The organism is Saccharopolyspora sp. NPDC050389, from assembly GCF_040655595.1.
GTDB lineage: Bacteria > Actinomycetota > Actinomycetes > Mycobacteriales > Pseudonocardiaceae > Saccharopolyspora.
Genome location: NZ_JBFAKG010000058.1, coordinates 1 through 56496, shown reverse-complemented (window position 1 = coordinate 56496; position 56496 = coordinate 1). Strand labels below are relative to the sequence as shown.

At 69.9% G+C, this 56496-nt stretch carries 53 protein-coding genes and 1 riboswitch (1 of these 54 only partly in view); of the genes, 26 read left to right on the top strand and 27 right to left on the bottom strand.

The genetic code is table 11. The features are described from left to right. Window positions 1-3080, top strand: partial view of a type VII secretion protein EccCa gene (gene eccCa, locus AB0I53_RS31810; RefSeq protein WP_358611212.1) — the 3' portion only. The gene continues 1024 nt to the left of window position 1, outside the view; the window shows 3080 of its 4104 coding nt (coding positions 1025-4104); the start codon falls outside the window, past its left edge; the stop codon is at window positions 3078-3080. 92 nt (window positions 3081-3172) lie between these two features. Continuing rightward, window positions 3173-3580 carry a hypothetical protein gene (locus AB0I53_RS31805; RefSeq protein WP_358611209.1) on the top strand — a complete coding sequence of 136 codons (408 nt, stop codon included), beginning with the start codon at window positions 3173-3175 and terminating at the stop codon, window positions 3578-3580. Between the two features lie 181 nt (window positions 3581-3761). Here the strand turns inward: AB0I53_RS31805 and AB0I53_RS31800 are convergent, their stop codons facing one another. After that, entirely contained in the window at window positions 3762-4037 is a 276-nt protein-coding gene (locus tag AB0I53_RS31800) for a hypothetical protein (protein ID WP_358611206.1), read from the bottom strand. A gap of 83 nt (window positions 4038-4120) precedes the next feature. Then, on the bottom strand, window positions 4121-4345 hold the full coding sequence (locus tag AB0I53_RS31795; protein WP_358611203.1) for a zinc finger protein: 225 nt from the start codon (window positions 4343-4345) through the stop codon (window positions 4121-4123). Between the two features lie 115 nt (window positions 4346-4460). Here AB0I53_RS31795 and AB0I53_RS31790 point away from each other — a divergent pair, with 115 nt between their 5' ends. Both AB0I53_RS31790 and AB0I53_RS31785 read left to right on the top strand, forming a co-directional pair. After that, window positions 4461-5312: a helix-turn-helix transcriptional regulator gene (locus AB0I53_RS31790; protein WP_358611200.1), complete on the top strand. Its 852-nt coding sequence runs from the start codon at window positions 4461-4463 to the stop codon at window positions 5310-5312. Next, window positions 5296-5484 (top strand): DUF397 domain-containing protein, encoded by a 189-nt coding sequence (locus tag AB0I53_RS31785; RefSeq protein WP_358611197.1) that lies wholly within the window; start codon window positions 5296-5298, stop codon window positions 5482-5484. Before AB0I53_RS31790 ends, AB0I53_RS31785 begins: the two co-directional genes overlap by 17 nt. A gap of 5 nt (window positions 5485-5489) precedes the next feature. Here AB0I53_RS31785 and AB0I53_RS31780 read toward each other — a convergent pair whose 3' ends face one another. Together AB0I53_RS31780 and AB0I53_RS31775 are read right to left on the bottom strand one after the other, a co-directional pair. Next, on the bottom strand, window positions 5490-8468 hold the full coding sequence (locus AB0I53_RS31780; RefSeq protein ID WP_358611194.1) for an ATP-binding protein: 2979 nt from the start codon (window positions 8466-8468) through the stop codon (window positions 5490-5492). Continuing rightward, window positions 8465-9478, bottom strand: coding sequence for a DUF3027 domain-containing protein (locus AB0I53_RS31775; RefSeq protein ID WP_358611191.1), 1014 nt, complete (start codon window positions 9476-9478; stop codon window positions 8465-8467). The genes AB0I53_RS31780 and AB0I53_RS31775 overlap by 4 nt, the downstream gene beginning before the upstream one ends. Between AB0I53_RS31775 and AB0I53_RS31770 the strand changes: the two genes are divergently transcribed. From AB0I53_RS31770 to AB0I53_RS31755, 4 genes are all read left to right on the top strand, one after another. Further along, window positions 9407-10225 carry a glutaminyl-peptide cyclotransferase gene (locus AB0I53_RS31770; protein WP_358611188.1) on the top strand — a complete coding sequence of 273 codons (819 nt, stop codon included), beginning with the start codon at window positions 9407-9409 and terminating at the stop codon, window positions 10223-10225. The two genes, AB0I53_RS31775 and AB0I53_RS31770, sit on opposite strands and share 72 nt — an antisense overlap. A 19-nt stretch (window positions 10226-10244) precedes the next feature. Further along, on the top strand, window positions 10245-10994 hold the full coding sequence (locus AB0I53_RS31765; RefSeq protein ID WP_358611186.1) for a hypothetical protein: 750 nt from the start codon (window positions 10245-10247) through the stop codon (window positions 10992-10994). A 428-nt stretch (window positions 10995-11422) separates the two neighbouring features. Next, complete coding sequence (locus tag AB0I53_RS31760) at window positions 11423-13105, top strand: MFS transporter (RefSeq protein WP_358611183.1); 1683 nt, start codon at window positions 11423-11425, stop codon at window positions 13103-13105. Between the two features lie 9 nt (window positions 13106-13114). Then, window positions 13115-13591 (top strand): DUF2771 family protein, encoded by a 477-nt coding sequence (locus tag AB0I53_RS31755; RefSeq protein ID WP_358611180.1) that lies wholly within the window; start codon window positions 13115-13117, stop codon window positions 13589-13591. 68 nt (window positions 13592-13659) lie between these two features. Here AB0I53_RS31755 and AB0I53_RS31750 read toward each other — a convergent pair whose 3' ends face one another. From AB0I53_RS31750 to AB0I53_RS31735, 4 genes are all read right to left on the bottom strand, one after another. Next, window positions 13660-14313: a response regulator transcription factor gene (locus tag AB0I53_RS31750; RefSeq protein ID WP_358611177.1), complete on the bottom strand. Its 654-nt coding sequence runs from the start codon at window positions 14311-14313 to the stop codon at window positions 13660-13662. Next, complete coding sequence (locus AB0I53_RS31745; RefSeq protein WP_358611175.1) at window positions 14310-15296, bottom strand: histidine kinase; 987 nt, start codon at window positions 15294-15296, stop codon at window positions 14310-14312. The genes AB0I53_RS31750 and AB0I53_RS31745 overlap by 4 nt, the downstream gene beginning before the upstream one ends. Further along, window positions 15293-16720 (bottom strand): serine hydrolase domain-containing protein, encoded by a 1428-nt coding sequence (locus AB0I53_RS31740; protein WP_358611172.1) that lies wholly within the window; start codon window positions 16718-16720, stop codon window positions 15293-15295. The genes AB0I53_RS31745 and AB0I53_RS31740 overlap by 4 nt, the downstream gene beginning before the upstream one ends. 121 nt (window positions 16721-16841) lie before the next feature. After that, on the bottom strand, window positions 16842-17234 hold the full coding sequence (locus AB0I53_RS31735) for a cold-shock protein (RefSeq protein WP_358611169.1): 393 nt from the start codon (window positions 17232-17234) through the stop codon (window positions 16842-16844). A 243-nt stretch (window positions 17235-17477) separates the two neighbouring features. Here AB0I53_RS31735 and AB0I53_RS31730 point away from each other — a divergent pair, with 243 nt between their 5' ends. Continuing rightward, entirely contained in the window at window positions 17478-17684 is a 207-nt protein-coding gene (locus AB0I53_RS31730; protein ID WP_358611166.1) for a hypothetical protein, read from the top strand. A 1-nt stretch (window position 17685) separates the two neighbouring features. On the opposite strand, the gene AB0I53_RS31725 is transcribed toward AB0I53_RS31730, so the two are convergent. Then, the gene (locus AB0I53_RS31725) at window positions 17686-18306 is read right to left on the bottom strand and encodes an HAD hydrolase-like protein (RefSeq protein WP_358611163.1); all 621 of its coding nucleotides are present in this window, start codon (window positions 18304-18306) and stop codon (window positions 17686-17688) included. Between the two features lie 109 nt (window positions 18307-18415). Here AB0I53_RS31725 and AB0I53_RS31720 point away from each other — a divergent pair, with 109 nt between their 5' ends. Further along, window positions 18416-19390: a R2-like ligand-binding oxidase gene (locus tag AB0I53_RS31720; protein ID WP_358611160.1), complete on the top strand. Its 975-nt coding sequence runs from the start codon at window positions 18416-18418 to the stop codon at window positions 19388-19390. Window positions 19391-19436: 46 nt separating this feature from the next. On the opposite strand, the gene AB0I53_RS31715 is transcribed toward AB0I53_RS31720, so the two are convergent. After that, window positions 19437-21098, bottom strand: a complete 1662-nt coding sequence (locus tag AB0I53_RS31715) for an AMP-binding protein (protein WP_358611157.1) — start codon at window positions 21096-21098, stop codon at window positions 19437-19439. A gap of 79 nt (window positions 21099-21177) precedes the next feature. Here AB0I53_RS31715 and AB0I53_RS31710 point away from each other — a divergent pair, with 79 nt between their 5' ends. The 3 genes from AB0I53_RS31710 (at window position 21178) to AB0I53_RS31700 (ending at window position 22873) form a co-directional block, all read left to right on the top strand. After that, complete coding sequence (locus tag AB0I53_RS31710; RefSeq protein ID WP_358611154.1) at window positions 21178-21966, top strand: PhzF family phenazine biosynthesis isomerase; 789 nt, start codon at window positions 21178-21180, stop codon at window positions 21964-21966. 153 nt (window positions 21967-22119) lie between these two features. Continuing rightward, window positions 22120-22521, top strand: a complete 402-nt coding sequence (locus tag AB0I53_RS31705) for a YccF domain-containing protein (RefSeq protein WP_358611151.1) — start codon at window positions 22120-22122, stop codon at window positions 22519-22521. Window positions 22522-22600: 79 nt separating this feature from the next. Next, the gene (locus tag AB0I53_RS31700; RefSeq protein WP_358611148.1) at window positions 22601-22873 is read left to right on the top strand and encodes a hypothetical protein; all 273 of its coding nucleotides are present in this window, start codon (window positions 22601-22603) and stop codon (window positions 22871-22873) included. Window positions 22874-22876: 3 nt separating this feature from the next. On the opposite strand, the gene AB0I53_RS31695 is transcribed toward AB0I53_RS31700, so the two are convergent. The 5 genes from AB0I53_RS31695 to AB0I53_RS31675 all read right to left on the bottom strand — a co-directional run bounded on the left by AB0I53_RS31695 (window position 22877) and on the right by AB0I53_RS31675 (window position 26747). Then, window positions 22877-23641 carry an HAD-IIA family hydrolase gene (locus AB0I53_RS31695; RefSeq protein ID WP_358611224.1) on the bottom strand — a complete coding sequence of 255 codons (765 nt, stop codon included), beginning with the start codon at window positions 23639-23641 and terminating at the stop codon, window positions 22877-22879. Between the two features lie 26 nt (window positions 23642-23667). Next, window positions 23668-24756 carry an ATP-binding cassette domain-containing protein gene (locus AB0I53_RS31690; protein WP_358611145.1) on the bottom strand — a complete coding sequence of 363 codons (1089 nt, stop codon included), beginning with the start codon at window positions 24754-24756 and terminating at the stop codon, window positions 23668-23670. Next, the gene (locus AB0I53_RS31685; RefSeq protein WP_358611143.1) at window positions 24753-25514 is read right to left on the bottom strand and encodes an ABC transporter permease; all 762 of its coding nucleotides are present in this window, start codon (window positions 25512-25514) and stop codon (window positions 24753-24755) included. The genes AB0I53_RS31690 and AB0I53_RS31685 overlap by 4 nt, the downstream gene beginning before the upstream one ends. 79 nt (window positions 25515-25593) lie before the next feature. Continuing rightward, the gene (gene modA, locus AB0I53_RS31680; RefSeq protein WP_358611140.1) at window positions 25594-26349 is read right to left on the bottom strand and encodes a molybdate ABC transporter substrate-binding protein; all 756 of its coding nucleotides are present in this window, start codon (window positions 26347-26349) and stop codon (window positions 25594-25596) included. Further along, window positions 26346-26747, bottom strand: a complete 402-nt coding sequence (locus AB0I53_RS31675; protein ID WP_358611137.1) for a TOBE domain-containing protein — start codon at window positions 26745-26747, stop codon at window positions 26346-26348. Before AB0I53_RS31675 ends, modA begins: the two co-directional genes overlap by 4 nt. A 184-nt stretch (window positions 26748-26931) precedes the next feature. Between AB0I53_RS31675 and moaA the strand changes: the two genes are divergently transcribed. The 3 genes from moaA to AB0I53_RS31660 all read left to right on the top strand — a co-directional run bounded on the left by moaA (window position 26932) and on the right by AB0I53_RS31660 (window position 29637). Continuing rightward, window positions 26932-27990 carry a GTP 3',8-cyclase MoaA gene (gene moaA, locus AB0I53_RS31670; protein ID WP_358611134.1) on the top strand — a complete coding sequence of 353 codons (1059 nt, stop codon included), beginning with the start codon at window positions 26932-26934 and terminating at the stop codon, window positions 27988-27990. Between the two features lie 4 nt (window positions 27991-27994). Next, window positions 27995-28288 carry a MoaD/ThiS family protein gene (locus AB0I53_RS31665; protein ID WP_358611131.1) on the top strand — a complete coding sequence of 98 codons (294 nt, stop codon included), beginning with the start codon at window positions 27995-27997 and terminating at the stop codon, window positions 28286-28288. A 567-nt stretch (window positions 28289-28855) separates the two neighbouring features. Beyond that, window positions 28856-29015: riboswitch (cyclic di-AMP (ydaO/yuaA leader) on the top strand. A 1-nt stretch (window position 29016) separates the two neighbouring features. Then, window positions 29017-29637: a transglycosylase family protein gene (locus AB0I53_RS31660; RefSeq protein ID WP_358611128.1), complete on the top strand. Its 621-nt coding sequence runs from the start codon at window positions 29017-29019 to the stop codon at window positions 29635-29637. A gap of 393 nt (window positions 29638-30030) precedes the next feature. Here the strand turns inward: AB0I53_RS31660 and AB0I53_RS31655 are convergent, their stop codons facing one another. Further along, entirely contained in the window at window positions 30031-30861 is an 831-nt protein-coding gene (locus tag AB0I53_RS31655; protein ID WP_358611125.1) for an SDR family NAD(P)-dependent oxidoreductase, read from the bottom strand. Window positions 30862-30972: 111 nt separating this feature from the next. On the opposite strand from AB0I53_RS31655, the gene AB0I53_RS31650 reads away from it, so the two are divergent. Further along, complete coding sequence (locus tag AB0I53_RS31650) at window positions 30973-31575, top strand: TetR/AcrR family transcriptional regulator (RefSeq protein ID WP_358611122.1); 603 nt, start codon at window positions 30973-30975, stop codon at window positions 31573-31575. 302 nt (window positions 31576-31877) lie between these two features. Here the strand turns inward: AB0I53_RS31650 and AB0I53_RS31645 are convergent, their stop codons facing one another. The 4 genes from AB0I53_RS31645 to AB0I53_RS31630 all read right to left on the bottom strand — a co-directional run bounded on the left by AB0I53_RS31645 (window position 31878) and on the right by AB0I53_RS31630 (window position 35549). Continuing rightward, window positions 31878-32792 carry a molybdenum cofactor biosynthesis protein MoaE gene (locus AB0I53_RS31645; RefSeq protein ID WP_358611119.1) on the bottom strand — a complete coding sequence of 305 codons (915 nt, stop codon included), beginning with the start codon at window positions 32790-32792 and terminating at the stop codon, window positions 31878-31880. 226 nt (window positions 32793-33018) lie between these two features. Next, window positions 33019-33492 (bottom strand): cyclic pyranopterin monophosphate synthase MoaC, encoded by a 474-nt coding sequence (gene moaC / locus AB0I53_RS31640; protein ID WP_358611116.1) that lies wholly within the window; start codon window positions 33490-33492, stop codon window positions 33019-33021. 106 nt (window positions 33493-33598) lie between these two features. Next, on the bottom strand, window positions 33599-35053 hold the full coding sequence (locus AB0I53_RS31635; RefSeq protein ID WP_358611113.1) for an NAD-dependent malic enzyme: 1455 nt from the start codon (window positions 35051-35053) through the stop codon (window positions 33599-33601). Window positions 35054-35345: 292 nt separating this feature from the next. Then, window positions 35346-35549 (bottom strand): hypothetical protein, encoded by a 204-nt coding sequence (locus AB0I53_RS31630; protein WP_358611111.1) that lies wholly within the window; start codon window positions 35547-35549, stop codon window positions 35346-35348. A 168-nt stretch (window positions 35550-35717) separates the two neighbouring features. Between AB0I53_RS31630 and AB0I53_RS31625 the strand changes: the two genes are divergently transcribed. Further along, on the top strand, window positions 35718-37970 hold the full coding sequence (locus AB0I53_RS31625; RefSeq protein WP_358611108.1) for a helicase-associated domain-containing protein: 2253 nt from the start codon (window positions 35718-35720) through the stop codon (window positions 37968-37970). Window positions 37971-38062: 92 nt separating this feature from the next. Here the strand turns inward: AB0I53_RS31625 and AB0I53_RS31620 are convergent, their stop codons facing one another. Genes AB0I53_RS31620 through AB0I53_RS31605 form a run of 4 tightly spaced genes read right to left on the bottom strand, consistent with a single transcriptional unit; the run spans window position 38063 to window position 43119 of the window. Next, window positions 38063-38659: an ATP/GTP-binding protein gene (locus AB0I53_RS31620; RefSeq protein WP_358611105.1), complete on the bottom strand. Its 597-nt coding sequence runs from the start codon at window positions 38657-38659 to the stop codon at window positions 38063-38065. Next, entirely contained in the window at window positions 38640-39380 is a 741-nt protein-coding gene (locus AB0I53_RS31615; RefSeq protein ID WP_358611102.1) for a DUF742 domain-containing protein, read from the bottom strand. Before AB0I53_RS31615 ends, AB0I53_RS31620 begins: the two co-directional genes overlap by 20 nt. Window positions 39381-39412: 32 nt before the next feature. Then, window positions 39413-39844, bottom strand: coding sequence for a roadblock/LC7 domain-containing protein (locus AB0I53_RS31610; protein WP_093268627.1), 432 nt, complete (start codon window positions 39842-39844; stop codon window positions 39413-39415). Continuing rightward, window positions 39841-43119, bottom strand: a complete 3279-nt coding sequence (locus AB0I53_RS31605) for a sensor histidine kinase (protein ID WP_358611099.1) — start codon at window positions 43117-43119, stop codon at window positions 39841-39843. Before AB0I53_RS31605 ends, AB0I53_RS31610 begins: the two co-directional genes overlap by 4 nt. 613 nt (window positions 43120-43732) lie before the next feature. Here AB0I53_RS31605 and AB0I53_RS31600 point away from each other — a divergent pair. The 5 genes from AB0I53_RS31600 (at window position 43733) to AB0I53_RS31580 (ending at window position 48742) form a co-directional block, all read left to right on the top strand. Then, entirely contained in the window at window positions 43733-44752 is a 1020-nt protein-coding gene (locus tag AB0I53_RS31600; protein ID WP_358611096.1) for an ABC transporter substrate-binding protein, read from the top strand. A gap of 504 nt (window positions 44753-45256) precedes the next feature. Next, window positions 45257-46270, top strand: a complete 1014-nt coding sequence (locus AB0I53_RS31595; protein ID WP_358611093.1) for an ABC transporter substrate-binding protein — start codon at window positions 45257-45259, stop codon at window positions 46268-46270. Window positions 46271-46280: 10 nt separating this feature from the next. Beyond that, on the top strand, window positions 46281-47048 hold the full coding sequence (locus AB0I53_RS31590) for an ABC transporter permease (RefSeq protein WP_358611090.1): 768 nt from the start codon (window positions 46281-46283) through the stop codon (window positions 47046-47048). Continuing rightward, window positions 47045-47845, top strand: coding sequence for an ABC transporter permease (locus tag AB0I53_RS31585; RefSeq protein ID WP_358611087.1), 801 nt, complete (start codon window positions 47045-47047; stop codon window positions 47843-47845). Before AB0I53_RS31590 ends, AB0I53_RS31585 begins: the two co-directional genes overlap by 4 nt. Before the next feature lie 24 nt (window positions 47846-47869). Then, on the top strand, window positions 47870-48742 hold the full coding sequence (locus tag AB0I53_RS31580) for an ABC transporter ATP-binding protein (RefSeq protein WP_358611221.1): 873 nt from the start codon (window positions 47870-47872) through the stop codon (window positions 48740-48742). A gap of 411 nt (window positions 48743-49153) precedes the next feature. Here the strand turns inward: AB0I53_RS31580 and mdlC are convergent, their stop codons facing one another. The 3 genes from mdlC to AB0I53_RS31565 form a co-directional block, all read right to left on the bottom strand. Then, window positions 49154-50749 (bottom strand): benzoylformate decarboxylase, encoded by a 1596-nt coding sequence (mdlC, locus tag AB0I53_RS31575; protein ID WP_358611084.1) that lies wholly within the window; start codon window positions 50747-50749, stop codon window positions 49154-49156. A gap of 95 nt (window positions 50750-50844) precedes the next feature. After that, window positions 50845-51366 (bottom strand): hypothetical protein, encoded by a 522-nt coding sequence (locus AB0I53_RS31570; RefSeq protein ID WP_358611081.1) that lies wholly within the window; start codon window positions 51364-51366, stop codon window positions 50845-50847. 131 nt (window positions 51367-51497) lie between these two features. Beyond that, window positions 51498-52094, bottom strand: coding sequence for a hypothetical protein (locus AB0I53_RS31565; protein WP_358611078.1), 597 nt, complete (start codon window positions 52092-52094; stop codon window positions 51498-51500). 341 nt (window positions 52095-52435) lie between these two features. Here AB0I53_RS31565 and AB0I53_RS31560 point away from each other — a divergent pair, with 341 nt between their 5' ends. The 3 genes from AB0I53_RS31560 (at window position 52436) to AB0I53_RS31550 (ending at window position 56410) form a co-directional block, all read left to right on the top strand. Further along, the gene (locus AB0I53_RS31560) at window positions 52436-54097 is read left to right on the top strand and encodes a DNA repair helicase XPB (RefSeq protein ID WP_358611076.1); all 1662 of its coding nucleotides are present in this window, start codon (window positions 52436-52438) and stop codon (window positions 54095-54097) included. Between the two features lie 275 nt (window positions 54098-54372). Then, a complete protein-coding gene (locus tag AB0I53_RS31555; protein ID WP_358611075.1) occupies window positions 54373-54966 on the top strand; it encodes a suppressor of fused domain protein in 594 nt (197 codons plus the stop codon). Window positions 54967-55420: 454 nt separating this feature from the next. Beyond that, entirely contained in the window at window positions 55421-56410 is a 990-nt protein-coding gene (locus AB0I53_RS31550; protein ID WP_358611072.1) for an o-succinylbenzoate synthase, read from the top strand. Window positions 56411-56496: the final 86 nt, after the last annotated feature.

Genomic DNA, 56496 nt, shown 5'->3' with positions numbered 1-56496 from the left:
CCATGATCGACCTGTCCGACCTGCTCGGGCAGCTCACCGCGCGCCGCGGCATGCGGATGGTCGTCGAGGAGGACCGCATCGGTGCCCGCGGCGGGTCCGGTGTGGAGTGGTTCGGTAGCCCGGACTCGCTGACCATGGAGGAGGCCACCTCGCTGGCCCGCCAGCTGGCCCCGTACCGGGTCGCCGGCGGCGTTTCCGCCTCCGACGCCGACAGCGGCGGCTACGAGCCGCTGACCACGCCGCTGAACTACATCGAGCAGTTGGGGCTGGCCGGTGACGTCGTCACCTTCGACCTCAACGAGGCGTGGCGGCCCCGGGCGCGCGACGACCTGTACCGCGTCGCGATCGGCCCTGGTGAACAGGGCGAGATCGTGCACCTGGACATCAAGGAGACCGCCTCCGGCGGCATGGGCCCGCACGGGCTGTGCATCGGTTCGACCGGTTCCGGTAAGTCCGAGTTCCTGCGCACCATCGTGCTGGGCCTGATGGCCACCCACTCGTCGTCGATGCTGAACTTCGTGGTCGTCGACTTCAAGGGTGGTGCGACGTTCAACGGCTTCGAGCCCGCGCCGCACGTGTCGGCGTCGATCTCGAACCTGGAGGGCGACGGCTCGCTGATCGACCGCATGCAGGACGCCCTGGCCGGTGAGATGAACCGCCGCCAGGAAATCCTGAACAAGGCGGGCGCGAAGAACGTCTGGGACTACCGGAAGATGGGCGAGGCCGGCGACGAGCGCTGCGCCGAGCCGCTGCCCGCGCTGTTCGTGGTCATCGACGAGTTCTCCGAGCTGCTGTCGCAGCAGCCGGACTTCGCCGAGCTGTTCGTGATGATCGGCCGACTGGGCCGTTCGCTGCAGGTCCACCTGCTGCTGGCCTCCCAGCGGCTGGAAGAGGGCAAGCTGCGCGGCCTGGACACGCACCTCTCCTACCGGATCGGTCTGAAGACCTTCAACGCGGCGGACTCCCGCGCGGCGATCGGTGTTCCGGACGCCGCCGACCTGCCCGCCACCGGTGGTCACGGTTACCTGAAGCACCCCAACGGCATGGAGCGGTTCCGCGCCGCGTTCGTGTCCGGGCACATGCACCAGACCAGCGGCCGCCGCCCGACGTTGAAGGGCGGCGCGTCGCCGGTCACCGGCGACAAGATGCCCCGGGAGTTCATCCCGGACTACATCGAGAAGCCGCCGGAGCCGGAGAAGCCCGTCGTCGAGGAGGTCAAGGAGCAGAAGGACGACCTCGCGCCGACCGACTTCCAGGTCATCATCGACAAGATCCGCGGCCAGGGCCCGCCGGCGCACGCGGTGTGGCTGCCGCCGCTGGACACACCGCCCACTTTGGACGCCCTGCTGCCGCCGCTGCAGCAGACCGACGACCGCGGCTACACGGCCGCGGGCTACTCGGGCAGCGGACGGCTCCAGGTGCCGGTCGGCCTGATCGACGTCCCGTACCACCAGCGGCAGGACCCGATGGTGGTGGACCTGGGCGGTCAGGGTGGTCACGGCGCGCTCGTCGGTGGTGTCGGTGCCGGCAAGTCGAACACGGTGCGTGCGCTGATCACCTCGATGGCGCTGACGCACACCCCGCAGGAAGCGCAGTTCTACTGCATCGACCTCGGTGGTGGTTCGATCGGCGCGCTGCGGGGCCTGCCGCACATGGGCGGCTACGGCACGCGGCGCGATGTGGACATGGTCCGGCGGACGATCGCGGAGCTGAAGACGATGCTGGCCGAGCGCGAAGGCCGGTTCCAGCAGCACGGCGTCGAGAACATGAACGACTACCGCAACCGGAAGCGGCGCGGTGAGTTCGAGGACGACCCGTTCGGCGACGCGTTCCTGATCATCGACGGGTGGCGGACGTTCCGCGAGGAATTCGAGGCGCTGGAGCAGGACGTGCTGGGCTTGGCGGCCAACGGCCTGGCCTACGGCGTGCACGTGATCGTCACCGCGGCGCGCTGGGCGGAGATCCGCCCGGCGATGAAGGACCTGATGCAGACCCGCATCGAGTTGCGCCTCGGTGACCCGAGCGAGTCGGAGATCGACCGCAAGTTCGCGGTGAAGGTGCCACCGGGCCGGCCGGGCCGCGGTATGCACGGCACCAAGCTGCACTTCCTGACCGCCCTGCCCCGTGTGGACAGCGAGACCATCGGTGACCGCGTCGAGGCGGAGATCGAGCAGGTCAAGCGGGACATCGAGGAGGGCAAGGAGGTCCGCGCTCCTCGGATGGGCTGGGAGCTGTACAACGACGACCTCCCCGACGGCGTCGCCGACCTGGTCAACCGGGTCAAGAGCTCGTGGAAGGGGCGTCCGGCGCCGCAGGTGCGCCTGCTGCCGGATCTGCTGCCGTTCCAGCAGTTGCCGCGTCCGGAGCAGCAGCCGAACCCGAAGCTGGTGCCGATCGGCATCAACGAGGACGGCCTGCACCCGGTGTACCTGGACTTCAACGCCGAGCCGAACTTCTACGCGTTCGGCGAGCGGGAGTCGGGCAAGACGGCGCTGCTGCGGACCATCGTCCGCGGCATCACCGAGCGGTACAGCCCGAAGGAAGCGCTGATCATGCTGGTCGACTACCGACGCAGCCTGCTCGGCGTCCTGCCGGACTCGCACAAGCTGGACTACGTGGTCAACGCGGACCAGCTGAAGGGCGATGTCAAGGACATCTGCGGGTCGTTGAAGAAGCGGCTGCCGGGACCGGACGTCACGCAGGAGCAGTTGCGCAACCGCTCCTGGTGGAAGGGCCCGGAGCTGTTCGTCATCGTCGACGACTACGAGCTGGTCGCTCCGCAGGGCAACAACCCGCTCGCGCCGCTGGCGGAGTTCGTGCCGCAGGCCAACGACGTGGGTCTGCACATCGCGCTGGTGCGCAACTCCGGTGGCGCCAGCCGTGCCCTGTACGAGCCGCTCATCGGCAAGATGCGGGAGACCTCGTCGCCGGGTCTGGCGATGAGCGCGAACAAGGACGATGGTCAGCTGGTGGCCAACATCAGGTCGCGGCAGTTGCCGCCTGGTCGAGGCACGCTGGTCAGCCGCAGCCTGCGCGGCGGGCCGCAGATGATCCAGACCGCGTTCCTCCAGCCGGAGTGACGATCGGCTAGCGCGAAGAGCCTCCCCTGCCTCCGGGCAGGGGAGGCTTTTTGTTCCGAAGTGCGGACCTTGACGAGGTGTGAGGTGACGGTATGAGCGGGTTCATCAAGCCCGTTGGCTGGAGCGAGCGTCTTGCCCGCCGCAAGGCCGAGGACGAGGAACTGCTCCGGGAGTACGCCCGCGGTGAAGGGGCCGGCCGGAACCTGCGACCACTGCGCGACTGGGTGCACCACGTGCGCCAGGACATCGGGGCGAACGGCGTCATCACCAAGGTGGAGTTGAAGCCGGACGGCGAAGTGGTCGCGTGGTTCTACGTGGAGCCGGAACCGGAGGAACAGCCGGCGCCCCAGTCCGAAACACGCCTACCGAACATCCCCGTGAAAACCAGCATCGACGTCCCCGAGATGCCGACGCGCTCCGAGACGCCGACGCGCTCCGAACCGCGCCAGGCCACGGCCGCACGCGCCCGAAGCCTGCCGGCCGAAGCGCAGACCTGGTGACAGCGCGCGGTGGGTTCTAGCCGATGACCGGGCGCGTGGGGCGGGGGGCGTGTCGCGCCCGGTCACCGGGGTGGGCCGGTGCGGCGGAGGTCGGGGAGGTCACCGCACCGGCCCGGCTTGGGGAGGTGGGGCCTCGTGAGTGCTGGTTCCGGTAAGAACCGGAGTGAGCACTCACGAGCGTTTACGTGCGCAGGTGGTGCCGCCCGGTGGGCTCATCAGGGTCGGCAGTGGGGAATCCCGGTGGTATGTCGGGATGTTCTTTTTCCGCCGGGTCTTCGCCGGTGTGGGTTTCGGCTTCGATGTCGGCTATGAGGTGCCAGACCGTGTAAGCGCCTTCGCCACTTCCGGCGTGCTGGCCTGTGGTGAAGGCGATGGCGCGTGCGGGGAGCTGGGTGGTGAGCAGGGCGAGGATCAGCAGGTTGAACAGGACGAACGTGCTGAGCTGAATCCAGAACATCGATTTCTCCCTACCGTTGAAGTTGCTGTTTTTGCTGGTCAGGACCCGCGTGTACTTTGTGTCGCTATAGCAGCAACAAGTACTCACGGGCCTGTGGCCCACCCAGCGGTGATCCGCCGCCAGCAGTCCATGCAGGTGTCCTCGCGGATCCAGTCCACTTCGGACCTGTCGTGCAACTCCACTGCATCCGCCTCTGCCCCGCAGAACGCCACCACCGGCACACCGGCAGGGGTTTTCGTTGCTGTGATGGGGAATGCGTGGCGGCCTCCCGTGACCGGGCGCCAGACGTAGGTCAAGTAGTCGGACATCCGGACCTCCTTTTTTGGTCTCTGAGCAGATGAGACCGGTCCAGCTATCTCCGATCAAGTCGGTTCACCGTTATGTGTAATGGCGCAATCTCAGGCCCTGAAATAGCGTGGGTATATGACAACTGCACGTTCACGAGGGCTGGGCGCCGAGATTCGCAAGCTCCGAAAGGAAGCTGGCCTGCGACTAGAGGAACTAGCGGAACAATGTGATTGGTCAAGGGCGACCCTCGGCCGGATCGAGGTCGGGGCCAAGGTTCCTTCGGAAACTGAGATAGCAATCATCCTGGGAACACTCGGCATCAAGGGGCAGAAGCGAACGCGCATCCTTGAACTCGCCGAGGACGCACACAAGCCGCACTGGTGGGAAGTGGGGAACCCAGGTCTGCCACAGCAACTGGTTGCCCTGCTGGAGTTCGAGCGGAGCGCAACGAAAATCACCGACGTGTCGCTTGGTCTTGTACCTGGCTTGCTTCAGATCGCCGACTACACGCGAGCAATCATGTTTGCTGGCGGACTCAAGGACAGCGACGTCGAATCCAGGGTCTCCCTACGTATGGGCCGGCAGACCGTCCTAACCGGAAAGAAGCCAGCGGAGTTCCACGCACTCATCGATGAGTCTGTCCTGCATCGTCCAGTCGGAGGTACCGATGTGATGGCAGATCAACTCAGGCACATCGAGCGCATGACGCGTCGGCCGCACATCAAAATCCAGGTAATCCCGTTCGATCTGGGTGCACACGTTGCCCTGAACGGCAACCAGTTGATCATGGAGTTCCACCGGCAACGAACGGTCGTCCATCTGGAGCACCGGCGTGTTGGAGCGTTCCTGGACGACCCGGCCGAGACTTCCCCGTTCGTTGAGTCCGTGGCTAGTCTGGCCAAAGCAGCGTTGAGCCCTTCCGAATCTGCCAAGCTCATCGCTACACAGGCGAAGAAGATGGAGGAGCGCCTTGTCTCCGATCACTAACTGGCGAAAGTCCAGCTACAGCGGCGAGGAAAGCAACTGTGTCGAGGTCGGGACTGGTCCTGACGTCGTCGGGGTTCGGGACACCAAGGATCGGGATGGTGAGACCTTGGGCTTCCGGCCGCAGGCTTGGGGCGTTTTCTTAGCCGCCGTCAAGGCTGAGCGCTTCGGGTGAAGCGCTCAGCGCAGAAGGGTTGCCGCTTCTGGGTCCGCTAGCAGGGCCGTTAGGGCGAACCTCTCGTGCCAGGCTCCCGATGCCCAGGCCAGGGCTCGGGCCAGGCCGTCCGGGGTTCGCTCCGCGTGGACCTTCCCCGTCCTGTCGACCCACCAGTGCACGCGCTGCTCCCCCGTCGACGCGCTGACTCGCAGCACGTCGTGGAGCTTGACCTCGCCGGTCGGCACCGTGATCCCCAGCAGCTCGCACGCCGCCGGGACGCGCGCCACCTCCGGCCAGCTCTGGGTTCGGCCCTCGTCCACCACCTGCATCGTGTTCTCTTCCGATGCCAGCGGCAGATCCAGGAGTTCCGCCAGGGAGTCCGCGTCGAACTGGTCCGGGCTGCCGCCCGCGATCACCAGCGGCGCTTCCAGCACGCCCAGCATCCACGGCTCGTCGAGCACCACCGCTCGCCCCGTGCTGACCACCGCGCCCGACACCGAGCGCACCATCTCCGGGAGATCGATCTCGGCCGGGTCCACGACACCGGACGCGACCGCGTCCGCCAGCCCTTGGTGCGCGCGCAGCGCCGTTCCGGCGCGGACTGCGCGATCCGGGTCGCCGAGGCGTTCCAGCAGGTCCGCAGCATCGTCGGAATCGTCGATGACGAGCTCACCACGCACGCCCGTGATCCTCAGCTGCTCGTCGTCGAGTCCGACGTCGGGCGCCGCGTCGTAGAGGCCCGCCAGCTCTCCGGCACCCGCGAGGCGCCAGTGCCGGGGCGGTTGGCCTTCCAGCAGCGCGTAGCGCGCGATCCACCAGGCCGAGTAGCTGTTCGGTTCGCGCAGGGCGCGCAGGGTTTCCGGGTTCCGCACCAGCAGGCGGATCGCCGCCGGCCAGGCGTCGTCGGCGACCAGGTCCAGGTCGCGGATGCCCATGAACCTGGCCGGCGGCCAGTTCTCGGGCTGCGCGGATTCCTGCACCGCCCACCAGTGGCGCGAGTCCGGGAAGTCGTCGTCCGCCTCGACCGGGTCTTCCTCGACGTGCACCGCGAAGTCGTCCAGCACGCCGATAGCCCGCAACAGTTCCGCGGGCCGGTCGGCCGCGAAGCCCTCGTCCAGCACCGCGAGCGGCGCGTCCTCGCCGATGTATTCGGCGTCGATGACCTCCAGCAGCGCCGCGTCGGGCAGCAGGAGCTCGTCCGCGCGGCGGAAATCGCCGTCCGCGTCCGGCAGCGCCAGCGCGCCCAGCCAGTCGCGCGGCTGCGCGCTCGCGGCCAGCCGCAACACCGCCTCCGCCAACGGCCGCACGTCCGCTCCGGCTCGCGCGTCGGAGACGCTGCTGCGCACCGCCTCCTCCAGCGACGGGGCGTCGAGCAGCTCCGACGGGCCTGCCGGGTGCGCGCCGAGCTTCTCCAGCAGCGGATGCGTCGCTTCGGGGTGCGCGATGCGCAGGCCCGAGATGTCCAGTGTGGACAGCAATGCCGCCGGGTCCGGGTCCGCGTCTCGGTGGCTGAGCAGGACATCCCGCACGCCCGTCACCGTGCGGCCGTCCGCCAGCGGCACCGGCAGCGCGGAAAACTCCTCGCGCGCCACGGGATCCGCGCTCTCGATCGGAGTCAGCGCGTCGTAGAGGCGGTACCACCAGTGCGGCGGGCGCTGCAGGCCGGTGACCGCTTCGACGATCTCCGCCGCGGCGAGCCGCCGGACCTCCAGCACGTGCAGCGACCTGCGGTGCCGGGCATCCGCCAGCTCCGCCGTGAGCAGGCTCGGAACCACGTCCTTGAGCAGTTCGGCGAGCTCCGGCGAGATGTATTCGAGGACCCGGGACTCCAGCGGCGCCACCAGGTTCCCGTTCGCCGCGGGCAGCCACGCCGCGACTCGCAGCCGGTCGTTGACGCCCTGGCGCAGCTTGTCGTCCACATCGGACAGCGGGAAGCCCGGCAGCGGCACCAGTGCCGTCCGGTGCTCCACGGCGATCTTTTCGACCAGCCCGGGATAGCACTCGGCGGCGAACGTCAGGACCGCGTCCGTGGCGGCCGACGCCGCCACCCGCCGCCGGTCCGGCTCCACCGGCACGCTCGCCAGCAACCGCGCAGGCAGCGACAGCCGCTCCTCGGTCGGTGTCGGCGCGTGCAGCACGTCTTCGGCCAGCGGGATCGGCGTGCCGTCGTCGTCCAGCGGCACCGCCCAGGTCACGCGCCACTCCGTGGCGTGCCGGGCCTCGACGCCCAGGCCGGCCAGCGCCGTCTCAGTCAACGTGCCCGTCGCGCGGTGCACGAGCCACCGGTCGCTGCGGGTCGGACCGTGCACGACCAGTCGATCGGCGCCTTCGTCCGTGCGCCGCCAGGTCTTCTCGCCGATCCGGATCTCGGTCAGCGCGGGCAACGCGATCAGCAGATCTGGGGCCTGGTCGGTGAACGCCGCCAGCAGCGCGTCCGCGACCACGTCGGGACGCAGCGGCAGCCGCACCTCGGTGTCGAAGCCCGCCGGCGGCTCATCGGCGACCGGCCACGGCAGCCGCAGCACCGGCACCGCGCCTTCGCGCGCCGCCAGCTCCTCCGCCGGGCCAGGCAGCTCCGCCGCCGCTTCTCTGGTCCGCTCCGCGGAAAACGCCACGCCACCGGACTTCGACAAGATCTGCGGCTCGTCGGACACCGCCAGCACCGCGGCGAACCCGACGCCGAACCGGCCGACCGAGGCGCCCTCGCGCTTGGCCGACGCGCGCAGCGAGGCCAGGCCTGCCACGCCGTCCGCGGTCAGCGGAGCGCCAGTGTTCGCAACGCGCAGCTCGCGGCCGACGAGTTCGACCCGCAGCACGCCGTCGGCGCCCGCCGCGTCCGCGGCGTTCTGCGCGAGCTCGACCAGCAACCGGTCGCGATAGCCGCCGAGCCTGAGGTCCTCCTCGGCGTTGGCGTCCTCGCGGAACCGAGTCGGCGAAGACTCCCAGGACTGCAGCACGGCCCGCCGCAGCTCGGCCGCACCGAACAGATCCGCTCCGCTCACCCGCGCGGCTCGAAGTCCAGGGTGGCGTCGTCGTAGACGACCTCGGCCACCGGCACCGTCGACGAGGTGTCCACCTCGACCTCCGAGTGCGCGCCGCAGCCGAACTCGACGCTGACCACGCGGCCGTCGGCGGGCGCGAGCTCGTTGGCGCAGACGCCGAACGCGCCGCCCATCGAACCCGCCAGCTTCAAGAAGAAACCGCAGGTGCCGCAGGCTCCCGGCGCCAACTTGGCGATGTCGGCGCCCGGCCCGAAGTCGCCGCTGTGCCAGCGGTCGGCGGCCTCCAGCCGGCCCTCCAGGCTGAGCACCCGCTTGCGGCCGAGGCCAACCTCGTGGGCGACCTCTTCCACCGCGGGGTCGTCGCTGGTCAGGTAGCCGGGCGCCAGCCGCGGGTCGTCCGCGGTGGTCGGCAGCAGGTCACCCGCGCCGAGGTCGCCGGGGCGCACCCGCTGGTTCCACGGCACCCAGTCCGGCGCGGTCAACGCGTCCGGGCCGGGCAGCAGCACGACCTCGCTGACCGTCACCGGCTCGCCCGGGCCGACGCTGGCGACCGTGACCGCCCAGCGCCACCCGACGTAGCCCGGGTAGTTCGACTCGAAGTAGTGCGTGACCGCGTGCGGGCCCTCGGCTTCGATCCCGACGTGCGCCCCGACCGAGGCGTTGGCCTCGGTGTCCAGGGTCAGCACCGGCGAGCCGATCGGGTCCTCTCCGGGTCGCGCCTCGTCCTCCGCCGCAGCTCGCGCGACGTCCTCGGCGGCGGCGAGCTCCGGGTTCGGCGGCACGGGCGCAGGCCGCCCGACATCCTCGAACGGGGCATCCGCGCCTGGGCTGGTCATCGGAGCAGGCATAGGCGTCACATGCTCGATTGTGCCGTACGTGGTCGCCGCCGCCGCCGCCCGTGTCAAGCTTTCGGGGTGCGACTCCTCCCGACTGGACGTGTGCTGTGCGGCTGGGTGCTCGCCATCGGGCTGGGGTTGGTGGCGTGCACGCCGCAGGTACCAGCGCAACACGACGGCCAGGATGACCGCGAGCAAACCGATCAGGGCGTTGGGCACGCGGGAAGCCTGCCACACCTCCGAGCGGAGGTGATCTCCGTGCTCCCGCACGACCGCTCCTCATTCACTCAGGGCCTCGAACTCGCCGCCGGCACCCTCTACGAAGGCACCGGCCTGCGCGGTTCGTCGCTGCTGCGCGCCACCGACCTCGCCACCGGCGAAGTGCGCCGCGAGACCCGACTCCCGGCCGAACTCTTCGGTGAGGGCATCACCGTCACGGGTGACCGTATCTGGCAGCTCACCTGGCAGGAAGGGGTTGCGCTGGAGCGAGATCGGGAGACGCTGAACGAGCTGCGCCGAGTGGAGTACACGGGTGAGGGATGGGGCCTGTGCTTCGACGGGGCGCGGCTGGTAATGAGCGACGGCAGCGACCGGCTGACCTTCCGGGATCCGGCGACCTTCGCGCCGGTCGGCGGCGTCGACGTGCGGCGCGGCGGATCGGCGGCGGAGGAGCTCAACGAGCTGGAGTGCGTCGGCGACCAGGTCTGGGCCAACGTCTGGGGCAGCGACGAGATCCTGCGCATCGACCCGGCGACCGGCCAGGTGACCGCGGTGGTGGACGCGTCCGGGCTGCTGAGCTCCTGGGAGCGGGCGGGCACCGACGTGCTCAACGGCATCGCCGCGGTGCCCGGCACCGACGAATTCCTGCTCACCGGCAAGTACTGGCCGACGATTTTCCGAGTTCGCTTCGTCCCGGCGTGATCGTTAGTACGGTCGGCGCATGGATGATCAAGACCACCTGGTGGAGCCGCTGCACGTGCTCTGCGTGCTCGGTTCCGGCATGGACTTCGACGTGGTCGAGCGGGCCGTCCGGGCGTTCGGCGGGCCGCAGTTCGAGCTGGATCGAGAGGCTTCGGAGCACGGGCACGACCCGCGGATGCCCGACGCTTTCGAGGCTTGCCTGGCGGAGTTGACCTTCACCGACGACGACTGGGACGCGGTCGACCAGCACGACTCGGTCGCGTACGTGCTCGCGAAGGGCGGGCAGGAGCACGCTTCCTTCATCTCCGAGCGGATGCTGGCGGTGGTGGCGGAGCTGTTCGCACGCTGCGGCGCCACCGCGATCAAGAGCGAGAGCAGCGGTCTCGCCCACGGCCGGGCGACGTGGCTGGGGCTGGCCGAAGACGCCGCCGAGCCCGATGTCCTCCGCCAGGCCTGGGTGAAGCGGCCGATCCACAGCGGCGAGGTGCTCTACACCTGCGGCATGCACCTGCTCGGAGTCCCCGACGTGGAGCTTGAGGCCGAGGGGCTGCTGGACGAGAGCCGGCTCGGCGAGTGGGTGGAGCTGATCGACGGCCTGGCGGGCTACCTGCTGACCGAGCCGCGGGCCGCGGAGATCCGCGACGGCGAGGGCTTCCGGCTCACCGAGGACGCGCCGCGCTGGCTGCTGCGGCAGCACACGTGCGACCGCTACGACGACGAGGACATCTTCTTCAACCCCTACGGCTACTGGCGCCTGACTCCCGCCTGAACAGGCGTCGTGCTGGGCCGCTACAGCGGCTTGTTCGGGATGTGGTGACGCGGGGTTGTGGTGGGGCTCCGCTCTGCGGAGCGGCGAAGCCGCCTGTCCACACCTAGCTATCGAGGTGAACGGCCTGTTCACCTCGCCTATCGGCGCGAACGGTCCGTTCACCTCGAACCGGCAACACCTGCCGGTGTTGGGTGGATGGAGCGAACGGCCTGTTCACCTTGCCTATCGGCGCGAACGGTCCGTTCGCTCCACACTCGAGACCCGTCGAATCTTCTCGCCACCCGGGCGGGGTGATTTCGGGCCGTTTATGTCGCTCGATGGTGTCCAGGTGTATCTGGCGGGCCCGTTCCGTCCTCTTTATTTCGCGGGACCACCGAAATCCGGTGGATGCCCGAACGGCCGGAGGCGGGTGAGGCAGGATGAACGGTATGGGTTTGCGACGCCATGACCAGCGGTCGGACGCCTCGCGCGGCCGATCGGGCTGGGGCGCCGGGCAGCGCGGCAAGCGCGGTTGGTACGCCGAAGGCGGCCGGGAGGCGCCGCGCGAGCACGGCTCGGAGCAGCGCGACGAGCCGCAGCGCGCCGAGCACCGGTTCGAGGCGTCGAGCAGGGCCGAGCAGCAGGCCGACCGGCGGTATCCGTGGGAGGACGATCCGGACTACGACCGGCCGCGCAGCCACGGCCGGCGGTTGCCGCCGCTGCCCGAAGACCATCCCGGACGGGCCGAGGAGGAGCCCGAACCCGAGCAGCCTCGGGGCACGGCACCGCCCCGGAAGCTGACGGTCACCCGGGTCGCCGCGTGGCGCAGCCGGGACCTGACGCAACGCGCGATGCGGATGTTCTTCTCGCTCGCGCACGCCGACGGCGCCGACCGGTCCGGGCTCGCGAAGTTCACCTACGCCGTGATGGGCAACTACGCGGTGGACGCCGCGATGGCGGTCGCGCTGGCCAACACGCTGTTCTTCTCCGCCGCCACCGGCGAGAGCAAGGACAAGGTCGCGCTCTACCTGCTGATCACGGTCGCGCCGTTCGCGGTGATCGCCCCGGTGATCGGCCCGGCGCTGGACCGGCTGCAGCAGGGCCGCCGCATCGCGCTCGCCGCGTCGTTCGCGATCCGCGTGCTGCTCGCGGCCGTGATGGCGCTGAACTTCAACAGCTGGCTGCTCTACCCGGCTGCGCTGGGCTGCATGGTGCTGTCGAAGTCCTTCGGCGTGCTCAAGGCGGCGATGACGCCGCGGGTGCTGCCGTCGCAGATCACGCTGACCAAGGCCAACTCCCGGTTGACCGCGTTCGGCATGGCCGCGGGCGGGATCTTCGGCGCGATCGCGTCCGGCTTCGCCTGGCTGCTGGGCTCCGAGGGCGCGCTGTGGTTCATGGCCGCGATGGCCGCCGGCGGCGTGTGGCTGTGCCTGCGGATCCCGGGCTGGGTGGAGAGCACCGAGGGCGAGGTTCCGACGTCGATCGGCGCGAACCCGGAGCAGACCAAGAAGGTTCCGCTGAGCGGGCACGTGGTGGTGGCGCTGTGGGGCAACGGCGGGATCCGGCTGCTGACCGGCTTCCTGACGCTGTTCGCCGCGTTCGTGATCAAGCAGGGCACGCAGCACGAGCCGTTCATGCAGCTGGTGCTGCTCGGCCTGGTCGGCGGCGCGGCCGGGATCGGCAGCTTCCTCGGCAACGGGCTGGGTTCGAAGATGCACTTCGGCAAGCCGGACCGGGTGATCATCGCCTGCCTGGGCAGCGCGCTGGCCGTCGCGGTCTGCGCGACCGTGCTGGCCGGGTTCCCGCTCGCGGTGGTGGTCGGCCTGGTGGGCGCGACGGCCAGCGCCCTGGCCAAGGTCTGCCTGGACGCGGTCATCCAGCACGACATGCCGGAGAAGTCGCGGGCCTCGGCGTTCGGCCGATCCGAGACGATCTTGCAGCTCAGCTGGGTCTTCGGCGGCGCGCTGGGCGTCCTGCTGCCACCGGTCTACTGGATCGGGTTCGCAGTGGTCTCCGCCGCGCTGGCGCTGATGCTGACGCAGACGATCATGACCGGTCGCGGCGGCACGCTGCTGCCGCGCTTCCCACGCCGGGCCGCACCGGCCACCGCACGATTACGGACCAGGTCGTAGGCTCGAACCGTGCATCGTGGACTGAAGCCGCTGCTGGCGGTGGCGGGCATCGCGCTCGCCGCCGGTTGTGCCGCCCCCAGCGAACCGCAGGTCACCTTCTACTCCCACGGGAACTCGGTGGCCGTCAACCCTGCCCAGTACTGCGACGCGACGGGCCAGAACTGCGCGACGCCGTCGGAGAACACGGTCGGCGACCTGCGGGTGCCCGACCGCAATCCGCTGCAGATCTCGGTTCCCGGTGAGGTCGCGGCGGCGCCGTGGCAGGTGGTGTTCATCTACCGCGGGCTCAACGGCGAGCAGCTGGACGGCCGCAGCCAGGTCTTCGCGCCCGACTCGCGCCACTCCTACACGCTGCAGCTGCCGCCGGACGGCGGCCGGTTGGAGCACGTGGAGGTCCAGAAGTTCTCGGCGGTGCTGACGCCCGGCGCCGACGGCGGCGTCGACTTCGGCATCGGCGGCAGCTGGATCCTGAACGTCCACCAGTGACCTCCGGCGGGTCGCACCGGCCCTGGTGTTGCGCCCCGCCGGCCACTTTCGTCGCAGGCCCGCGGCCTTCAGTCGGCGACCAGCCCGGCCTCGTACGCGGTGATCGCGGCCTGGACGCGGTTGTTCGCGGACAGGCGTTGCAGGATCGTGCTGACGTGCGCCTTGACGGTGCCTTCGGCCAGGAACAGCCGTCCTGCGATGTCCTGATTGGACAGTCCCGCGCCGACCAGCGACAGCACCTCGCGTTCCCGCGCGGTCAGGGTCGCCACCCGGTCGCGGGCGGCGTTTCGCCGGGTGGCCTGGCCGCCGCGCATCCCGGCGATCACCCGGTGCGCGATCCGGGGCGACAGGTACGCCGCGCCGTCTGCCACGGCGCGAACGCCGATGAGGAGTTCCCGCGGATCGGCGGCCTTGAGCAGGAATCCGCGGGCTCCGTCGCCGAGCGCCCGCGCCACGAACTCGTCTTCGTCGAAGGTGGTGAGCACGACGACCTTGACCTCCGGCTGCGCGCGGGCCAGTTCCGCGGCGGCGGCGAGCCCGCCGAGCCGGGGCATCCGGATGTCCAGCAGGACGACGTCCGGGCGGTGCTCGGCGGCCAGGTCGATGGCCTGCCGCCCGTCCTCTGCCTCGGCGACCACGTCGATCTCCGGGTCGGTGGTCAGGATCGACCGGACACCGGCGCGGATCATGGCCTCGTCGTCGGCCAACAGCACGCGGATCATTCGTCTTCCTTCGTCGCGGGCATCGCCGGGCAGGGCAGCCGAGCGGTCACGGTGAAGCCGTCGCCGGATTCGGCGCGGAAGGTGCCGCCGAGCAACCGGACACGCTCGGCCAGCGCCAACAGCCCGCTGCCGTTTCCGCCGTCGAGCACCGGCGGCGCGTCGACGGCCGAGTTTCGCACGATGACGTTGAGACCATTGGAAATTCGCTCGACCCGCACGGCCACCTCGGCCCCGGGCGCGTAGCGGGGGGCGTTGGTCAGCGCCTCCTGCACCACCCGGTGCGCTGCACGGTCCACCTCCGGCGCCACCGCGAGCGGCTCGCCGCTGCGCAGCAGCGACACCGCCATCCCGGCGCTGCGCGCGCGGTCGACCAGCGCCTCCACTGGCTCGTCCGGCGGCTCGACGCGCGGGGTGCCGTTCTCCCGCAGCATCCCGATCGTCTGCCGGAGCCTGTCGGTGGCGGCGACCGCCGTGGCGCGCAGCTCGGCGGCCGCTAGCTGGTTGGCGTCGGTCATTTCCGGGGCCAGTTCGAGGGATCCGGCGCGCAGCGCGATCAGCGCCAGGTCGTGGCCGAGCGAGTCGTGCATGTCCGCCGCGATCCGGGCGCGTTCCCGCAGCCTCGCGCGCTCGGCGACGAACTCCTGCTCCCGTTCCATCTGCTCGACCCGCTGCTGACCGGCGACGATCAACTCGGCCTGCTGCCGCCGGAACTGACCGGCCAGCCACGGCAAGGCCACGAAAACGGTCAGGCACAGCAAGGAACTGAAACCGGCCCAGAAGTCCACGACCGCGCCGACGACCCCGCCCAGCGCGGCGACCGAGAGCCAGGCCCAGCCACGGCGAACCGGCAGGTGCCGGCCGTGGAGATAACCCACCACGGCCAGCACCACGAGCAGCAGCAGCCGCCACACCTCGGCGTCGAGCCCGTAACCGACGAGCGCGCAAACCCCGGCGATGACCAGCAGAGCCGCGCCGTTCCTCACCCGGACGACCTTACGGCGCGCAGCCTCAGCAGCCGGAACACCGCGGTGCTGAGCCCTGCGAGCGCCGCGACCAGGAGCACGACCGTCAAGGGCAGCGGGAAGTACGTCATCTGCGCCCAGGTGACCGTGCGGCCGTTGCTGATGAACGAGATCAGGCTCGGGTAGGCCAGGAACACCGCGACCGGGACCAGCACCGGCACCAGCCGCAACGCGATCCGCCAAACCGGCCGCCCGGCGCGCTTGGCCGCCCAGCGACGAGAACGCACCGCGCCGAGCACGCCCAGCCCCACGGCCGCCAGCCCGATCAGGCCAAGCACCAGCTCGAACTGCTGCCGCGCGCCGCCGGGAGCTTCGGGCGTCTTCCCCTCGCTCAGCGCCACCAGCCCGGTGAGGATGTCGTAGTAGTCGCCGTTGAGGGAAGCGTTGTTGGTCATGACGGCGAAGCCGTAACCGGTCTCCGGGATGATCATCTCCGTCGCCGCGTAGGTGAACAGGTTCCCGTCGTGCACCAGCCTTTCCGGGCCGTCGGCGGGCTTCTCAACACCCCAGCCCATGCCGTATTCGTGCACGTCGGAAGGGCTGTGCATGGCGCGCAGGCTCTCCAGCGCGACGAGCTGACGCCCGTGGCCGCCCTGCGCGATCAGCCACTTCCCCATGTCGGCGGCGGTGGTGATGACGCCGCCACCACCGCTGCCGTCGAGGAATCCGGGCAGCTCCGGGCGGGAGAACCACGCACCGAACAACGAGTTGTAGCCGTCGGCGGGCCGGACGACCTCATCGCGAAGCGCGCTGCGACTCATCCCGAGAGGGCCGAACACGTGCTGCTGCATGTAGTCATCAAAGGTCTGGCCGCCGGCGACCTCGACGAGCCGGGCCGCCAGGTCGTAGTTGACGTTGCAGTACTCCCAGTGCGTGCCCGCTTCGGCGGCCAGCGAGCCGGTGCTCAGCCGCGAGGTGTACTCGGCGAGCGAGCCCGCTTCCTCCAGCGAGTTGATGTCGATGGTGCGGTCGGAGAAACCGGAAGTCTGGTTCAGCAGGTGCCGGACGGTGACCTCGCGGAAGCGCGGATCGGCCATGGCGAACCCGGGCAGCTGCTCGACGACCGGCCGGTCCAGCGCGATCTTGCCCGCGTCGACCAGGGTCATGACCGCCATGGCCGTGAACGACTTGCTGACCGACGCGACCCGCATCGGGGTGTCGGCCGTGACCGGCCGCCCGTCGGAATCGTGGCCGTAACCGGCGGCGTGCACGATCCTGTCGTGCTTGGTGACCACCACCGAGAACCCGGGCATGTCAGTGGTTTCCAGCGCGCGGGTCAGGTAGTCGTCGATGGTCCCCGCGGTCGGTTCGGGCGCGGCCTGCGCGGTGGCGGGGCCGATCGCGACCCCGAGGGCCACCGCGAGCGCGATGATCTTGGCTTTCATGCAGGTGAACCTATGGATCAGGACACCCCGGCCGGATCTGCCGACCGACCACCACCACCCCTGACGAAAGACATAAAAGAACCGGGCGCACCTCGCGATGCGCCCGGCCCTCTTGATGTCGTCAGTTGCCCGGGTCGAGCTCCCTGGCTACCGCGCGCACGACCTCGCCGATCCGCTTCGACATCTTGCGGTCCGGGTAGCGGCCGCGGCGCAGGTCGGGCTGGATCTTCAGCTCCAGGAGCTTGATCATGTCCTCGACCATGCCGTGCAGCTCGTCGGCGGAACGGCGGTGCGCCTCGACCACCGAGGGCAGCGGGTCCAGCAGCTTGACCTTGAGCGCCTGCGGGCCACGGCGCCCCTGCGCCATGTCGAAGTCGACGCGCTGGCCTGTCTTGAGCGCCTCCACACCCGACGGCAACGCGGAGGACCGCACGTACACGTCCTCCCCACCGTCCTGGGTCAGGAAGCCGAAGCCTTTCTCCGCGTCGAACCACTTGACCCTGCCGGTCGGCACTGTCCTCACCGTTCCCTGTCGAATGTGCTGGCCCGGTCTCCGGGTCCTCGTCGTCCCTGTTGGCTGTCCGCCGAGCGGAACCTAACGGCCCCGGCACGACGAAAGCGCCCCGAAAACGCCACGCAGTTGGGCGCGCCGGGACGCGTCACACCAAGCGTACCGCGTACCCAGCCGATAACACCCGTCCTTATCGACCAAGGCCCGCTGCGTCACTCGGCCCAGTCCGTGAATACGCTGCTCAGCATGGCAGCTGCTACGCCCAGGTCCGCGGTGCTCCCGGCTTCGATGATCATGTTCGGGCTGGGCCTGCTGGCGATCGTCGTGATCTTCGCGCTGTTCGCCGCCGGCTACGAGAACATGCCGGTCTGGCTCAACCTTGCGACTCTGCTGTGCCCGGCCGGCTTGATCTTCGGCGTGATCGCCACGGTCCTGCGCAACCGCAGGCGCTGATTCAGGCCCGCTGCGCGAGCCATGCCGGGAACTCGGTGAGATCGCGCAGCGCGACGTCGGCACCGGCCTCCACCAGCTCGTCGACGCCGTAGGGACCGGTGGCCACGCCGACCGCGACCGCGCCCGCGGTCTTCGCGCCGACGACGTCGCCGAGGTGGTCGCCCACGTAGATCGTCGCGCCCTCCTCGCGCAGCACTTCGCCCTTCGCGGCGGCGAAAACGTCACCGGCGAGCCGGTCGACTTCCCAGCCGAACGCCTTCAGGTGCAGGGCCGCGTTCGCCTCGTACTTCCCGGTAATCACCAGGGTTCGCCCGCCCGCTTCGCGGACCGCGTTCAGCGCCAGCTCGGCGCCCGGCAGCGGTTCGGTCAGCCCGACCACCACCGACGGGTAGATCTCGCGGAAGTGGGCCACCAGCCGCTCGACCATCGGCTCGTCGAAGCCGTAGCCGCGCATCGTGTCGGCCAGCGGCGGCCCCAGGTGCGCCGCGAACGCCTCGCCGTCCAGCGACAGCGCGAACTGCTCGTTCAGGGCTTCGATCGCGCGCACCATGCCCGGTCGCGGATCGATCAGGGTCATGTCCAGGTCGAAGCCGACGACCGGCACGCTGCGCTGTTCTGCCACGCGCCCCACCCTACGTTCGGGGGACGCCCGCCCTCTTGACTCGAAACTGCGCAGTATCGAAAATCACGGTCATAATGTTCCTCACAATTTGGCGAGCTGGAGTCGTTCAATGACGAGCACCACCGCGCACCCCGCCCACCGCGAAGGTTTCCACTCACTGAAGGCCAGCGGCCTGAACTGGGACTCGCTGCCGCTGCGGCTGTTCAACAAGGGCAACGCCAAGTTCTGGAACCCCGCCGACATCGACTTCAGCAAGGACGCCGAGGACTGGCAGCGGCTCGACGAGGCCGAGCAGCGCAGCGTGGCGGGCCTGTGCGCGCAGTTCATCGCCGGCGAAGAAGCCGTGACGCAGGACCTCCAGCCGTTCGTGTCCGCGATGGCCGCCGAGGGCCGGTTCGGCGACGAGATGTACCTGACGCAGTTCGTGTTCGAAGAGGCCAAGCACACCCAGGTCTTCCGGCTGTGGCTGGACGCCGTCGGGCTCACCGGCGACCTGCACGGGCTCGTCGAAGAGAACCCCGGCTACCGCGAGATCTTCTACCGGGCGCTGCCCGAATCGCTGCACGCGCTGCACGCCGACCCGAGCCCGGAGAACCAGGTGCGCGCGTCGGTCACCTACAACCACGTCGTCGAGGGCACGCTGGCCCTGACCGGCTACTACGCCTGGCACAAGATCTGCGTCAGCCGCGGCATCCTGCCCGGCATGCAGCAGGTCATCCGGCGCATCGGCGACGACGAGCGCCGCCACATGGCGTGGGGCACGTTCACCTGCCGCCGCCACGTGGCCGCCGACGAGCGCAACTGGGACGTGGTGCAGGACCAGATGGCGAAGCTGCTGCCGCACGCCATCGCCCAGGTCGAGTGGAAGCCGGAGGACGCGCCCGAGGTGCTGCCCTTCGAGCTGAACAAGGAAGAGCTCACGGCCTACGCCTCGGACCGCGCGACCCGCCGCCTCGGCGCGATCTCCAGCGCCCGCGGCGTGCCGCTGGCCCAGATCGACGTCGACGCCTCCCCGGAGCAGCTGGAAGACCAGTTCGGCGCCGAAGACGCCGCCGAATTCGCCAAGCTCGACGCCAAGCGCTGACTCCTGCCGAGTGGGGCGCCTTCGGCCGAAGGCGCCCCACTCGGGATCATTCGAGGTCGAGGAGCTTCTTCGCGGTTTCGCGCATGTCGATCTTGCGGATCTTGCCGGTGACGGTCATCGGGAATTCGTCGACGACGTGGACGTAGCGCGGAACCTTGTAGTGCGCGAGCTTGCCGGTGCAGAACTCACGCAGCGCCTCCGCCGTCAGCGGCGCCGCACCTTCGCGCAGCCGCACCCAGGCCATCAGCTCCTCGCCGTACTTCGCGTCCGGGACGCCGATGACCTGCGCGTCGAGGATGTCCGGGTGCGTGTAGAGGAACTCCTCGATCTCGCGCGGATAGACGTTCTCGCCGCCGCGGATGACCATGTCCTTGATCCGGCCGGTGATGCTCACGTAGCCGTCGTCGTCCATGACGGCGAGATCCCCGGTGTGCATCCAGCGCGCCGCGTCCACCACCTCCGCGGTCTTCTCCGGCTGCTCCCAGTAGCCGAGCATCACCGAGTAGCCGCGGGTGCACAGCTCACCCGGCGCTCCGCGCGGCACGGTCAGGCCGGTGACCGGATCGATGATCTTGATCTCCAGGTGCGGGCCGACCCGGCCCACCGTGGACACCCGCCGCTCCAGCGAGTCGTCGGCGCGGGTCTGCGTCGACACCGGCGAGGTCTCGGTCATGCCGTAGCAGATCGCCACCTCGCCCATCCCCATCCGGCCGATGACCTGCTTCATCACCTCCACCGGGCAGGGCGAGCCTGCCATGATCCCGGTGCGCAGCGAGGACAGGTCGAAGGAGTCGAAGTCCGGGTGGTCGAGCTCGGCGATGAACATCGTCGGCACCCCGTACAGCGAGGTGCAGCGCTCCGCGGCGACCGCCGACAGCGCCGCCACCGGGTCGAAGCCCTCCGCCGGGATCACCATCGCCGACCCGTGGCTGGTGCACGCCAGGTTGCCCATCACCATGCCGAAGCAGTGGTAGAACGGCGGCACGATCGCCACCCGGTCGGCCTCGGTGTAGCCGCACAGCTCGCCGACGAAGAACCCGTTGTTCAGGATGTTGTGGTGCGACAGCGTCGCGCCCTTCGGGAAACCGGTGGTGCCCGAGGTGTACTGGATGTTGATCGGGTCGTCGGCCGCCAGCTGGATCGCCGCCAGCCGCTGCGCATCGCCGGTGCCGCCGGCCAACGCCGCCCACTCCGGGGAATCCAGGAACACCACCTGCTCCAGGCCCGGGCACTTCTCCCGCACCTGCTCCACCATCGCCACGTAGTCCGACGACTTGAACGACCGCGCCGACACCAGCAGCCGCACCCCGGCCTGGTTGAGCACGTACTCCAGCTCGTGCAACCGGTACGCGGGGTTGATGTTGACCAGGATCGCCCCGATCTTCGCCGTCGCGTACTGGGTCAGGGTCCACTCGGCGCGGTTCGGCGCCCAGATGCCGACCCTGTCGCCCTTGCCGATCCCGGCGTCCAGCAGGCCCACCGCCAGCGCGTCGACCTCGGCGACGAGCTCCCGGTAGGACCAGCGGCGCCCGGTCGCGAACTCCACCAGCGCGTCCCGGTCGGGGAAGCGCGCCGCCGTTCGATCGAGGTTCGCGCCGATGGTGTCGCCCAACAGCGGCACGTCCGAGACACCCGAGGCGTAGCTGGGCTGAGCTGGTTCGACGGCATCCACGTCGACGACCTCCCGAAACTCAGTGATGCAGGTCACCCATCCTGTCCTGACCGGACACCCGTCGGCCACCCCCGAACGCGGGTAACGGCCGGCCCTCGTTGCGTACCGTTCAGGGATGCATGTCTTCGTCGTGGACTCCTTCACCGACAGCGCCTTCGCCGGCAATCCTGCCGGCGTCGTGCTGCTGGACGCCCCTGCCGAGGTCGAGTGGATGCAGTCGGTCGCGGCCGAACTGCAGCACTCCGAGACCGCGTTCGTCGTGGTCGGCGGCCCGGAGGACGAGCCGAAGCCGCTGCGCTGGTTCACGCCCGCGACCGAGGTGCCGCTGTGCGGGCACGCCACGCTGGCGACGGCGCACGTGCTCGGCGGCGACCAGCGCTTCGACACCCGCAGCGGCGTGCTCACCTGCACCGCGCAGGGCGACGGCTGGATCGAAATGGACTTCCCGGTCGATCACGCCGAGCCGGTGGAACCGCCCTCGGCGCTGGCCGCCGGACTACCCGGCATCACCATCGAAGAGGCCGCGGAGGGCGAGACCAAGGTGCTGGCGCTCGCCGCGTCCGCCGCGGAAGTCCGCGCGGTGCGGCCTGATTTCGCGATGCTGGCGGACGTCCCGTCGCGCGGGGTGATCGTCACGGCGCCGGGCGACCGGCCGGGCATCGACTTCGTCAGCCGCGTGTTCGCCCCGCAGGTCGGCATCCCGGAAGATCCGGTGACCGGCTCGGCGCACTGCACGCTGGCGGGCTGGTGGGCGGCGAAGCTCGGGCGGGACGAGCACGACACCACGTTCGTCGGCGAGCAGGCGTCCCAGCGCGGCGGCATCGTCCAGATGGCCCTGCGCGGCAACCGCGTCGGCCTCCGCGGCCGCGCGGTCACGGTCCTCAGCGGCGAACTCCTCGTCTGACCGCACCGTTCCGCCTGGTCAGGATCCGTGCACGTTTTGTGTCGCTATAGCAGCACAAAACACGCACGGGTCCTGAACTGGCAAAACATCGCCTCGGCGCTGATCCACAACCTCGCCTCGACGGCCCGGGAGCCGGGCTGGCACCGTGGAGGCATGCGGTTGCTGCTGAACATCATCTGGCTGGTGCTGTGCGGGTTCTGGATGGCCTTCGGCTACGCGGTCGCCGGGGTCATCCTGGCGATCACGATCATCGGAATCCCGTTCTCCATCGCGTCCTTCCGGATGGCCAACTTCGCGCTGTGGCCGTTCGGCCGGCGGCTGGTCGACGAGCAGACCTCGGGTGCGATGGCAGGGCTCGGCAACATCCTCTGGCTGGTGCTGGCCGGCTGGTGGCTGGCGCTCGGGCACATCTTCACCGGCATCGCCCTGTGCGTCACGATCGTCGGCATCCCGCTGGGCATCGCGAACTTCAAGCTCGTCCCGGTGTCGCTGCTGCCGCTGGGCAAGCGCATCGTCGATGCTGACGATGCGTACGCATTCATGCGCTCTCGGTGATATTCGGCACATCGGCGTATTACCGATCGGCCGAATGCAGTCTCACAGTCGTCAGGGAATCGGCGACTTGGGGATTCGCATGATCACGGAACTGGAGCTGGAGCGGGTCGCGGCGGCGATCGAACGCGCCTTCCGCGGCCCGGCCCGGGAAGACTGGGCACACGTCGAACGGCTGCGGCTGCAGGCGGACCTGCTCGACCGCCTGGCGGCGGCGCAGCGCCATTGGTCCGGCTCGCTGAGCCGCCGCGCCGAGCTCGTTCGCGACGCCGCCGAGCGCCTGGCCGACGAGCTCAACCAGGTCACCAGCGCTATCGCCATGCCGAAACCCGCCCCGCCCGCGACGCCGTCGTAGAGATCAGGCCTTGAACGGATCCAGCACGTGGTCGGTGAGGTCGGCGATCGAACTGATCACCTTCGTCGGCCGGTACGGGAACAGCTCCGCGGTGTGCACGTCGGAGATCCCGGAGAGCACCAGGATCGTCTGCATGCCCGATTCCAGCCCCGAGCGCACATCGGTGTCCATCCGGTCGCCGATCATCAGGGTGTTCTCCGAATGCGCGCCCAGGTGGCGCAGCGCCGACCGCATCATCAGCGGGTTCGGCTTGCCCACGTAGTACGGCGCGCGGCCGGTCACCCGCTCGATCAGCGCGGCGACGGCGCCCGTCGCCGGCAGCGTGCCCTCCCGGCTCGGCCCCTTCTCGTCGGGATTGGTGGCGATGAACCGCGCACCGCCCTCGACCAGCCTGATCGCCTTGGTTATCGCCTCGAAGCTGTAGGTGCGGGTCTCGCCGAGGATGACGTAGTCCGGGTCGCGATCGGTCAGCACGTAGCCGATGTTGTGCAGCGCCGTGGTCAGCCCCGATTCGCCGACCACGTAGGCCGTGCCGCCGGGCCGCTGCTTCTCCAGGAACTGCGCGGTCGCCAGCGCGGAGGTCCAGATCGCGCCTTCCGGGACGTCCAGGCCGGTGCGCGCCAGCCGGGCGCGCAGGTCGCGCGGGGTGTAGATCGAGTTGTTGGTGAAGACCATGAACGGGATGGCGTTCTCACGCAGCGCCGCCACGAAGGCATCGGCGCCCGGCACCATGTGCTCCTCGTGGACGAGCACGCCGTCCATGTCCATCAGGTACGTCCAGGGGGATGGCTCAGTCACGCCCCAGATGATCCACCTGATGTGGGGTGAATTGCTACTTCGGCGGCCTTCACCACGAACCAGACCTCGTCGTCCGGGGTGAGCCGCAGGTCGGCGACGGCCGCCGGGGTGACGTCGGCGGCCAGCGAGCAGTCCCGCACCACGCCGCGCACCCGCACCACGTCGCCGCGCGGTTCCAGCGCCGCCAACCGCACCGGGATCGCGTTGCGCGGGCTGCCGTGCGGGCGCTCGCGGTGCACGGCGACGGCCGACGGCGCGAACACCGCAGCGGCGTCTTCGCCCTGCTCCAGCTCCTCGACGATTCGGCCGCTGATCGTGCTGTCGCCGAACGAAACGCCGTCCGCCGCGGCCACCCCGGGCACCAGGTTCAGCCCGGCCACCCGCGCCGTGAACGCCTCCTTCGGGCGGGCCAGCACCTCGCGGGTCGGGCCCTGCTCGACGATGCAGCCGTCGAGCAGCACCAGGAGCCGGTCGGCGAGCACGACCGCGTCCAGCACGTCGTGGGTGACCAGCACGGTCGGTTTCTCCTGCCGCCGCAGCACCTGGTGCAGCAGCCCGCGCATGGCCGGAGCGGCGTCGACGTCGAGCGCGGCCAACGGTTCGTCGAGCAGCAGCAATCGCGGATTCGCCGCCAGCGCCCTGGCCAACGCCACGCGCTGCGCCTGACCGCCCGAGAGCTGCCCGGGCTTGCGCTCCGCCAGCCCGGCGACGTCCACCTCGGACAGCCAGCGCCCGGCCGCCTCCCGCGCCTCGGCCTTGCGGACGCCGGCCGCGCGTGGTCCGAATGCGACGTTCTCCAGCGCCGTCAGGTTCGGGAACAGCAGGGCGTTCTGCGCGAGCAGCCCGACACCGCGGCGGTGCGTCGGCACGTTGATCCCGCGCTCGGTGTCCAGCCACGCGGCGCCGTCCAACTCGACCCGCCCGCGATGCGGGACGAGCTGACCGGCCAGCACCGACAGCAGCGTCGACTTGCCCGCCCCGTTCGGCCCGAGCACCGCCAGAACCTCGCCGGGCGCCACCTCGAACTCCGCGCGCAGCGTGAAATCGGGGCGCCGGAACTCGATGTCGGCGCGCAATCCGCTCACAGCCGTCCTTCCACCGCTTTGGGCCGGGCCACCACGATCACCAGCAGCGCGACCACCACCAGCAGCAGCGACATCGCGACCGCAGCGTCCACATCGGACTGCGACGTGGTGTAGATGGCCAGCGGCAGGGTCCTGGTGGTGCCCTGCAAGCTACCGGCGAAGGTGATCGTCGCGCCGAACTCCCCCAGCGCCCGCGCGAAGGTCAGCACCAGGCTCGACCCGAGCGCGGGCAGCAGCAGCGGCACGGTGACCCGCCGGAACGTCAGCCAGGGCCCGGCGCCCAACGTCGCGGCGACCTGCTCGTACCGCGCGCCGGCGGTCCGCAGCGCGCCTTCCAAGCCGACCACGAGGAACGGCATCGCGACGAACGTCTGCGCGAGCACCACGGCGGTTGTCGTGTAGGGCAACCGGATTCCCGCGATGTCGAGCAGCTGCCCGACCGGCCCGGTGCGGCCCAGCAGGTAGAGCAGGGCGAGGCCGCCGACGACCGGCGGCAGCACCAGCGGCAGCAGCACGAAGGCCCGCACCACGCGGAGCCCGCGCATCCGGGAACGCGCGAGCACCAGCGCGAGCGGGCCGCCCAGGAGCAGGGCCAGGCCGGTGGAGATCAGCCCGGTGACCACCGAGAGCCACAGGGCGTCGAGCGCGGCGGGGCTGAGCAGCAGCTCCGGGAGGCGCGCCGGATCGACGCGCGTCAGCAGCCCCAGGACCGGCAGGACCACGAGCGCCAGCGCGAGCACCGCCGGCACCCACAGCATCGCTGGCACCTGCGATGCCCGCGATTCCGCTCGAACGTTCTGCTTCATGAGCCGCGATGGCCGCCGGCGCTCACGACCGTCACGGGGCACCGAAGCCTTGCCTGCCGAGGACATCGCGGCCGACCGGGCCGCGCACGAACGCCATGAACTCCGCCGCCAGCTGCGCCTGCGGCGCGGTGGTGATCGTCGCGATCGGATAGGTGTTGATCGCCTGCTTCGACTCCGGGAAGTCGACCGCCTGCACCTGGGCCTCGGCCGCCTTCGCGTCGGTGACGTACACCAGCCCGGCATCCGCCTCGCCCGCAACGACCTTCTGCAGCACCGACTTCACGTCGTTCTCCTCGCTGGCGGGCTTCAGCTGCACGCCGGAGGCCTGCGCCACCTTCTGCGTGGCCGATCCGCACGGCACCTGCGGCGCGCAGACCACGACCGTCCGGCCGGGCGCCGTGAGGTCGGCGAGCGAGGCGATCCCGGCCGGGTTGCCCGGCGGGACCACGATCGTCAGCTGGTTCGTCGCGAGGATTTCCGGCGTGCCGACCAGATCCCGCACCTTGTCCATGTTCTTGGTGTCCGCCGAGGCGAACACGTCCGCGGGGCGGCCCTGCTTGATCTGCTCGGCCAGCGTCGACGAGCCCTGGTAGTCGAACTGCACCCGCACATCGGGGTGCTGCTCGGTGAACCGGGTGCCGAGCTCGTCGAAGGACTCGGTGAGGGACGCGGCCGCGAGCACGGTCAGCGTGCGCTGCTGCTGGGCCTGCGGCCCGGCCTGCCCGCATCCGGCCAGCAGCACGAGCGCGACCAGCGCGCCGACGATCATCTTGAGCTTCGACATCATCCTTCTCCCGGTGTTTCCACCACGACGTTGGTCGACTTGACCACGGCGACCGCCAGCGCCCCGGGCACCAGCCCGAGTTCGCGCACCGCCTCGGTGCTCATCAGCGAGACGATCCGGTGCGGGCCGCACTGGATCTCCACCTGCGACATGACCCGGTCCGAGATCACCTCGGTGACCAGCCCGACGAGCCGGTTGCGCGCCGACCGGCCGATGCCGGACGGGTCCGGCGTCGAGCGGGCCTGGGCGCGGGCGAACTCGGCGAGCGCGGCGCCGTCCACGGCTCGCCGGCCGGAGGCATCCCGCTCCGCAGGCAGCTGCCCGCCTTCGACCCACCGGCGCACCGTGTCGTCGCTGACGCCGAGCAGCCCGGCGGCCTCCGAAATCCGATAGTGCGGCACAGCCGCCAACGTTACTTCCGCAGTTGCGTGCAAAACCAGTGAATGAGCCCGCAAACACGGATCTTGCAACGACTTTGTGCCTTCCTCCGACCACTCCGGACTCCGCTCTGGATCACTCGGCGATTCCGCACAAATTGGGGCCGCGCGATCGAAATCCGCTACCGCTAAGCGCTAGGGTCGTGGAGTGACCGCGGTGGACTTGGGAATCCCGCTCGTGCGTCGCACGACCGACACGTCCGCACGTCCGGACACGACCCGGCTGGTGGACCGGTTCGGTCGCGTGGCGACAGACTTGCGCGTCTCCCTAATCGACAAGTGCAACCTGCGCTGCACATACTGCATGCCCGCCGAGGGCCTGCCCTGGCTGAAGCGCGCGGAGCTGCTCGACACCGACGAGATGAACCGGCTGATCCGCATCGCAGTGGAGGAGCTCGGCGTCACGACGGTTCGCTTCACCGGCGGCGAACCGCTGCTGCGGCAGGACCTGGTGGACATCATCGCGGCGACCGCGGCGCTGCCGAGCCGCCCGACGACCTCGCTGACCACCAACGGCATCAACCTCGGCGGCTTCGCCGAACCGCTGGTGCGGGCCGGGCTGAACCGGGTCAACGTCTCGCTGGACACCCTCGACCGCGACGTGTTCAAGCAGCTCACCCGCCGCGACCGGCTCGACGGCGTGCTCACCGGGCTCGCCGCGGCGAAGACGATGCGGCTGGAGCCGGTCAAGGTCAACGCGGTGCTGATGCGCGGGATCAACGACCACGAGGCCGGCGACCTGCTGCGGTTCTGCATCGAGCGCGGCTACCAGCTGCGGTTCATCGAACAGATGCCGCTGGACGCCCAGCACGAGTGGGACCGCGGCCAGATGATCACCGCCGAGGAGATCCTGGACCGCCTCAGCGCCGAGTTCGCCCTCACCCCGGACGTCGCCGAGCGGGGCTCCGCGCCCGCGGAGCGCTGGCTGGTCGACGGCGGGCCCGCGACGGTCGGCGTGATCGCCTCGGTGACCAGGCCGTTCTGCGCGGTCTGCGACCGGACCCGGCTCACCGCCGACGGCCAGCTGCGCTCGTGCCTGTTCTCGACGACCGAGACGGACTTGCGCGAGCCGATGCGGGCCGGGGCCGAGGATGCCGAACTGATCCGGTTGTGGCAGGAGACGATGTGGGCGAAGGCCGCCGGGCACGGGATGGATTCGGGCGAGTTCGCCCAGCCGTCCCGGCCGATGAGCGCTATCGGGGGTTGAGCGGATGACGGCTCTGCCGGAGCAGGTCGGAACCGTCGCGGTGCAGGTGCGCTACTTCGCGGGCGCCCGCGCGGCCGCCGGGATCCCGGAGGAGACGGTGCACGTCGCGCGGCCCGACGGCGCCGCGGTGACCGCCGCGGACGTCATCGCCGCAACGCTCAACCGACACGACGAGAAGCTGGCGAACGTGCTGCCCGCGTGCAGCTTCCTGCTCGACGGAGTCGCCGTCCGAGACCGCGGCATCGCGGTTCCCGACGACGCGACTCTCGACGTCCTCCCGCCGTTCGCGGGCGGCTGAAACCCGTCTTCAGGGGCCTTGCGGGGCGACACTGCATTACTGCGCGCGCGGGCGTGCGCGCGCACGCGAATACAACATGCGTCGGCGTGTCGTACACGCTCGGCCAGGTGACATTTCGGTCTCGCTTCGGACCATGTCGATCTTGACTTACGCGCCGTGTCCTTCGGCAGCCTTAACAGTCCCTGATCTAGCGACACAGATCGCTACCGTGCGCATCGATGCGAATCCTCTTCGCGAGCGCCGCGACGTCTCCCCGGCACGCCTGGGCGAGAGCCGGGACGGACCGACGGCGGGGCGAACCACTGCGATGAGGGTGGCCCGGAGGGAGCAACGAGGTGACCCACGACTCACTTACGGTGATCGATATCGGCCTGGAAACGCTTTGATAACGACGCTCTGATCAGCACAAATACACCGGATCGAAGCATTGCCCTCAGTTGTTACGTGACCAGCGTCACATGAACTCAGGTTTCCGATCTCCCCGATGGTTACGTAGTGTCGCTCCTCGGTCGGCCCCGAACCGATCAGCAAGGAGCGGAAGCTCGCAGCGCCGAACCCTGTCCGGCGGGCTTCCGGACCCCGAAACGAAAAAACCGGACAGGGGCGGGGGACCCAACACCTGGGCTCCCCGAAGCCCTAGGGGTGAAGCCGGCTCCCCCGAGCCGGCCGGGCTGCCTCTCAGCCCGAACCCGACAGCTGACCTCGCAGGCGCGGCAGGAGAGAGGAACATGGCTCGCTACCAAGGCAAGCACCGCAAGCCTTCCAATACCGGCCGCACCCTGGCCCGCGTCGCCGTCGCCGGCGCGGTGGTCGCCACCCCGATCGCGATCGCCGCCCCCGCCAACGCGGCCCCGAACTGGGACAAGCTCGCCCAGTGCGAGAGCAGCGGCAACTGGAGCATCAACAGCGGCAACGGCTACTACGGCGGACTCCAGTTCAGCGCGTCAACCTGGGCCGCCTACGGCGGCAGCCAGTACGCCAGCAGCGCGCACCAGGCGACCCGCGAGGAGCAGATCGCCGTCGCCGAGAAGGTCCTCGCCTCCCAGGGCGCCAACGCGTGGCCGGGCTGCACCTCCAAGCTGAACTGGACCAGCGGCGGCACCAAGGTCACGACCAAGACCACAACCAAGGCCACCACGCCGAAGAAGACCGAGACCAAGGTCAAGACCCAGACGCCCAAGCCGACGGTGAAGACCAATGGCGCGGACTACACGGTCCAGCTCGGCGACACGCTGAGCAAGATCGGCGAGAAGTTCGGCGTGGCCTACCAGGACATCGCGCAGCGCAACACGAGCATCATCAACGACCCGAACCTGATCTTCCCGGGTCAGCAGCTCGACATCAAATGATCTGGTCGACCGGCTGAGCCGGTCGGCGAGGAGTACGTGTCGTACCCCCCGACACGGCACGTGCTCCGCACCTCTCGGAACCCCCACCGCACCCCCCAGCGGCGGGGGTTCCGTCTTTCTCGGAGCCTGTTCCCGGCTCGTTCTGCGTAGCGGTGCGGATAGCGGCCCCCTGCGGGAATTACCGTCGCCTTCTCGCTGTGGGATCCCCGACACGTGTCGGGGCTGTCCTCACGAGAAAGACGCCCGAGAACCCGCGGCGGTGCCGGTTGCGAGGGTGGGCTAAGCGGCTGCGCCGCTTGAAGACAACAACCCGACCTACCGCACTCCACATCCAAAACTGGCTCTGCATAAGCCCAAAAGGCCCACTGCTCCGGTCTTGTCGGATGCCCGGCCTTACTGGGCCTTGCGGCTGAGGGACTCCCACTTGGCCAGTTCAGCCGTCATGGCCTTGGTCATCTCGTCGACCATGTCGTAGGCCGCCGATCCCAGGATCAGGCGCTTCGGCGGCTCCTCCATCGCCACCACCTGGAGCACCACCTCCGCCGCCTTCGCCGGGTCGAAGTCCTCCGACTCCGCCCACAGGCCGGCCAGCCATTCGCGCAGCGGCGCGTAGGCCTCGTGCTCCGCCGTCTGCGTCAGGCCGCGGGTGAACAGATCGGTCTGGTAGCCGCCCGGTTGCAGGATCGTCAGCTTGATCCCGAACCGCTCGACCTCCATCTGCAGCGCCTCGCTCATCGAGTCCAGCGCCGCCTTGCCCGCGCCGTACATGCCGGTCGCCGCGAAGCCGCCGGCCGAGCCCATCGAGGACACCTGCAGGATGCGGCCCGAGCCCTGCGCCCGCAGGTGCGGGACGACGGCCTGGCTCACCCACAGCGCGCCGAAGAAGTTGGTGTCCAGGTGGGCCCTCGCCAGCTCCTCGGTGACCTCTTCGACCATGCCGAGCACGACGCCGCCGGCGTTGTTCACGACGACGTCCAGGCGGCCGAACGCCGCGACCGCGCGCTCGACGCCCGCGAAGACGGCGTTGCGGTCGGCGACGTCGAGCGGGAACGCGAGCAGGCGGCCACCGGAGGCGTCGACGAGTTCGTCCAGCGGCGTGATGTCGCGCGCGACGCCGACCACCCGGTCGCCGGCCGCCAGCGCGGCTTCGGTGAACGCCCGCCCGAGACCGCGGGAGGCGCCGGTGATGAACCAGGTGCGGGGTTCGGTGGATGCGTGTTGCACGGGCTCTCCTCGCAAATTCTGAGACGACACGGTCCGTCTCGTTGATTCGAAGCATGGCCCACCGCCGGACGGTTGTCAAGACGGACCGTCTCGTCGCGCTATCGTGTGGGCATGGCATCCCGGAAGACGCCCGACGCAGCCCGCCGCAGCGAGCGGTCCCGGGTGGCGATCCTGACCGCGGCCCGCGAACTCATCGCGGAGGTCGGCTACGCGAAGCTGTCCATCGAAGCGATCGCCGCCCGCGCCGGAGTCGGCAAGCAGACGATCTACCGCTGGTGGCCGTCGAAGGGCGCGGTCGTCTTCGACTCCCTGCTGGCGCTCAGCGAAGGCGCGGACGGCGAGGGGATCGTGCTGCCGGACACCGGCGACGTCGAGGCGGACCTCAAGACCGTGCTGCGCGCGACGGCGGCCGAGTTCGCCGACCCCGAGTTCGAGGCGCCGATCCGGGCGCTCAACAGCGAGATCATCAACGATGCCGAACTGGCCGCGATCTACCGCGAGAAGATGGCGGCGCCGGTGGAGGAGGCGAAGAAGGAGCGACTGCGCAGCGCGCAGCGCGCGGGTCAGATCGCGGCCGACGCGGACCTGGACCTGTTCCTGGACGTCCTGTACGCCCCGCTCGCCCAGCGCTGGCTGCTGCGCTCCGGCCCGCTCGACGACGCCTTCGCCGATGCCTTGGTCGACGCGGCGCTCCGCGCCTTCCGCCCGGAGTGACGGGCGGAGATCCCGATTTCAGGCAGAACCGGGAGGCTCACCGGGCCGGAACAGCGCTTCCAAGAGTCGGCCACCGTACGAGCTCTTCGTCTTTGAAGCGGCGAAGCCGCTTAGCCCTCCCTCGCAGCTTGCACCGCCGCGGGTTCACGGTGCCCACCCCTCCGGGGTTCTTCCAGCGAGGACAGCCCCGACGTGGTGAATTGGTCATTCATGATGTCGGGGATCCCACAGCTAGAAGACCGCGGTGACTCCCGCAGGGGGCCGCCACCCGCACCGCTGAGCAAAACGAGCCCGGAATGTGATTAAGGGCAGTTGACCCATTCTTCGGTGTTGTCCTCGAAGACCTGGCGCTTCCAGATCGGTAGCCGCCGCTTCACCTCGTCGACCAGCTCCGAGCAGGCGCTGAACGCCTGCTTGCGGTGCTCCGCCGCCACCGCGCACCCGAGCGCCACGTCGCCGATCTTGAGCAGGCCGATGCGGTGCGACACCGCGATGGCGCGCACACCCTCGAAGCGCGCCGCGATGTCCTGGGCCACCTCGGCGATCACGTCGGACGCGCTGGGATGCCCGACGTATTCGAGCTCGCGGACGCCGCGGCCGCCGTCGTGGTCGCGGACCACCCCGCCGAAGGTCACCACCGCGCCGGCCGCCCGGTGCTCCACCGATCTGGCCAGGTCGTCGACGTCGATCACCTGCTCGGTCACGTCGGCGCGCAAGACGTCCGCCACCGCCTGGTTCGGCGCCGCGTGGTCGCCCCCGTGCAGCTGGTCGACGGCGTGGTCCAGGACCCCGTCCAGCACGCCGAGCCCGTCCTTGACGCCGCCGCGCGAGCCCGGCAGGTTCACGATCAACGTCCGGCCGCTGACGCCGGCCAGCCCGCGGGAGAGCACCGCCGTCGGAACCTCCGGCAGGCCCGCCAAGCGGATCGCCTCGGCGAGTCCCGGAATCGGGTAGTCGAGCACCGCCGCCGTGACCTCGGGCGTGCGGTCGGTCGGGCTGATCCCGGTGCCGCCGGTGGTGATCACGACGTCCGCGCCGGCGGCGACCGCGCGGCGCAGCTCCTCGCCCACCGGGTCGCCGTCCGGCACCACGACGGGATCGGGCACCTCGTAGCCGCGCCCGCGCAGCCACTCGACGATCACCGGACCGGTGCGGTCGGGGTAAACGCCGGCCGATGCGCGGTTGGACGCCGCGATCACTCGCGCTGTCCTCGTCATGGAGACCTCCTGTGTGTTGGATCGGCCGCCGCAGGGCCATCTTCCGCGACCGACCGGCATGGCCTCAAGCGCGCCCGCTCCGTGGCACACGGCGAAGGCGCCTGCCCGCGGAAGCCGGTGGCCCGGAGCCGTCGACCGCACCCCAAGGGCACCGTTTCCGCTGGTCACGGGGCCGTGAGTCTTTTGGGTCGCGATAGCAGCCCAAAAGACTCACGGCCCCGCGCGGTCAGCGGGTCCAGGTGCCGGTCTTGCCGCCTTCTTTGCGCTCCACCCGGACCTCGTCGAGCACGGCGGCCGGATCCACGGCCTTGATCATGTCGTGCAGGGTGAGGCCGGCGCCCGCGACCGCGGTGAGCGCCTCCATCTCGACGCCGGTGCGGTCCGTGGTCTTCACCGTCGCGGTGATCCGCACCTCCGCCTCGCCGAGCTCCAGCTCGACCTTGGCGCCGGAGATCGCGATCGGATGGCACAGCGGGATGAGGTCGGGCGTCCGCTTCGCGGCCATGATCCCGGCGATCCGGGCGGTGGCGATCGCGTCGCCCTTCGGCAGCCCGTCGCGGCGCAACAGGGCGATCACCTCGGCCGTCGTGCGCACCACGCCGCTGGCGACCGCGATGCGCGCGGTGGGCTGCTTGCCGGAGACGTCGACCATGCGAGCGGCGCCCGCCTCGTCGACATGCGTGAGCTCGTCCTGCGCCATGACCCGAGCCTAGACCGTCGATCCCGCCGCCCTCCGCGGCCGACCCGATGCCCGAGAACACGAGTGCGGGGCGTCCTCGGCCGAGGACGCCCCGCACTTCGGTGGATCAGTAGTCGACGTCGTCGGCCATGGACCACGGCAGGGAGGATCCGCCGTGCGGGGCCGGGTCGCCGGCCTTCGACGCGACCGCCGCCTTCTTCACCGCTTCCGCCACCGCCGGGGCCACCGCCGAGTCGAACACGCTCGGCACGATGAACGACGCGTTGATCCGCTCCCCGTCCACGACGTCGGCGATCGCGTTCGACGCCGCGATCATCATCTCGTCGGTGATCTTGTGCGCGTGCGCGTCCAGCAGGCCGCGGAACACGCCCGGGAACGCCAGCACGTTGTTGATCTGGTTCGGGTAGTCGCTGCGGCCGGTCGCCACGATGGTGGCGTGCTTCTGCGCCTCCAGCGGGTCGATCTCCGGGTCCGGGTTGGCCAGCGCGAACACGATCGAATCGGCGTTCATGGTCGCCACGTCGTCCGCGGCGAGCAGGTTCGGCGCGGACACCCCGATGAACACGTCCGCCCCGCGCACCGCGTCGGAGAGCGTGCCGGTGCGGCCGTCCTTGTTGGTGCCCGCGGCGATGGACTGCAGGTTCGGGTCGCTGTCGCCGCGTCCGGTGTGCACGATGCCGTCGATGTCGACGGCGATGATGTCGGCCGGTTTCTTGTGCTGCAGCAGCCGGATGATGGCCGAACCGGCGGCGCCGACGCCGCACACCACGATGCGGCAGTCGGTGATGTCCTTGTTCACCACGCGGAGCGCGTTGCGCAGCGCGCCCAGCACCACGATCGCGGTGCCGTGCTGGTCGTCGTGGAAGACCGGGATGCTCAGCTTCTCCCGCAGCCGGGCCTCGATCTCGAAGCAGCGCGGCGCGGCGATGTCCTCGAGGTTGATGCCGCCGTAGACCGGGGCGATCAGCTCGACGGCGCGGATGATCTCCTCGGTGTCCTGGGTGTCCAGGCAGACCGGCCAGGCGTTGACGCCGGCGAACTTCTTGAACAGCGCGGCCTTGCCCTCCATCACCGGCAGCGCGGCCGCCGGGCCGATGTTGCCCAGGCCGAGCACGGCGGAACCGTCGGTGACCACCGCGACGGCGTTGCGCTTGATGGTCAGCCGGCGCGCGTCCTCGGGGTTTTCCGCGATCGCGGTGCAGACCCGGGCGACGCCGGGCGTGTACGCGCGGGAGAGGTCGTCGCGGTTGTTGAGCGCGACCCGCGAGTTGACCTCGATCTTGCCGCCGAGGTGCACCAGGAAGGTCCGGTCGGAAATCTTGCGCACCCGGACGCCGGGCAGCGTCCCGAGGACCTCGGCGAGGTCGTTGGCGTGGTCGGCCGACAGCGCGTTGCAGGTGATGTCGACGACGATGCGGTCGGCGTGCGACTCGACGACGTCGAACGCCGTGATGGCGCCGCCGGCGCGACCGATCGCGCTAGTCAGGTCACCCGCCGCGGTCGTCGACGGCGGGGCCTCGACGCGAACGGTGATCGAATAACCCGGACCTGGAACCGGCATGGCACACCCCTGTCGAGCTGATCGGCTATGGACTTGGCGGGTGCCGTCCTCGGACGACCCGGGGGCCGCCGCAGCAGATCGCTTATCCGGGATGCAAGCCCTGCGGGCCTGCTAAGCGACCGGAACTTCACCCAGCACGAAAAAGCCTAAAACTTTCCCGAGTGTGAGCGACGTCCGGTCCCATTACCGACCGGTTCCCCTTGACAAAACCCGCCCCGAAGCGGCACGGCCGCGACGGAGCGGGTCTACGGGCGATCGCCGATCCGCGCTGGGGCGGATGCTGGCAGGAGGGTCACTTGTTGATGCGCGTGACCGGGTGGACGTAGGGAACGGCGTCCTGGCGGAGCGGGAAGCTGGTGTCGCCGTACGGCGACAGCGCGCCCTGGATGTCGGCCAGGAACTCGCTCACCGGGTGTTCGCCGTCGGCGACCTTCGGCCAAGACGGGTCAATGCGGTCCTTTTTGGTCTTGCCGGCCACGTCGTTCCTCCTGGGCATTCCGGCTACGGTGCACTTCCAGTTTGCCGGATCCGGCCCCGAACCTCATCCAAGGGTGCGCAGCGCAACGTTCCGGCGGGCCTCCGCCTGCGACGCATCTCTCACCAGGCGACCGCTCGGCGTCCGAGACGACCCTCCGCCGCCACGCGGCTGGGTATCGTAGAGGAGATGTCATCACTGGCGGATTGGCTGCGGGAGCGCAGCGACGAACAGCTGGTCGCGCTGCTTCGCGCTCGACCCGACCTCGCGACCCCGCCGCCGGCCGACAACTCGGTGCTGGCGACGCGCCTCGGCGTGCGCTCGTCGGTCGCGCGGGCCTGCGAGGACCTCGATTCCTTCGCCCTCGCCACGCTCGAAGCGCTGGTGCTGCTCGACGCCGACGACGCGCCGGTGTCGCTGGACGCCGTCGCCGCGATACTCGGCCCCGATGTCACGGTCGAGCGCGCCCGCCGGTCGGTCACGCAACTCCGCGATCTCACACTGGCCTGGGGCGATGACGCCGAGCTCGCCGTGCCCTCGGCGGCGCGGGAGGCGTTGCCGACCTTCCCCGCCGGGCTCGGGCGCCCCGCCGATGACCTCACCGAGGCCGCGGCGGAAGCCGCGCTGGCCGAGCTCGGCGAGGAAGAGCGGCGGCTGGTGGAGAAGCTCGCCGGAGGCGCGCCGATCGGCCGCACCAAGGACGCGGCCAAGCAGGTTCCGCTGGAACAGGCGACCAACCCGGTGCAACGGCTGCTCGCCAAGGGCCTGCTGCTGCGGCGCGACGCGGAGACCGTCGAGCTGCCGCGGCAGCTCGCGCTGGCCGTGCGCGGCGACCGGCCGATGGGCGAGGTCGAGCCCGACGAGCCGATCCCGGACCTGGCCGGCAGCGATCAATCTACTGTGGACAAAACGGCCGGCGGCGCGGCGCTGGAACTGCTGCGACACGTCGAAGGGCTGCTGAACTCCTGGGGCGAGGAACCGCCGGACGTGCTGCGCTCCGGCGGCGTCGGGGTGCGCGATCTGCGCCGCACCGCCAAGGCCATCGAGATCGACGAGAACCTGCTCGGCCTGCTCGTGGAGGTCGCGGTCGCGGCCAACCTCATCGCCAACAGCGAGGGCGCGGAACCGCAGTGGGTGCCCACCATCCAGTCCGACACCTGGCTGGCCTCGCCGCCCGAACAACGCTGGGCGGCACTGGCCCAGGCCTGGCTGGACCTGCCGCGCCTGCCGGGCCTGATCGGCGCCCGCGACGAGAAGGACCGGCTGCTCAACCCGCTGTCCGAAGACCTGCGTCGACCGCTCGCGCCGAAGGACCGCCGCCGCATCCTCGACTACCTCGACGAACTGCCCGGCGGATACGGCGCCCGGCCGGACGACGTCGCCGCCGTGCTCGGCTGGCGCGCCCCGCGCCGCGGCGGACGCCTGCGCGACGACCTGGTCCGCTGGACGCTCGCCGAAGCGACCGCCCTCGGCGTCGTGGCGCTGCACGCGCTGACCACCGCCGGACGCGTCCTGCTCGCCGACGGCGCCGCCGAAGCGGCGCGCCAACTCGCCGACGCGCTGCCCGAACCGCTCGACCACGTCCTGGTGCAGGCCGACCTCACCATCGTCGCGCCGGGCCGCCTCGAACCCGACCTCGCCATCGAGATGAAACTCATCGCGGACATCGAATCCGCAGGCAGCGCAACGGTTTACCGCGTCGGCGACGGCAGCATCCGGCGCGCGCTCGACGCCGGCTACACCGCCGACGACCTGCACGCGCTGTTCCGCACCCGCTCGCGCACGCCGATCCCGCAGTCGCTGACCTATCTCATCGACGACGTCGCACGCCGCCACGGCCGGCTCCGCGCAGGCACCGCCGCGGCCTTCCTGCGCTGCGACGATCCGCTGCTGCTGGCCGAAATCCTGGCCAAACCCGGAACCGAAGAACTCGAACTCCGCCGAATCGCGCCCACCGTACTGGTCAGCCCACTACCGCTGGCCGACGTGGTCACCGTGCTGCGCGCCGCCGGATTCGCCCCGGTCGCCGAAGGCCCCGACGGCAACGTGCTCGACCTCCGGGAGAGCGGGCGGCGCGTGCGCGGCAAGAGCCGCCCGGCACCGCCGGCGGCGATCGCCGCACCGAACGAAGAGCAGCTCGGCGAGCTCGTAGCGCAGCTGCGAGCCGGCGACCGGGCAGGAGCGGCGCGGCGCGGCAGCGCCGTGAGCCCCGAACGCGGGCGGCCGAGCGCCGAGGCGACGCTGCAGCTGCTGCGCGACGCGGCGCGTCAGCGCCGGAGCGTGTGGCTGGGGTTCGTCGACACGCACGGAGTGCGGAGCCAGCGCGTGGTGCGCCCGGTGAGCGTCGGCGGCGGGATCCTGCAGGGCGTCGACACCAGCAGCGAGGAGCTGGGCAACTTCCCGCTGCACCGGATCATGTCCGTCGCACTCGTCGAGGACTGACCGCTCTCCGATCCACTGCAGGACCCGTGTGCACTTTGTGTCGCTATAGCAGCACAAAGTACACACGGGGCCGCCTGGTCAGCGCTGCGAGATCAATGTGCCGTGGCCATGCGCTGGCGCATCGCGTGTTGCACCAGGGTGATCAGGGCCTGCTTGGTGGATTCGCGGTTCCGCGCGTCGCAGGTGATCATCGGGACCGAGGCGTCGATCGTCAGCGCCTCCCGGATGTCCTCCTGGCGGTGCTGCAGCACGCCGTCGAAGGTGTTCACCGCGATGATGTACGGCAGACCGCGGTCATCGAAGAAGTCGATCGAGGCGAACGCGTCCGCCAGCCGGCGGGTGTCCACCAGCACCACCGCGCCGATCGCGCCGCGCACCAGGTCGTCCCACATGAACCAGAACCGGTGCTGGCCGGGCGTGCCGAACAGGTACAGGATCAGGTCCGAATCCAGCGAGACCCGGCCGAAGTCCATCGCCACCGTGGTCGTGACCTTGCCCGGCGTCGCGCTGAGGTCGTCGACCCCGACGCTCGCCTCGGTCATGACCGCCTCGGTGGTCAACGGCACGATCTCGGACACCGAGCCGACGAAAGTCGTCTTCCCGACCCCGAAACCACCGGCGACCACGATCTTCGTCGAGGTCTTCTGGCCGGCCGCATTCGATCGGGGATCAGAGCCTGCGAAGCCCACTGAGCACCCTTTCCAAGAACTCCATGGACGGCCGATCACCAACGACCATGCCACTGTCATGAATCAAAACCAGGCCGGTGTCGGCCATGTCGCCGATCAGCACCCGAACCACGCCCAACGGCAGGCGCAGGTGCGCGGCCACCTCGGCCACCGAACGAGCCTCCAGGCACAGCTCGGAGATCGAGCGGTGCTCGGCCCTGGTCTGGGTCGCCTGCGTGCGACCGCGTTCGCTGGTGGTCACCAGCGTCTCGATAGCAAGATCATAATCGGTGCGGGTGCGCCCACGCGTGCGGGCGTAGGGCCGCACCAGCGACCCGCTGTCGAGGCCGTCGGACTCCTGGTGGTCGACGGCCGGGATCGCCGGCATCGACCCGGAGATCGACGGCATGGACTGCGAAATCGCCGACATCGGCTGGGAAATCGACGGCATCGACGAGGAGATCGGCGACATCGACTGCGAGATCGACGGCATCGACACCGACGGCGGCCCGCTGTCGATCTGCCGGGGGCCGGCGACCTCGGGCACCGAGTTGTAGCTGGAGCCGAACAGATCGGCGCCCGGGCCGCCGAACAGCGCCCGGTCGTAGCCGCCGATCGACTCCGAACCCTGGCCGGTGGCCCCGTCATCGACGAAGTCGTCCTGCCAGGACTCGGCGCTCAGCCGCTTGTTGTAGAGGCGGAACAGGTCACCGTCCCAGCTGGGCTCGGAACCGGTGTTCATGGCGAGCTCCCCTCAGCGTTCCGCAACCGGACTCACCGGCGCACCATGCCCTGCAGCTGCGCTCGCAGTTCCGGCGTGAGCTGCCGGCCGACCCGCTCCACCAGCAAGGTCATCTCGTAGGCGACCAGGCCGATGTCGGCGTTCGGTGCGGCCAGCACCGCCAGGCAGGAACCGTCGCTGATGGACATCAGGAACAGGTAGCCCTGCTCCATCTCGACCACGGTCTGGGTGACCTCACCTGCTTCGAAGCAGCGCGCGGCGCCCTGCGTGAGGCTGACCAGGCCGGATGCGACCGCGGACAGCTGCTCGGCTCGGTCCCGCGGCAAACCCTGGGACCCGGCGAGCAGCAGGCCATCCGCGGAGACGACCACCGAGTGCGCCACGCCGGGGACGCGACGCACGAAGTCGGTGATCAGCCAGCTGAAGCTGTTGCTGCTCGTCGGTTGCTGCACGGACCCGTTCACTCCTGCTCCTCGGGACGGCTCGGATTCGAGCGGGGTGTTTCGGTGGAAACCGGTTCGGCCTTGGAATGCCTACCGCGTGTGACGCCCTGCTGGAAGTTCGCCATCCGGCCGCGCACGGCGTCTGCCGAACGCGGGGTGGCGGGCTTGCGGCGGGGGGCCTGCGGGGTGCGCGGGGCGGCCGAGCCGGGCACCAGGTTCGTCTTGGGCACGCGCTTGGGCAGCCCGGCCGCGGTGGTCTCCTGGACCTGCTGGGTCTGCAGCAGCGCCTCGGCGGCCCGCCAGCCGTCGTCGGCCGAGCCCCACCCGGGATCCGGCGTCGTGGTGCGCGGCACCTCGTTGACGACGGTTTCTTCCGCGGCGCTCGGCTGTTCGACCGGCTGCTCCGGCTCGACCGGCGCTTCGGCCGCTACCGGGGCCGCGGCCGGGGTCGCCGGCGTGGCTGGGGCGGCGGAGGCGGCCGAAGAATCGTCCACATCGGACTCGCGGAACCACTGCGAGAGCACAGCTTCGTAGATCGGCAGTCGTTGGGTCGGCGCATCGTCCATGTCCCAGGCGGCCCCTCTCGGCTCGTCGTCGGCGAACGCCGGCGGTTGGCCGTCGGTGCCTTCGACCGGGCCGCCCCCTTGGGCCCAGGACGCCGAGGCCGGCTCCTGCCGGGTTTCGCTGTCCGCGGCGCCCTCGGAGTCCGCGGTGCCGAAGAGGCCACCGCCCAGTCCCGATCCGTTCAGTCCGCTGCCGTTGTGCGCGGGATCGGCCGGGAATTCGGCCGGTACGAAGTTGGCCGTCTTCTCGGCTTCGAACGGGCTGTGGAACAAGTCCGCCGATCCGACGGGCTCGGGCGGCGGGCCGCACCGGCCGTCGAAGGAGTCCGCGAACTGGTTCCCGGTGCTCTCCTCGCTCGGCCACTCCTCGGCGCGGACATCGTCGTCCGCGGGCGCCTTCGACGCATCCTCCCACTCCGGAACGTCGGTGGCGCCGAACGAATCGCCGTTGGAAACGGTCACCGAGTACTGGGTCGACAGCTCGGTGTCGTCGACTTCCGGTTCGTCTTCTTGCTGCGGCATCGGCGTGAACGCCGTGGCCTGCTCGATGCCGGCCAGCGACGGCAGCGGCGCGCGCTCGGTGGGCGGGTCGATCCCGCGGTCGGAGCCGGCGGGGCGACCGCCGAAGGCGGCGGCCAGGCCGAGGTGCGTGCCGGTCTCGCTGAGCTCAGAGCGCCGCTCCTCGGCGAGCGCCGCGCGCGGCACGTCGGGCATCGGCTTCGGGCCGTCCGGCGTCAGCTGGACGACGAACTCGCCCGCCAGGTGCACCGTGGCGGTGACGCCGCCTTCCAGGTTGTCGTTGTTGTGCAGCTCGACCCCGATGTCGTGGCGCCGGGCCAGCTGCCCGACCACGAACAGGCCCATCCGGCGGGACACCGCGACGTCGATCTCCGGCGGCCGGGTGAGCCGGTCGTTGATCTCGTCGATCTCGCTGGCGTCGATGCCCACGCCGCGGTCGCGGATCTCGATGACGAGTTCCTGCCTGCGGTAGGCGGTGCGGACGGTGACCTCGGTGTCCGGGTTGGAGAACACCGTGGCGTTCTCCAGCAGCTCGGCGACCAGGTGCACGAAGTCGTTGACCACCCGGCCCTGGATGGCCAGGTCGGGCGCGTCGACCACGGCGACCCGCGCGTACTGCTCGACCTCGGACACCGCGGCGCCGAGCACCTCGTTGAGCGGCACCGGGCGCATCATCCGGCGGGTCAGGTCGGTGCCGCCGAGGATCAGCAGGTTCTCGTTGTTCCGGCGCATGCGGGTCGCCAGGTGGTCCAGCTCGAACAGGCTGCTCAGCTGGTCCGGGTCCTGCTCGTCCTGCTCCAGCCGGTCGATCAGGGCCAGCTGCCGCTGCACGAGGGTCTGGCTGCGGCGCGCCAGGTTGACGAACAGGTCGTTGACGTTGGTGCGCAGCAGCGCCTGCTCGGCGGCCAGCCGCAGCGCCTGCTGGTGCACCGCGTCGAAGGTGCGGGCCACCTGCCCGATCTCCTCGCTGGAGTGCACCGGCACCGGCGGCACCGTGATCTGGGTGGCGGCGCTCGGGTTCTCGTTCACCTTGTCGATCGCTTCGGGCAGGCTCTTCTGCGCGATCTCCAGGGCTCCGTAGCGGAGGGTGCGCAGCGGCCGCAGCATCGAGCGCGCGATGTAGGCCGCGACGCCGAAGGCGACCACCAGCAGCAGCAACAGCAGCGCCGAGTCGCGGACCAGCGACCACCAGGCGGAATCGGCGAGTTCGGTGGCGTCGTCGTGGAAGTCGGCGAGCACCGAGTCCTCCACCGAGCGGACCAGGTCGGTGCGCTTGCCCGACTGCGTGCCCCACTCCAGCGGGTTGATGCCCAGCGATTCCGGGCGGTTCGCCGATTGCCTGCGCTCGGCCGCGATCAGCGCGCTCTGCTCGATCTGCTCCGAGTCGTCCACCTCGGCGCCGGCGACCCGCGCCGCGTAGAGGGCGCGCTGCTCGGGCGTGGCGGCGTTCTCGAACTCCGCGTAGGCGGCCTCGAACCGGGCGTTCGCGGCGCGGACCGCGTCGGTCTGCCCGGTGAGGAAGCGGTCGAGCAGCCCGGCGCTGAGCAGGATCGAGCGCTGCTGGGCGAGCTGCTCCTTGGCCCGGCCGAGCGCTTCGGCGGCGCGGGCGGTCTGGCTGACCTGCGTGTTGACCGCGGAGGTGGCGACCATCCGGTTGATCTGCAGCAGGTTGTCGAGCACCGAGTTGTAGGCGACCAACGTTTGCGGGCCGGTGAAGCGGTCGTTGACGGTGCTGCGCAGGGCGCCGAGGCTGGTGAGCCGGTGGGTGGCGCTCTGGTAGGCGTTGCGGACCTCCGGGGAGAAGTCCTCCACTCGGGTGTCGTAGGCGCGGAGCTGCTGGACAGCGGTGTCGACGCGCTGGCTCTGCGCGGCGTAGTCGGCGCCCGCGCTGCCGCCGTTGGCGGTGGTGAACACGATCGCGAAGTCGCGCTCGCGCTGCAGTTCGTGGGTCAGGTTCGCGGCCTGCTGGCCGAGTTCTACCTGCTCGACAATGGTGGTCAACCTGGACTGGGTGGCGAGGCCGTCGTACACCCGGATGCCGCCGACACCTAGTGCGGCCAGGGTCGGCACGAGCAGGACGGCGGCCATCTTGTACCGGAGGCGCCAGTTACGCAGCCACCACTTCTTGGACCGGCTAGCCGGTTCGGTGGCTGCGTCGGCTCCGGTAGCGGGGTCGTTGTTGAGCATCCCTGTTTCCTGCGCTGCGGCGGACATGTGCGACACCGCCACGGCTAGCTGCCTCTCCGCGCCGCGACAGTGTTGATCATCGTGCTGGGAACGTGCCCGCGATCCGACGCGGCGGCGCCAGGTACCCACGAGCGGGTCGCCGGTTCCTCGACTCGCGCCGAGCCCCCAACGACCCTGACTCTGTCAGCCGGGCTTGCCATCACACTCCCTGGTCACAACGTGCATCCCCCGAAGCAGAGGTCAAGTCACCTCGACGGGCGAGACTATACTTAACTGGCCGTCACAAGTCAGGCCCCTAGAGAGAGAGTTCATCACTCGACAGAGTGGTATGAACAACACTGGGCCATCCGTGTGACCTGTGCCTAGTTACGCCCAGTTGTCGGGTTTAGTTCAACGTTCTACAGTTCAGGGGCACCCGCACCCCGCCACAGCCCGGGAGACGCAAAACTTCGCACAAGGGTCGAAACGCCCCGGCGCACGTGACCGACGGGACTCGCCCGTTTCGTGGCTCAGTCCACTGTGCACCAACGCATCTCCCGGACCTCCCGCGGGGTGAATCCGCGCCGTCTCGGTACGGCTGCGCCACCGACACCCCACCGCAGCCACCGCTCCACGTCGCGCCCGATGCAAGGAGGAACAGATGAGCCCCGCCCTCGCCCACCGCTCCCTGCCACGCAGGAGTCTTCTGAAGCTCGCCGGCGGCGCCGTCACCGCTGGTGCGCTGCTGGGCACCAGCGGTTGCGGGCTCCTCGGTGGATCGCAGGCGGAAAGCGGCGGCAACGACCTGGTGGAGAAGGCGAACCTGCGCGTCGGCGCGCTGCCGATCAACGACCTCGCCCCGCTGCACCTGGCCGTCCGCAACGGCTACTTCCAGCAGGAGGGTCTGACCGTCGAGATCGTCACCGCCCCGGACGGCAGCGCCGCGCTGAACAGCACCATCGGCGGCGACTACGACATCACCTACAGCAGCTACGTGCCGTTCTTCCAGGCGCAGGCCAAGGGCATCGCGGACCTGAAGATCGTCGCGGACTGCGCGTCGGCCACGCCGAACTCGACCGTGATCATGACCTCGCCGAACTCCAAGGTCCACCAGCCGCAGGACCTGGCGGGCAAGAAGATCGCGATCAGCGGCCCCAACACCATCACCGAGCTGCTGGTCAAGGCCACCATGTCCGCCCACGGCGTGGACTACGGCGAGGTGGAGTTCCTGGCGGTCCCGTTCATCAACATGCCCGCCGCGCTGCAGCAGGGCCACATCGACGCGGCCATCGTCACCGAGCCTTTCCTCACCCTGGCCGCCCGCAACAGCGGCGCCGTGCCGGTGGTGGACACCTCCACCGGTCCGCTGGAGGACCTGCCGCTGACCGGCTACGGGGCGACCGCGAAGTTCTGCGAGGAGAACCCCAAGACCGTCGCGGCGTTCCAGCGGGCGATGGACCGCGCCGTCGCCGAGGCGCAGGACCGCAGCAAGATCGAGCCGCTGCTTCCGGAATTCGCCAAGATCGACAAGGACACCGCGGCGATCATCACGCTGCTGAAGTTCAACTCGCGCGCCGACGCCACCCGCCTGCAGCGGGTGCCGCGCCTGATGAAGGACTTCGGCTTCATCACCACCGACCTGGACGTCGCCAGCATGATCGCGGCGCCGCCGCAGGCCTGACGTTCTCGCTGGTCGCGCCGCCCGTGCGTGTTTTGTGTCGCCATAGCAGCACAAAACACGCACGGCTAGCTGGCCAGGCGGAGCGAGCCGTTGGTCCAGACGACATTCCGCGTTCGCTCGAATTGCCCAGCGAAATTCAGCTCACCGTCACAATTCGCCCCGAGCCTTGGTCCGGGTGGCGTGAATCACGACACGCTTCTGAGTGACTGGTGACAACGAGCTAATTACGCCTGGTTGTCGCATGTGGTCCGACCTTCTACAGTTCGGGGCACCAAGACCCGCCACCGCACCGGGAGAAACGACGCACCGCCGCCGGGACGCGGCACCACAGCGCCCGGAGTCGTTGCTTCACCCGCCTTTCCTCCCGGGTCATCATCGCGACGACGCTGGCCACCCCGCACCAGCAACACCCCGTGGCAGCGGAAGTCGACGCCGACCCGTACCACTCCCGGCGCACGGCACAACGGAACACGCGCACCGCACCCCGATGCCAGGAGGATCCAGATGAGTTCCCTTCCCCGCGCCCTTCCACGCCGCAACCTGTTGAAACTCGCCGGCGGGATGGTCACGGCAGGCGCCCTGATGGGCACCAGCGGTTGCGGACTCCTGGGCGGATCAGAGGAGCAGCAGGGCGGCAACGCCCAGGTCGAGAAGGCGCACCTGAAGATCGGCGCGCTGCCCACCAGCGAACTCGCGCCGCTGCACCTGGCGGTGAAGAACGGCCACTTCCAGCGCGAGGGCCTCACGGTCGAGATCATCAACGCGCCCGACGGCGCCACCGCGCTGAACAGCACCATCGGCGGCGACTACGACATCACCTTCAGCAGCTACGTGCCCATCTTCGCCGCCCAGGCCAAGGGAATCGCGCAGCTGAAGATCGTCGCGGACTGCGCATCGAGCACGCCGAACACCTGCATGATCATGTCTTCGCCGAACTCCAACGTGCGCTCGCCGCAGGACCTGGCGGACAAGCGGATCGCGATCAGCGGTGGCGGCACCATCTCCGAACTCCTGGTCAAGGCCTCGATGAAGGCCAACGGCGTGAACTTCGAAGGCGTCCACTGGATGCCGCTGGGGTTCATCAACATGCCCAACGCGCTGCGCACCAACCAGGTCGACGCGGCGTTCGTGGTCGAGCCGTTCCTGACGCTGTCCGCCCGCGACGCCGGTGCCATCCCGGTGGTGGACACCGCCACCGGACCGCTGGAGGACCTGCCGCTGGGCGGCTACGTGTCGGCCGCCAAGTTCGCCGACGAGAACCCCAAGACCGTCGCGGCATTCCAGCGCGCCATGGACAGCGCCGTCACCGAGGCGCAGGACCGCAGCAAGATCGAGCCGTTGCTTCCGGAGTTCGCCAAGATCGACAAGGAGACTGCGGCGATCATCACGCTGTTGAAGATGAATTCCCGCGCCGACGCCACCCGCTTGCAGCGCATTCCGCGGCTGATGCTGGAATTCGGTTACATCGACAAGGAAATCGACGTGGCGAGCATGATCTTCGCTCCGCCGCAGAGCTGAACTCGGGGAAATGACCAAAACACTCCGGGGATTGGTCGGCCTGTTGGGCTTCCTGGTCTTGTGGGAAGCCTTCAGCCGTTCCGAAATCGTCCCCCAGCAATACTTTCCGCCACCGTCCACAGTGCTCGCCCAGTTCGCCGAACTGCTCGGCGATCGCGGCTTCCTGCTCGACCTGATCGCCACGGTGCTGGCCTGGGCCATCGCGCTGGGCATCTCCATCGCCATCGCGGTGCCCGCGGGGCTGCTGCTCGGCAGCATCCGCTGGGTTCGGGTAGCGACCCGGGCGATCATCGAGTTCCTCCGCCCGATCCCGTCGGTGGCGCTGATCCCGCTGGCGATCGTGCTGGTCGGCGCCGGCCCGGAAACCAAGATCACCCTCGCGGTCTACGCCGCGGTGTGGCCGATCCTGTTCAACACCATCTACGCGTTGGACGAGATCGACCCGGTCATGGTGGACACCGCGCGCTCCTTCGGGTTGGGCCGGGGCCGGATCATGTTCACCGTGGCGCTGCCGAACGCGGCGCCGTTCGTGCTCACCGGCATCCGGATGTCCGCCGCGGTGGCGCTGATCCTGGTGGTCAGCACCGAGTTCCTGGCAGGCGGCGGCATCGGCCTCGGCAACTTCGTGCTCGACGCGAGCACCGGCGCCGGCCGGATCGACCTGGTGCTGGCCGGCACGCTGGTGGCGGGAATCGTCGGCTACCTCATCAACGAGGCGTTGGAACAGGTGCACAAGCGCGGTCTCCGGTGGAGCGCGGTCGATCGGGAGGCGGCGTGAACAAGATGCGCGGATTCCTGCAGCGCTGGGTGGTCTTCATCGGCGCGATCGTGGTCTGGGAGCTGCTCACCCGCGCCGCGCAGAGCCCGTTCTTCCCGTCCCCGACACAGATCGTCGGCGCGGCCGCGGAGAAGTGGTTCAGCGGACCGGCCTCGTCGCTGTTCCTCACCGACGAGGCGTTCTCCGACCTGCTGGCCAGCCTCGGGCGGATCGCCGCGGGCTGGCTCATCGCGGTGGTGCTCGGCGTCGCGCTGGGCACCCTGCTCGGCCGCTCCCGCACCGCACTGGACTACTTCGGGCCGCTGATGGCGTTCATGCGGGCCATCCCGCCGCCGGTGCTGGTGCCGGTCTTCCTGGTGCTGCTGGGCATCGGCACGCAGATGCAGATCACCGTGATCGTCTTCGGCGTGATGTGGCCGATCCTGCTGAACACCGTCGACGGGGTCCGCTCCGTCGACCAGGTCAAGGTGGACACCGCCCGGTCGTTCCGCATCCCGCGCGCGCACTGGGTCTTCGGCGTGGTGCTGCCCGCGGCGACGCCGAAGATCTTCGCCGGGCTGCGGGTGAGCCTGTCGCTGTCGCTGGTGCTGATGGTCGTCTCCGAGCTCGTCGGCTCCACCAACGGCATCGGCTACCGGCTGATGTTCGACCAGCGCCAGTTCGACTTCCCCGCGATGTGGGCAAGCATCGTGCTGCTGGGCATCCTCGGATACCTGCTCAACACCCTGCTGCTCGTGGTGGAGCGCCGCGCGCTGAGCTGGCAACCCTCGCAGGCGCACCAAGTAGTCGGAGGCTGAACTTCCATGACCGAAACAAAGATCATGCTCGACGTCTCCGGGCTCGGGCACCGCTACGGCGGCGCGAACGGCCACCAGGCCATCGCCGACCTGACGTTCCAGGTGCGCACCGGCGAGCTCGCCTGCATCGTCGGCCCGTCCGGCTGCGGCAAGTCCACCATGCTGCGCTCCATCTCCGGCCTGATCAAGCCGACCACCGGCGACGTCAAGCTGGGCGGCAACGCGGTCAACGGCGTGCCGGAGGACCTGGCCGTCGTGTTCCAGGACTACAGCCGATCGCTGTTCCCCTGGCTGTCGGTGCGGTCCAACGTCGAATTCCCGTTGCGCTCCAGGGGACTGAGCAAGGCGGAGCGGCGCAGCCGGGCCGACGAGGTGCTCGAATGGGTGGGCCTGAGCGCCGCGGCCAAGAAGTACCCGTGGCAGCTCTCCGGCGGCATGCAGCAGCGCGTGTCGATCGCCCGGGCGCTGGCCTGCCGGCCGGCGCTGCTGCTGATGGATGAGCCGTTCGCCTCGGTGGACGCCCAGACCCGCTTCGAGCTGGAAGACCTGCTGCTGCGGGTCCGCAAGCAGTTCGACAGCACGGTCCTGCTGGTCACCCACGACATCGACGAGAGCATCTACCTGTCGGACCGGGTCTTCGTGCTGTCGAAGTCCCCGGCGTCGATCGTGGCGGACCTGGAGATCCCGCTCGGTGACGAGCGCGACCAGATCACGACCCGCGAGTCGGAGACGTTCGTCCACCTCCGCAGCGAGGTGGCCCGCCTCCTCGACGTCCGCAGCGCCCACGCCCCGGCGGCGGCCGACGCCGCTCCGGCGGAGTCCGATGTGGAGTCCACTGCGAAGCAGTGGGCTGCGGCGGAGCAGGCGGAGGCAGAGAAGGCCGACGCCCGCAACTGACGAAGCCCAAGGGCGCCTCTTGCCGATCTGCTCGGCGAGAGGCGCCCTTCGCGCTTCACCCAAGACCCATCGGTCCGATGTGGACGAATGGTTCCGCAGGTCACGGCCCGTGTGTACTTTGTGTCGCTATAGCAGCTGTTTTGGATGTGGTGACGTGCGGATGTGGTAACGCGGGCGTTTTGTCGTTGAAGCGGCGCAGCCGCTTAGCCCACCCTCGCAACCGGCACCGCCGCGGGTTCTCAGAGGTCTTCTCGCGAGGACAGCCCCGACGCGACGTATTGGACATACGTGTGTCGGGGATCCCACAGCGAGAAGACCTCTGAGGTTCCGCCACCCGCACCACTACGCAGGACGAGTTTGGAAACAGGCTCTATAGCAGCAGAAAGTACACACGGGGCCCGACCAGGCGGATCAGTACAGGTAGCGCTGGCCCGGGTCGACCTTGACGTGCAGCAGGGTCGGGCCCGTCTTGCCGGCGAACTCCTCCGCGAGTGCCGCGTCGAGTTCCGCCGGCGTCTGCACCAGCTTCGCCGGGCAGCCCAGGCTGGTCGCCAGCGCGCCGAAGTCGATGCCGCCGAGCTCCACGCCCGGCAGCTTGTCGCCGCCCGCCGCCTCGCCCAGCACCGCCACCGCCGCGTACCGCGAGTTGTCCATGATCACGAACGTGACCGGCGCCTGCTCGCGGACCGCCGACCACACCGACTGGATCCCGTACATGCTGGAGCCGTCGCCGATCAGCGCGACCGTGCGCCGCGACGGGTCCGCCAACGCCACCCCGACCGCCGCGCCGATGCCGTACCCGAGCGCGCCGGAGAACCCGGTGAAGAACCCGCCGTCGGTGGACCGGATCGGGAAGTGCTCGTGCAAGTCGTTGCGGTGGCTGGGAGTTTCCTCCACCACGGCCGTGTCCGCGGGCAGCACCTCGGCGATCGTGTCGAAGACGTACGCCGCGGTCATCGGCGTCGACGCGGTCGGCTTGGCCGGCCGCGCGTAGCTCGTCGGCGCGCTCCGCTGCTGCGCCTCGACCTGGCCGTTGACCTGCCGCACGGAGTGCGCCAGCGTGCCCAGCACGCCGCGGCCCCGCCGGGCCCGGGCGAGCACGTCCGGGTCGTCGTGCACCAGGAAGATCTCGGGCAGCTCGGCTTCGTTCTCGCCGCGGTACACGTGGTAGGTGAACGCCGGCGCGCCCCACACCGCGACGAGGTCGTGCTTGGCGAGCTCCTCGCCAAGCAGTCGCTGCTCGGGCTGCAGGAAACCGGCGAACTGCGGGTGGTCCTCAGGGAACGAGCAGCGCGGCGACATCGGCGCCACGTAGACCGCCGCCTGCGTCTTCTCCGCCAGCTCCACCAGATCCGCGACCACGCCGTCGGCGTCCACCGCCGGGCCGACGACGAACGCCGGGCGCTCGCAGCCGCGCAGCGCCTCGGCCAGATCGGCGACGGCGGCCGGGTCCGGGGCGAAGCCGGGAGTGCGCGGGCGGGCGGTCACCGGCACGCCGGGCTGGTCCCAGTCGTCGGCCGGGATCGATACGAAGACCGGGCCGTACGGCGGGGTCGTCGCGAGCTGGTAGGCGCGCACCAGGGCCGCCGGTACGTCCTCGGCGCGGGCCGGCTCGTAGCTCCACTTCACGTAGGGCTTCGGGAAGGTCGCGGCGTCGGTGGCGCCGAGGAACGGCTCGTCGAACATCAGGGTGCGGGTCTGCTGCCCGGCCGTGATGATCATCGGCGTCCGGTTGCGGTAGGCGGTGAAGATCGCGCCCAGCGCGTGCCCCACTCCCCCGGCGGAATGCAGGTTGACCAGCACCGGTTCCCGGCGGGACTGCGCGTAGCCGTCGGCCATCGCGACCACCACGGACTCCTGCAGGCCCAACACGTAGCGGAAATCGTCCGGCCATCCGGTCAGGAACGGCACCTCGGTCGTACCCGGGTTGCCGAACACGGTCGTCAGCCCGAGTTCCCGCATCAATCCCCGGGTGATGTCACGGACCGTGCGGTCCTCGCTGCGCATCGAAGCCCTCCCTCATCGTGCGAACAACCCCGCTCACCTGCGGGGTTGCCCTGACACGACATCACATCGAAGGCCGCTGAACCAGATCGTCTTTGTCACTGTGCGGAAGGGCCTGTGCAGACCGTCCGCGCCGGATCCGGGTAAACCGTGCTCCGGCCAGTCCCGGGCGGGCACGCCGCCGCGCCGGCGGTGTTCGACGCCACGCCGGTGACGCGCTCGTTCGCGCCGGGTTCGCCGCAGCTCACCTTGGTCTCGATACCGGCCACCGGAACGCGCAGGCAGTCGCCGACCGCCACGTCCGGCACCAGGCACAACCGCATCCCGCTGGTGCGCCGGGTTTCGCGGCTGACCGTCGCGTATCCCGGCCGGCACTCCGCGGAGCCCGCGGTGACCTCGGCGATCAGGAAGTCGGATTCGGCGCTGCCGCAGTCGGCCTGCCGCCAGCCGGGATCCGCCGTGTGGGCGTCGGTGATGTCCACGCACTCCCCGGCCTCGGGCCGGTCGGCGCTGAAGGTGAAGTAGGCGCCGATGGCGATGGCGATTCCGATGGCGAGCACGCCGACGTAGACGACGCTGCCGACCACCTTCCCGGCCCGGCTTCGCGGCGGATGGCTCATGGATTCCTCCGGAAACGATCTAGCCGCGCAAACCTAGCCGAAATCGCGCGCCGACCACTGCCGATCAGCGGAAATGGTCCGTTTTAGGAGGAATCCGGGGGTCGTGAGCGCACGAGGGCGCTCACGACCGCTCACCTCTTAACGTCGCCGAAGCAGACGGTGCGCTCCTGGAAGACGTAGTAGCCCTCGCCTTCGACGCAGGCGGTCTTCGGGTCGGTGCCGTTGGCGATCCGGGTCACCTGGTCCTCGGCCGTGCTGCAATCGATCTTCAGCGGCACGACGTCGTCGGCCTGGTTGAAGGCCGTCAGGCAGTCGCCGGGCTTGACGTCCAGCTCGATGCAGTAGGTCTTGCCGTCGACGACGTTGGTGTAGTCGTCGTTGCAGGCACTCCGGTTGTTGCCATCCACGACGTCGACGATCTTGTAATCCGAATCCGCGGAACCGCAGCTCGCGGCGTTCATCGCGCCGCCCTTCTCGCTGACCAGCGAAACGCAGCTGCCGGCCTCGAACCCGCTGCTGGGGCGTTCGGTGGTGCGCTCAGTGGTGCGCTCAGTGGTGCGTTCGGCCGTGCGGTCGGTGGTGGGGTCGGTGGTGGGGCCGGCTTCGGTCCGGCCGCCGCCGCTGTTGACCGCCAGCAGGATGATCGTCACCACGATGCCGACGACCACCACCACACCGGCGCCGACCAGGCCGATGACCAGGCCGGTGCGGCTCTTCTTCGGCGGCATCGAGGGCGGCTGGCTGCCCGCGACGTGGCGCCAGAAGTCGTCCGAGGCGTTCGGCGGCGGGTACTGGCCCGACGGGTACGACCCGGAGGGATAGGACCCCGAGGGGCCCGACTGCGATCCGTACGGTCCAGACTGCGATCCGTACGGATCCTGCGGTGGATAACTCACTGCTCCTCCGTTTTTTGTTCGCAGAGAGCAATTTAGCCGAGCCCGTATCGCCACTAGTGCCCGAACGGGTGATAACGGCGACGGTGGAATACTGGGTGCGGAGTCCGGCCGGTGCCACCGGCACCGCTGATCACCTGCGAAGAAGCCGTCCGACCCGAGGGAGCTGCGCACCCGTGACCGACGGACCCCTGATCGTCCAGTCCGACAAGACCCTGCTGCTGGAGGTCGACCACGGCCTCGCCGACGAGGCCCGCACCTCCATCGCGCCGTTCGCGGAGCTGGAACGCGCCCCGGAACACGTGCACACCTACCGCATCACGCCGCTCGCGCTGTGGAACGCGCGCGCCGCCGGGCACGACGCGGAACAGGTCGTGGACGCGCTGGTGCGCTTCTCGCGTTACCCCGTGCCGCAGCCGCTGTTGGTGGACATCGTCGAGACGATGGGCCGCTTCGGCCGCCTGCAGCTGGTCAACGATCCGGCGCACGGCCTGGTGCTGAGCTCGTTTGACCGCGCGGTGCTGGAAGAGATCCTGCGGCACAAGAAGATCAACCCGATGCTGGGCGCGCGCATCGACGACGACACCGTGGTGGTGCACCCCAGCGAGCGCGGGCGGCTCAAGCAGATGCTGCTGAAGGTCGGCTGGCCCGCCGAGGACCTGGCCGGCTACGTCGACGGCGAGGCGCACCCGATCGCGCTGCAGCAGGACGGCTGGACGCTGCGCGACTACCAGCAGCAGGCCGTGCAGTCGTTCTGGGCGGGCGGTTCGGGCGTCGTGGTGCTGCCCTGCGGCGCGGGCAAGACGCTGGTCGGCGCGGCGGCGATGGCCGAGGCGCAGGCGACCACGTTGATCCTGGTCACCAACACCGTCGCCGGGCGGCAGTGGAAGCGCGAACTGATCGAGCGGACCTCGCTGACCGAGGAGGAGATCGGCGAGTACTCCGGGGAGAAGAAGGAGATCCGGCCGGTCACCATCGCGACCTACCAGGTGATCACCCGCCGCTCCAAGGGCGAGTACAAGCACCTGGAGCTGTTCGACTCCCGCGACTGGGGGCTGGTGGTCTACGACGAGGTGCACCTGCTGCCCGCGCCCGTGTTCCGGATGACCGCCGACCTGCAGTCCCGGCGGCGCCTCGGGCTCACGGCGACGCTGGTCCGCGAGGACGGCCGGGAGGGCGACGTGTTCTCCCTGATCGGGCCCAAGCGCTACGACGCGCCGTGGAAGGACATCGAGGCGCAGGGCTGGATCGCGCCGGCCGAGTGCATCGAGGTCCGGGTGACGCTGACCGACAACGAGCGGCTGGAGTACGCCACGGCCGACGCCGACGAGCGCTACAAGATGTGCTCGACGGCGCGCACCAAGGCCCCGGTGGTCAAGGCGATCCTGGACCGGCACCCGGGCGAACCCGCCCTGGTCATCGGCGCCTACCTGGAGCAGCTGCACGAGCTGGGCGAGGCGCTTGACGCGCCGATCGTGGAGGGCTCGACGAAGAACAAGGAGCGCGAGGAGCTGTTCGACGCGTTCCGGCGCGGCGAGATCAACCGGCTCGTGGTGTCGAAGGTGGCGAACTTCTCCATCGACCTGCCGGAGGCGTCGGTCGCGGTGCAGGTGTCCGGGACGTTCGGCTCGCGGCAGGAGGAGGCGCAGCGGCTCGGCCGGCTGCTGCGGCCGAAGGCCGAGCGCAAGCAGGCGCACTTCTACTCGGTGGTGTCGCGGGACACCCTGGACACCGACTACGCCGCGCACCGGCAGCGCTTCCTCGCCGAGCAAGGCTACGCGTACAAGATCGTCGACGCCGACGACCTGCTCGGGCCGGCGATCCCGGACGTCGGGTGACGACAATTGGGGGACACACCCGGTCGGCTGTCATCCAAAAGTGTCCGAGTTCGGCTCCGCAGCCGCTACCGTTGCGATGAACGCACGCAGCACCCGAATCGCTGCTCAGGCAGGTCGCCCCGGGGCCGAGGTGCGCCCGCGGGCCTGCGGGCGCGAGGAGGAACGCAGGTGCGGGTGTCCCGCAAGATGCTGGAGGCGTCATGAGCGAAACTTCGCCATTCCTCGCTCATGCGAGCCGGCCTGATGCCGGTGTCGAGCAAGATACTGGAGATCGGATGGCCACCGAGCAGGAACGCGCGGCGATGGGCGGCGCGCACCGGTTCGTCGGACTCGCGGAAAGCCTCGAACGCCACGCCGGGACCCCGACCGGGGCCGAACCACCGAACGTGCACGGCACCAACCGCGGCTACGGGCTGGTGTTCTTCCACCTGCAGCAATACCACCTGACCACGGTGATCAGCACCGGGCTGCGCTTCCAGCCGCTGGGCGCCGAACCCGCCCAGGAGCTCGCCTGCACGGTCTACAAGGAGCAGGCCGAGGCCGCCCGGCACCTGGTCGACCTCACCGCCGAGCTGCTGGTGCAGCAGCGCACCCACCTGGTGCCGGACCAGATCGTGCCGAACGAGCAGCCGCTGCTGCCGGGCACCGAGTTCCACGGGGTGCTGGCCAGCGGTCACCCGCTGTTCGCGCCGGAATTCACCAGGTTCACCGATCCGGACGGGGTGGAGCAGCTGCAGGTGTTCACGCTGCTGCCGGTCACCCTCGGCGAGCTGAACTACATCCTGGACAACGGCGTCACCTCGCTGCGCCAGCAGTGGGCCCGGTTCGAGGTGGACGTCTTCGACCTCGGCCGCCCCAGCGTGGTCTGAGCGCCGGTCGGCTGTCGTGAGCGGTTTGGATCGCCATTCAGGACCCGTGCGTGTTTTGTGCTGCTATAGAGGCTGTTTGAGAGCTCGTTTGCGCAGTGGTGCATCCTCGTTGGCTGGTGTGGAGTGAACGACCTGTTCGCCTCGATAGGTGAGGTGAACGGTCCGTTCGCTTCATCCATCCAACGTCGGCGGGCACCAGCTGGTGTGGGGTGAACGGCCCGTTCGTCCCGATAGGCGAGGTGAACAGGCCGTTCGCTTCACCGCTTTGAAGGCACAATCCGCCCTGCCACGACCCCACACCACCACATCCCAAACAGGCTCTACAGCGACACAAAACGTGCACGGATCCTGACCAGGCGGAACGGTGTGGTCAGACGAGCAGTTCGCCGCTGAAGACCGTGACCGCGGCGTCCCTTGATGCGCGGTGGTGACGACGGGCTGAAAGGATCAGGCCATGGACTCGGCGACGATCGACCTGGCGGAATTGGACGCGGTTCGGGTGTACGCGCTGCCGATGCGCAACAAGTTCCGGGGCGTCACGGTCCGGCGCGGAGTCCTGCTGAGCGGCCCGGCGGGCTGGGGCGAGTTCTGCCCGTTCGAGGACTACGACGACGCGCAGTCGGTGCCGTGGCTGCGGGCGGCCCTGGAGGCGTGCACCGAGGAATGGCCGGAACCGGTGCGCGACCGCATCCCGGTCAACTGCACGGTGCCCGCGGTGCCGGCGGAGAAGGCGGCGGCGATCGTCGCGGCGTCCGGTTGCGGCACGGCGAAGGTCAAGATCGCCGAACCGGGCCAGTCCGCTGGCGACGACATCGAGCGCGTGGCGGCGGTCCGCGACGCGCTGGGCCCCGGCGGCGCGATCCGGGTGGACGCCAACGCGGCCTGGGACGTCGACACGGCGGTCGCCCGCATCCGCGAGCTGGACAAGGCCGCGGAAGGCCTGGAGTACGCGGAACAACCGTGCCCGACGATCGACGAGCTCGCCGCGGTCCGCCGCCGCGTGGACGTCCGGATCGCGGCCGACGAGAGCATCCGCCGCGCCGAAGACCCGCTCCGCGTGGCGGTCGCCGGAGCGGCCGACGTGGCGATCATCAAGGCCACGCCGCTAGGCGGCGTCCGCCGCGCGCTGCGCGTCGCCGAGGCCTGCGGCCTGCCCTGCGTCGTGTCCTCCGCAGTGGAGAGCAGCGTCGGTCTCGCCGCGCAGCTCGCCCTGGCGGGCGCGCTGCCCGAGCTCCCCTTCGCCTGCGGCCTGGGCACGGTGGCGCTGCTCGACGGCGACGTCGTCGCCGACTCGCTGCTTCCCGTGGACGGCCACCTGCCGGTGCTCCGCCGTCCGCCGGAGCCGGATCCCGCGCTGGTCGCGGCGGCTACGCCGACGGCCGACGTGCAGCGCTACTGGCTCGACCGGCTCCGCCGGGTGCACGACCTGCTCGCGCAGCCGTGAGTCTTTTGGCATGGCCCCCTACCTGGCGACTCGCCGGCTGCTCTCGACGTGGTTCCTTCCGAGGACCGGTGAGTCCGTTGAGGGCA

Coding starts and splice junctions, on each gene's coding strand:
- AB0I53_RS31695 (WP_358611224.1), bottom strand. CDS start 23,641: ATGGACATGGACGGCGTGCTCGTCCACGAGGAGCACATGGTGCCGGGC.
- AB0I53_RS31615 (WP_358611102.1), bottom strand. CDS start 39,380: ATGAACACCGGTTCCGAGCCCAGCTGGGACGGTGACCTGTTCCGCCTC.
- AB0I53_RS31605 (WP_358611099.1), bottom strand. CDS start 43,119: ATGTCCGCCGCAGCGCAGGAAACAGGGATGCTCAACAACGACCCCGCT.
- modA (WP_358611140.1), bottom strand. CDS start 26,349: ATGATGTCGAAGCTCAAGATGATCGTCGGCGCGCTGGTCGCGCTCGTG.
- AB0I53_RS31740 (WP_358611172.1), bottom strand. CDS start 16,720: ATGAAAGCCAAGATCATCGCGCTCGCGGTGGCCCTCGGGGTCGCGATC.
- AB0I53_RS31750 (WP_358611177.1), bottom strand. CDS start 14,313: ATGATCCGCGTGCTGTTGGCCGACGACGAGGCCATGATCCGCGCCGGT.
- AB0I53_RS31760 (WP_358611183.1), top strand. CDS start 11,423: ATGGGTTTGCGACGCCATGACCAGCGGTCGGACGCCTCGCGCGGCCGA.
- AB0I53_RS31700 (WP_358611148.1), top strand. CDS start 22,601: ATGATCACGGAACTGGAGCTGGAGCGGGTCGCGGCGGCGATCGAACGC.
- AB0I53_RS31795 (WP_358611203.1), bottom strand. CDS start 4,345: ATGTCCGACTACTTGACCTACGTCTGGCGCCCGGTCACGGGAGGCCGC.
- AB0I53_RS31570 (WP_358611081.1), bottom strand. CDS start 51,366: ATGAGCCATCCGCCGCGAAGCCGGGCCGGGAAGGTGGTCGGCAGCGTC.
- AB0I53_RS31625 (WP_358611108.1), top strand. CDS start 35,718: ATGTCATCACTGGCGGATTGGCTGCGGGAGCGCAGCGACGAACAGCTG.
- AB0I53_RS31645 (WP_358611119.1), bottom strand. CDS start 32,792: ATGACGAGGACAGCGCGAGTGATCGCGGCGTCCAACCGCGCATCGGCC.
- AB0I53_RS31765 (WP_358611186.1), top strand. CDS start 10,245: ATGGATGATCAAGACCACCTGGTGGAGCCGCTGCACGTGCTCTGCGTG.
- AB0I53_RS31580 (WP_358611221.1), top strand. CDS start 47,870: ATGCTCGACGTCTCCGGGCTCGGGCACCGCTACGGCGGCGCGAACGGC.
- AB0I53_RS31630 (WP_358611111.1), bottom strand. CDS start 35,549: ATGCCCAGGAGGAACGACGTGGCCGGCAAGACCAAAAAGGACCGCATT.
- AB0I53_RS31595 (WP_358611093.1), top strand. CDS start 45,257: ATGAGTTCCCTTCCCCGCGCCCTTCCACGCCGCAACCTGTTGAAACTC.
- moaC (WP_358611116.1), bottom strand. CDS start 33,492: ATGGCGCAGGACGAGCTCACGCATGTCGACGAGGCGGGCGCCGCTCGC.
- AB0I53_RS31685 (WP_358611143.1), bottom strand. CDS start 25,514: ATGCTGTGGGTGCCGGCGGTGCTCGCGCTGGCGCTCGTGGTCCTGCCG.
- AB0I53_RS31635 (WP_358611113.1), bottom strand. CDS start 35,053: ATGCCGGTTCCAGGTCCGGGTTATTCGATCACCGTTCGCGTCGAGGCC.
- AB0I53_RS31790 (WP_358611200.1), top strand. CDS start 4,461: ATGACAACTGCACGTTCACGAGGGCTGGGCGCCGAGATTCGCAAGCTC.
- AB0I53_RS31730 (WP_358611166.1), top strand. CDS start 17,478: ATGGCAGCTGCTACGCCCAGGTCCGCGGTGCTCCCGGCTTCGATGATC.
- mdlC (WP_358611084.1), bottom strand. CDS start 50,749: ATGCGCAGCGAGGACCGCACGGTCCGTGACATCACCCGGGGATTGATG.
- AB0I53_RS31710 (WP_358611154.1), top strand. CDS start 21,178: ATGCATGTCTTCGTCGTGGACTCCTTCACCGACAGCGCCTTCGCCGGC.
- AB0I53_RS31720 (WP_358611160.1), top strand. CDS start 18,416: ATGACGAGCACCACCGCGCACCCCGCCCACCGCGAAGGTTTCCACTCA.
- AB0I53_RS31650 (WP_358611122.1), top strand. CDS start 30,973: ATGGCATCCCGGAAGACGCCCGACGCAGCCCGCCGCAGCGAGCGGTCC.
- AB0I53_RS31600 (WP_358611096.1), top strand. CDS start 43,733: ATGAGCCCCGCCCTCGCCCACCGCTCCCTGCCACGCAGGAGTCTTCTG.
- AB0I53_RS31805 (WP_358611209.1), top strand. CDS start 3,173: ATGAGCGGGTTCATCAAGCCCGTTGGCTGGAGCGAGCGTCTTGCCCGC.
- AB0I53_RS31800 (WP_358611206.1), bottom strand. CDS start 4,037: ATGTTCTGGATTCAGCTCAGCACGTTCGTCCTGTTCAACCTGCTGATC.
- AB0I53_RS31660 (WP_358611128.1), top strand. CDS start 29,017: ATGGCTCGCTACCAAGGCAAGCACCGCAAGCCTTCCAATACCGGCCGC.
- AB0I53_RS31565 (WP_358611078.1), bottom strand. CDS start 52,094: ATGCCGCCGAAGAAGAGCCGCACCGGCCTGGTCATCGGCCTGGTCGGC.
- AB0I53_RS31705 (WP_358611151.1), top strand. CDS start 22,120: ATGCGGTTGCTGCTGAACATCATCTGGCTGGTGCTGTGCGGGTTCTGG.
- AB0I53_RS31665 (WP_358611131.1), top strand. CDS start 27,995: ATGACGGCTCTGCCGGAGCAGGTCGGAACCGTCGCGGTGCAGGTGCGC.
- AB0I53_RS31550 (WP_358611072.1), top strand. CDS start 55,421: ATGGACTCGGCGACGATCGACCTGGCGGAATTGGACGCGGTTCGGGTG.
- AB0I53_RS31590 (WP_358611090.1), top strand. CDS start 46,281: ATGACCAAAACACTCCGGGGATTGGTCGGCCTGTTGGGCTTCCTGGTC.
- AB0I53_RS31555 (WP_358611075.1), top strand. CDS start 54,373: ATGGCCACCGAGCAGGAACGCGCGGCGATGGGCGGCGCGCACCGGTTC.